The organism is Paenibacillus sp. sgz302164 (assembly GCF_056120505.1).
This window is the reverse complement of sequence record NZ_JBVYOL010000010.1, coordinates 1-57,671: the sequence shown is the minus strand read 5'-3', so window position 1 is coordinate 57,671 and position 57,671 is coordinate 1. Positions and strand designations below refer to the sequence as shown.

Annotated in this window: 47 protein-coding genes and 1 pseudogene; 29 read left to right on the top strand and 19 right to left on the bottom strand. The window is 51.2% G+C overall.

The features are described from left to right. The first annotated feature begins 9 nt into the window (after positions 1-9). Positions 10-804, top strand: coding sequence for a lipid II flippase Amj family protein (locus AC0LWT_RS17800; RefSeq protein WP_474682608.1), 795 nt, complete (start codon positions 10-12; stop codon positions 802-804). Positions 805-891: 87 nt separating this feature from the next. On the opposite strand, the gene ptsP is transcribed toward AC0LWT_RS17800, so the two are convergent. From ptsP to AC0LWT_RS17770, 6 genes are all read right to left on the bottom strand, one after another. Then, on the bottom strand, positions 892-2,625 hold the full coding sequence (ptsP, locus tag AC0LWT_RS17795) for a phosphoenolpyruvate--protein phosphotransferase (protein ID WP_474682607.1): 1,734 nt from the start codon (positions 2,623-2,625) through the stop codon (positions 892-894). Positions 2,626-2,664: 39 nt separating this feature from the next. Continuing rightward, positions 2,665-2,943 carry an HPr family phosphocarrier protein gene (locus AC0LWT_RS17790; RefSeq protein WP_474682606.1) on the bottom strand — a complete coding sequence of 93 codons (279 nt, stop codon included), beginning with the start codon at positions 2,941-2,943 and terminating at the stop codon, positions 2,665-2,667. A 15-nt stretch (positions 2,944-2,958) separates the two neighbouring features. Next, a complete protein-coding gene (locus tag AC0LWT_RS17785) occupies positions 2,959-3,411 on the bottom strand; it encodes a PTS sugar transporter subunit IIA (RefSeq protein ID WP_474682605.1) in 453 nt (150 codons plus the stop codon). A gap of 65 nt (positions 3,412-3,476) precedes the next feature. Beyond that, positions 3,477-4,853: a PTS fructose transporter subunit IIC gene (locus AC0LWT_RS17780; protein ID WP_474682604.1), complete on the bottom strand. Its 1,377-nt coding sequence runs from the start codon at positions 4,851-4,853 to the stop codon at positions 3,477-3,479. A 32-nt stretch (positions 4,854-4,885) separates the two neighbouring features. After that, the gene (pfkB, locus tag AC0LWT_RS17775) at positions 4,886-5,827 is read right to left on the bottom strand and encodes a 1-phosphofructokinase (RefSeq protein ID WP_474682603.1); all 942 of its coding nucleotides are present in this window, start codon (positions 5,825-5,827) and stop codon (positions 4,886-4,888) included. Next, positions 5,824-6,609: a DeoR/GlpR family DNA-binding transcription regulator gene (locus AC0LWT_RS17770; protein ID WP_474682602.1), complete on the bottom strand. Its 786-nt coding sequence runs from the start codon at positions 6,607-6,609 to the stop codon at positions 5,824-5,826. Before AC0LWT_RS17770 ends, pfkB begins: the two co-directional genes overlap by 4 nt. Before the next feature lie 332 nt (positions 6,610-6,941). Here AC0LWT_RS17770 and AC0LWT_RS17765 point away from each other — a divergent pair, with 332 nt between their 5' ends. After that, positions 6,942-7,382, top strand: coding sequence for a YkvA family protein (locus AC0LWT_RS17765; protein ID WP_474682601.1), 441 nt, complete (start codon positions 6,942-6,944; stop codon positions 7,380-7,382). A gap of 505 nt (positions 7,383-7,887) precedes the next feature. On the opposite strand, the gene AC0LWT_RS17760 is transcribed toward AC0LWT_RS17765, so the two are convergent. The 4 genes from AC0LWT_RS17760 to AC0LWT_RS17745 all read right to left on the bottom strand — a co-directional run bounded on the left by AC0LWT_RS17760 (position 7,888) and on the right by AC0LWT_RS17745 (position 12,763). Beyond that, a complete protein-coding gene (locus tag AC0LWT_RS17760; protein ID WP_474682600.1) occupies positions 7,888-9,093 on the bottom strand; it encodes an MFS transporter in 1,206 nt (401 codons plus the stop codon). A 140-nt stretch (positions 9,094-9,233) separates the two neighbouring features. After that, positions 9,234-9,536: an ArsR/SmtB family transcription factor gene (locus AC0LWT_RS17755; RefSeq protein WP_474682599.1), complete on the bottom strand. Its 303-nt coding sequence runs from the start codon at positions 9,534-9,536 to the stop codon at positions 9,234-9,236. A 225-nt stretch (positions 9,537-9,761) separates the two neighbouring features. After that, positions 9,762-11,453 carry a methyl-accepting chemotaxis protein gene (locus tag AC0LWT_RS17750; RefSeq protein WP_474682598.1) on the bottom strand — a complete coding sequence of 564 codons (1,692 nt, stop codon included), beginning with the start codon at positions 11,451-11,453 and terminating at the stop codon, positions 9,762-9,764. A 2-nt stretch (positions 11,454-11,455) separates the two neighbouring features. Further along, positions 11,456-12,763 carry an ABC transporter substrate-binding protein gene (locus tag AC0LWT_RS17745; RefSeq protein ID WP_474682597.1) on the bottom strand — a complete coding sequence of 436 codons (1,308 nt, stop codon included), beginning with the start codon at positions 12,761-12,763 and terminating at the stop codon, positions 11,456-11,458. A gap of 247 nt (positions 12,764-13,010) precedes the next feature. Between AC0LWT_RS17745 and AC0LWT_RS17740 the strand changes: the two genes are divergently transcribed. From AC0LWT_RS17740 to AC0LWT_RS17705, 8 genes are all read left to right on the top strand, one after another. Beyond that, on the top strand, positions 13,011-16,157 hold the full coding sequence (locus AC0LWT_RS17740; protein WP_474682596.1) for an alpha-mannosidase: 3,147 nt from the start codon (positions 13,011-13,013) through the stop codon (positions 16,155-16,157). An 872-nt stretch (positions 16,158-17,029) separates the two neighbouring features. Beyond that, positions 17,030-17,923 (top strand): carbohydrate ABC transporter permease, encoded by an 894-nt coding sequence (locus tag AC0LWT_RS17735; protein WP_474682595.1) that lies wholly within the window; start codon positions 17,030-17,032, stop codon positions 17,921-17,923. A 15-nt stretch (positions 17,924-17,938) separates the two neighbouring features. Next, the gene (locus AC0LWT_RS17730) at positions 17,939-18,805 is read left to right on the top strand and encodes a carbohydrate ABC transporter permease (protein WP_474682594.1); all 867 of its coding nucleotides are present in this window, start codon (positions 17,939-17,941) and stop codon (positions 18,803-18,805) included. Positions 18,806-18,950: 145 nt separating this feature from the next. Beyond that, positions 18,951-20,354: an ABC transporter substrate-binding protein gene (locus AC0LWT_RS17725; RefSeq protein WP_474682593.1), complete on the top strand. Its 1,404-nt coding sequence runs from the start codon at positions 18,951-18,953 to the stop codon at positions 20,352-20,354. A gap of 115 nt (positions 20,355-20,469) precedes the next feature. Continuing rightward, positions 20,470-22,224, top strand: coding sequence for a sensor histidine kinase (locus tag AC0LWT_RS17720; RefSeq protein ID WP_474682592.1), 1,755 nt, complete (start codon positions 20,470-20,472; stop codon positions 22,222-22,224). A 6-nt stretch (positions 22,225-22,230) separates the two neighbouring features. Continuing rightward, positions 22,231-23,841: a response regulator gene (locus tag AC0LWT_RS17715; protein ID WP_474682591.1), complete on the top strand. Its 1,611-nt coding sequence runs from the start codon at positions 22,231-22,233 to the stop codon at positions 23,839-23,841. Between the two features lie 15 nt (positions 23,842-23,856). Further along, on the top strand, positions 23,857-26,964 hold the full coding sequence (gene lacZ, locus AC0LWT_RS17710) for a beta-galactosidase, LacZ type (RefSeq protein ID WP_474682590.1): 3,108 nt from the start codon (positions 23,857-23,859) through the stop codon (positions 26,962-26,964). A 601-nt stretch (positions 26,965-27,565) separates the two neighbouring features. After that, positions 27,566-28,105, top strand: coding sequence for a GNAT family N-acetyltransferase (locus AC0LWT_RS17705; RefSeq protein WP_474682589.1), 540 nt, complete (start codon positions 27,566-27,568; stop codon positions 28,103-28,105). 109 nt (positions 28,106-28,214) lie between these two features. On the opposite strand, the gene AC0LWT_RS17700 is transcribed toward AC0LWT_RS17705, so the two are convergent. Together AC0LWT_RS17700 and AC0LWT_RS17695 are read right to left on the bottom strand one after the other, a co-directional pair. Continuing rightward, entirely contained in the window at positions 28,215-29,966 is a 1,752-nt protein-coding gene (locus AC0LWT_RS17700) for a sensor histidine kinase (RefSeq protein WP_474682588.1), read from the bottom strand. Beyond that, on the bottom strand, positions 29,963-30,676 hold the full coding sequence (locus tag AC0LWT_RS17695; RefSeq protein WP_474682587.1) for a response regulator transcription factor: 714 nt from the start codon (positions 30,674-30,676) through the stop codon (positions 29,963-29,965). Before AC0LWT_RS17695 ends, AC0LWT_RS17700 begins: the two co-directional genes overlap by 4 nt. A 164-nt stretch (positions 30,677-30,840) precedes the next feature. Here AC0LWT_RS17695 and AC0LWT_RS17690 point away from each other — a divergent pair, with 164 nt between their 5' ends. From AC0LWT_RS17690 to AC0LWT_RS17680, 3 genes are read left to right on the top strand one after another with little or no spacing between them, the layout of a single operon-like run. Then, the gene (locus AC0LWT_RS17690) at positions 30,841-31,782 is read left to right on the top strand and encodes an ABC transporter ATP-binding protein (RefSeq protein WP_474682586.1); all 942 of its coding nucleotides are present in this window, start codon (positions 30,841-30,843) and stop codon (positions 31,780-31,782) included. Then, positions 31,757-32,536: an ABC transporter permease gene (locus AC0LWT_RS17685; protein WP_474682805.1), complete on the top strand. Its 780-nt coding sequence runs from the start codon at positions 31,757-31,759 to the stop codon at positions 32,534-32,536. The genes AC0LWT_RS17690 and AC0LWT_RS17685 overlap by 26 nt, the downstream gene beginning before the upstream one ends. Beyond that, positions 32,537-32,809, top strand: a complete 273-nt coding sequence (locus AC0LWT_RS17680) for a hypothetical protein (RefSeq protein WP_474682585.1) — start codon at positions 32,537-32,539, stop codon at positions 32,807-32,809. Between the two features lie 454 nt (positions 32,810-33,263). On the opposite strand, the gene AC0LWT_RS17675 is transcribed toward AC0LWT_RS17680, so the two are convergent. Continuing rightward, complete coding sequence (locus AC0LWT_RS17675; RefSeq protein WP_474682584.1) at positions 33,264-33,491, bottom strand: hypothetical protein; 228 nt, start codon at positions 33,489-33,491, stop codon at positions 33,264-33,266. Positions 33,492-33,987: 496 nt separating this feature from the next. Between AC0LWT_RS17675 and AC0LWT_RS17670 the strand changes: the two genes are divergently transcribed. From AC0LWT_RS17670 to AC0LWT_RS17655, 4 genes are all read left to right on the top strand, one after another. After that, complete coding sequence (locus AC0LWT_RS17670) at positions 33,988-34,905, top strand: RHS repeat-associated core domain-containing protein (protein ID WP_474682583.1); 918 nt, start codon at positions 33,988-33,990, stop codon at positions 34,903-34,905. Positions 34,906-34,929: 24 nt separating this feature from the next. Continuing rightward, positions 34,930-35,313 (top strand): hypothetical protein, encoded by a 384-nt coding sequence (locus tag AC0LWT_RS17665; RefSeq protein ID WP_474682582.1) that lies wholly within the window; start codon positions 34,930-34,932, stop codon positions 35,311-35,313. Positions 35,314-35,811: 498 nt separating this feature from the next. Then, positions 35,812-36,147, top strand: coding sequence for a hypothetical protein (locus AC0LWT_RS17660; RefSeq protein ID WP_474682581.1), 336 nt, complete (start codon positions 35,812-35,814; stop codon positions 36,145-36,147). Positions 36,148-36,223: 76 nt separating this feature from the next. Beyond that, complete coding sequence (locus AC0LWT_RS17655) at positions 36,224-36,403, top strand: hypothetical protein (RefSeq protein WP_474682580.1); 180 nt, start codon at positions 36,224-36,226, stop codon at positions 36,401-36,403. A gap of 335 nt (positions 36,404-36,738) precedes the next feature. On the opposite strand, the gene AC0LWT_RS17650 is transcribed toward AC0LWT_RS17655, so the two are convergent. Then, positions 36,739-37,440: a Fic family protein gene (locus AC0LWT_RS17650; protein ID WP_474682579.1), complete on the bottom strand. Its 702-nt coding sequence runs from the start codon at positions 37,438-37,440 to the stop codon at positions 36,739-36,741. Positions 37,441-37,711: 271 nt separating this feature from the next. Here AC0LWT_RS17650 and AC0LWT_RS17645 point away from each other — a divergent pair, with 271 nt between their 5' ends. The 3 genes from AC0LWT_RS17645 (at position 37,712) to AC0LWT_RS17635 (ending at position 45,254) form a co-directional block, all read left to right on the top strand. Next, a complete protein-coding gene (locus AC0LWT_RS17645; protein ID WP_474682578.1) occupies positions 37,712-39,523 on the top strand; it encodes a sensor histidine kinase in 1,812 nt (603 codons plus the stop codon). Further along, positions 39,498-40,640: a response regulator gene (locus tag AC0LWT_RS17640; protein WP_474682577.1), complete on the top strand. Its 1,143-nt coding sequence runs from the start codon at positions 39,498-39,500 to the stop codon at positions 40,638-40,640. Before AC0LWT_RS17645 ends, AC0LWT_RS17640 begins: the two co-directional genes overlap by 26 nt. 198 nt (positions 40,641-40,838) lie before the next feature. Beyond that, complete coding sequence (locus AC0LWT_RS17635) at positions 40,839-45,254, top strand: S-layer homology domain-containing protein (RefSeq protein WP_474682576.1); 4,416 nt, start codon at positions 40,839-40,841, stop codon at positions 45,252-45,254. A 66-nt stretch (positions 45,255-45,320) separates the two neighbouring features. Here the strand turns inward: AC0LWT_RS17635 and AC0LWT_RS17630 are convergent, their stop codons facing one another. From AC0LWT_RS17630 to AC0LWT_RS17620, 3 genes are all read right to left on the bottom strand, one after another. Beyond that, positions 45,321-46,631 (bottom strand): FtsW/RodA/SpoVE family cell cycle protein, encoded by a 1,311-nt coding sequence (locus tag AC0LWT_RS17630; protein WP_474682575.1) that lies wholly within the window; start codon positions 46,629-46,631, stop codon positions 45,321-45,323. Then, positions 46,628-46,960: a PadR family transcriptional regulator gene (locus AC0LWT_RS17625; RefSeq protein ID WP_474682574.1), complete on the bottom strand. Its 333-nt coding sequence runs from the start codon at positions 46,958-46,960 to the stop codon at positions 46,628-46,630. The genes AC0LWT_RS17630 and AC0LWT_RS17625 overlap by 4 nt, the downstream gene beginning before the upstream one ends. Before the next feature lie 189 nt (positions 46,961-47,149). Next, positions 47,150-48,220 carry a branched-chain amino acid aminotransferase gene (locus AC0LWT_RS17620; RefSeq protein ID WP_474682573.1) on the bottom strand — a complete coding sequence of 357 codons (1,071 nt, stop codon included), beginning with the start codon at positions 48,218-48,220 and terminating at the stop codon, positions 47,150-47,152. Between the two features lie 126 nt (positions 48,221-48,346). Between AC0LWT_RS17620 and AC0LWT_RS17615 the strand changes: the two genes are divergently transcribed. The 5 genes from AC0LWT_RS17615 to AC0LWT_RS17595 all read left to right on the top strand — a co-directional run bounded on the left by AC0LWT_RS17615 (position 48,347) and on the right by AC0LWT_RS17595 (position 52,514). After that, positions 48,347-49,216: a LysR substrate-binding domain-containing protein gene (locus AC0LWT_RS17615; protein ID WP_474682572.1), complete on the top strand. Its 870-nt coding sequence runs from the start codon at positions 48,347-48,349 to the stop codon at positions 49,214-49,216. Positions 49,217-49,326: 110 nt separating this feature from the next. After that, on the top strand, positions 49,327-51,042 hold the full coding sequence (locus tag AC0LWT_RS17610; RefSeq protein ID WP_474682571.1) for an ABC transporter ATP-binding protein: 1,716 nt from the start codon (positions 49,327-49,329) through the stop codon (positions 51,040-51,042). A gap of 87 nt (positions 51,043-51,129) precedes the next feature. Further along, positions 51,130-51,927, top strand: a complete 798-nt coding sequence (locus AC0LWT_RS17605) for a DUF2935 domain-containing protein (protein ID WP_474682570.1) — start codon at positions 51,130-51,132, stop codon at positions 51,925-51,927. A gap of 121 nt (positions 51,928-52,048) precedes the next feature. Beyond that, positions 52,049-52,321 (top strand): hypothetical protein, encoded by a 273-nt coding sequence (locus AC0LWT_RS17600; RefSeq protein ID WP_474682569.1) that lies wholly within the window; start codon positions 52,049-52,051, stop codon positions 52,319-52,321. A 10-nt stretch (positions 52,322-52,331) separates the two neighbouring features. Further along, complete coding sequence (locus AC0LWT_RS17595) at positions 52,332-52,514, top strand: hypothetical protein (protein ID WP_474682568.1); 183 nt, start codon at positions 52,332-52,334, stop codon at positions 52,512-52,514. Positions 52,515-52,634: 120 nt separating this feature from the next. Here the strand turns inward: AC0LWT_RS17595 and AC0LWT_RS17590 are convergent, their stop codons facing one another. Further along, entirely contained in the window at positions 52,635-52,997 is a 363-nt protein-coding gene (locus AC0LWT_RS17590; RefSeq protein WP_474682567.1) for a hypothetical protein, read from the bottom strand. A gap of 167 nt (positions 52,998-53,164) precedes the next feature. Here AC0LWT_RS17590 and AC0LWT_RS17585 point away from each other — a divergent pair, with 167 nt between their 5' ends. From AC0LWT_RS17585 to AC0LWT_RS17570, 4 genes are all read left to right on the top strand, one after another. Beyond that, positions 53,165-53,830 (top strand): SIMPL domain-containing protein, encoded by a 666-nt coding sequence (locus AC0LWT_RS17585; RefSeq protein WP_474682566.1) that lies wholly within the window; start codon positions 53,165-53,167, stop codon positions 53,828-53,830. After that, entirely contained in the window at positions 53,812-54,144 is a 333-nt protein-coding gene (locus AC0LWT_RS17580) for a hypothetical protein (RefSeq protein WP_474682565.1), read from the top strand. The genes AC0LWT_RS17585 and AC0LWT_RS17580 overlap by 19 nt, the downstream gene beginning before the upstream one ends. 12 nt (positions 54,145-54,156) lie before the next feature. Next, positions 54,157-54,438: an HXXEE domain-containing protein gene (locus AC0LWT_RS17575; RefSeq protein ID WP_474682564.1), complete on the top strand. Its 282-nt coding sequence runs from the start codon at positions 54,157-54,159 to the stop codon at positions 54,436-54,438. A gap of 121 nt (positions 54,439-54,559) precedes the next feature. Beyond that, on the top strand, positions 54,560-57,019 hold the full coding sequence (locus tag AC0LWT_RS17570; protein WP_474682563.1) for a S9 family peptidase: 2,460 nt from the start codon (positions 54,560-54,562) through the stop codon (positions 57,017-57,019). A 114-nt stretch (positions 57,020-57,133) separates the two neighbouring features. Here the strand turns inward: AC0LWT_RS17570 and AC0LWT_RS17565 are convergent. Continuing rightward, positions 57,134-57,349, bottom strand: a pseudogene (locus AC0LWT_RS17565) (N-acetyltransferase family protein); the annotation flags it as partial. Positions 57,350-57,671: the final 322 nt, after the last annotated feature.

Sequence of the window (57,671 nt, the reverse complement as noted above, 5' to 3'; positions counted from 1 at the left end):
GATTAAGTGATGACCGGCAGTTTAGTCGTCGTATTCGTATTGACCTTGATCATCCATACGGCTGAGACTTTATCCTATTCGGTGCGGTTTGCCGGAGTCAAACTGAACAAAATAGCGGTGGCTCTATCGTTGACCGGGATTATCGTTCTCGTCTCCAGAACGGCGAATTTGATCCAGGCCCCTTTGACGGCCAAGTTTGTGGACTATGCCAATCGTCATCCGGATTTCAACTTGCTGGACATTTTGCGCATGATCATGTTTGCGTCATCCATCGGTACAATTATCGCAATCGCCATGTTTCCTACGTTTGTACATCTATCAGGACGGGTCATTTCGCGGCTGGAAGTCGCCGGCTCCATTCCGAAGCTGATTACCAGCGTTACGATAGGGCAGTTGAAAAATACGAAGCATTACCTCAAAAAACCGTCTCTGCAAATGCTGCTGCAATTCCGATATCTGGACATTCCCAAAAGGTTCGTGCTGTTGAACGTGCTGGTCACCGCATTTTATACGGTGGGTGTGCTGGCATCGCTCTATGCGGCTCATTTGCTGCCGGAGTACAGTACGACGGCTTCGCAGGCATCCGGAATTATTAACGGGATTGCGACGATTTTGCTAACGCTGTTTATCGATCCCCAATTGGGGCTGATCACGGACAAGGCCCTGCATGAAGAAGCATACAAAAACCAACTCGGCAAAGTGTACGTGCTACTGATGACGAGCCGTTTTTTCGGCACGCTGCTCGGTCAATTCGTGCTGCTGCCCTCCGCCTATTTGATTAGCGCCGTCGTCAAACTGATATGAAATCGCCGAAAACCGGCAAACCAAATAAGCAGTTATCGCAGAGGCCGCTCTGCGATAACTGCTTTTTCTATCGAACTTGCCCGCGGATTATACCGTCTGCAGTTGACTGAACGCCTCAAGCGCTTGCCGAACTTCGGCCGGCGTGTCCATGTCCAGAATACGTTCCGCCAGGGCGGCGCATTCGCTGCGGTCCATGTGGGTTATCGCTTTTTTCACTTTGGAGAGCGCGGAAGGCGCCATGCTCCATTCATGAAGTCCCAAGCCGAGGAGCAGAGGGGCTGCGAGCGGGTCGCCGGCCATGCTTCCGCACATGCCGGTCCATTTTCCGCTGCGGTTCGATGCGTCGATGACCGTTTTGATCAAACGAATGACTGCCGGATGGAAGTAATCATAGAGATAAGAAACCTTTTCGTTCATGCGGTCGACCGCGACCGTATACTGCACCAGGTCATTGGTGCCGATGCTGAAGAAATCCACTTCTTTGGCAAAGCTCGGCGCCATCAAAGCGGCGGAAGGAATCTCGATCATGATGCCCAGCTCGACATCGTCTGCGAAGGCGATTCCTTCGAGGCGAAGCGCGCTGCGCGCTTCTTCATAGATGGCCTTGGCCTGCCGCCATTCTTCCATCCCCGAAATCATCGGGAACATGATTTTGATATGGCCATATGCGCTTGCTCTTAAAATCGCTCTAAGCTGGGTAAGGAGCAGCTCTTTTTGATCCAGGCAAAGCCGAATCGCTCTATAGCCGAGAAACGGATTCATTTCCTTCGGCAGCTCCAGGTAAGGCAGTTCCTTGTCTCCCCCGATATCTAACGTGCGGATCACAACCGGGCGTCCCTGCATTGCTTTCGCTACGTCGCGGTAGGCTGCGAATTGGGTTTCCTCGCCGGGCATATGCGATTGTCCCATGAACAAAAATTCGGTCCGGTACAAGCCTACGGCTTCGGCTCCCTGATCCACCAATGTCAGCGATTCTTCCACCGTGCCGATATTGGCGGCCAGTTCCACGCGGAAGCCGTCTTTGGAAACCGCTTCGCGCTGCGCATAAGCTTGCAGTTCGGCCTGTTCTTCCGTTTCTTTGCTCATTTGCACCCGATAGGCTTCTGCCGTCTCCCGGGAAGGGTGCACGATGCATCGGCCTGTCGAGCCGTCGATGATCAGCTCGTCGGCCTGCCGAATGGAATCGATCCCGTCGCCGACGCCCAAAATGGCCGCGATTCCGAGAGAGTTCGCCAATATCGCGGTATGCGAGGTTTTGCCGCCTATGCGGGTTACAAAGCCCAGAACCAGGCTTTTATCCAACTGAACCGTGTCAGAAGGCGTCAAATCGTCCGCAACCAGAATCACCTGCTCCCGAATATCCGACAACTGCGTTCCTTTGCGCCCGGACAACTGCGCGAACAGCCGATTCCCTATGTCGCGGACATCCGCAGCCCTCTCCCGCATGTACTCGTTAGCCATGCTTTCGAACAACCCGGCTACTTGAGTTACGATTTGATCGACCGCAGTTTCTGCCGTCCACTGTTCGTTCAGTATCAGCTTCTCCATCGGCGGATAAAAAGTCGGGTCCTGCAAAAAACTGATCTGTCCTTTCAGGATGACCGCTTTATCCTCTCCCAGCTTGCTCTCGGCGAGCCCGATTAGCGCTTGGAGCTCTTCCAGGCATTGCGCCTTGGCCTGTTGAAGCCGCAGTACTTCCGCTGCCGGATCCTCCGTTTTTTTCTTCACGATATCGGTAAGCCTGGCAGGCGCATATACGAATGCTTTACCGGTTCGTATCCCGGCCGACACTCCAAGCCCTTGCAGTATAGTTTCAGACATGGCCTTTCCTCCTATCCGTCTGCGCCCTAAGCGCAAGCATTACGCTTCCCCAAAACCGCTCTCCACCAATTCGACCAAAGCATCGAGCGCTTCTTGCGCATCGGGACCTTCCGTTGCAATTGTAATGACGGAACCTTTGGCCAGTCCCAAAGTCATCAATCCAAGAATGCTTTTGCCATCCACTTCGGTGCGGTCAGGCGCGTTATCGGTAATGATCTTGATCACCGATTGGAAAGCGGCCGCTTTCTCCGTAAAAAGCTGGGCAGGGCGAATATGGAAACCGGATTCGTTCCGGATTGTAACCTCTTTTGACAGCATGACGTTCATCTCCTCTTAGATCGCTTGCAGGATATTTTTCAATTGCTGGGGTTCCGTTACGGCGAGCAAGCTTTCACGGAACTGCTCGTCGATCAATTTGCGGGAAAGAGCGATCAAAATTTGCAGATGTTCGTTCCCTGCAGCCGCTTCCGGCACGGCAATCATAAAGACGATCGATACCGGATTGCCGTCCAGCGAATCCCAGTCGAGCGGTTGCGACAGCTTGGCAAAAGCAAGCCCCGGTTTGCTTACTCCAGCGGACTTCCCGTGAGGAATGGCGACGCCGAAGCCGATCCCCGTCGATCCCGTTGCTTCCCTTTTCGTTACGGCATCGAAGTAAGCGGCTTTATCGCTGATGCAGCCCGCGGCTTCAAGCCCGTCAATCATGGACCGGATGCAGCTTTCCTTGTCGGATGCTTCCAACGGAATCAAAATGCTTTGATCGTGCAAAAGTTCCTGAACATTCATGATTATTCCTCCTAAAATATATGGAGAGAGCGGTCGGTGCCCTCTCCGATGTGTATTTGTATCCGTCAGCCTTTGGCGGGCTTTTTCAAAATATTCAACATGATTGCCGTAACAATTGTTCCCGCTACGATGGACAGGGCATACATCCCCAAGTGTCCCACCGCGTTTGGAATCAGCAGCACGAAGATGCCGCCGTGAGGTGCGCGAAGCGTTGCATCGAACAGCATGGACATTGCGCCCGTTACTCCGGAACCGACCACGATCGAAGGAATGACGCGGAACGGATCCGCGGCGGCGAATGGAATCGCTCCTTCGGTAATAAACGCGATCCCGAGCACGGAAGCGGCTTTACCCGCATCCCGCTCTTCGTTGCTGAATTTCTTCGGAGCAAGCAGCGTAGCGAGCCATAAACCGAGCGGAGGGGTCATTCCGGCAGCCATGACTGCCGCCATTGGACCGTACACGCCGCTTCCGAGCAGCCCTACGGCAAACGTATAAGCGGCTTTATTCACCGGTCCGCCCATATCGAACGCCATCATCGCTCCGAGCAGCAGGCCGAGCAGGATGGCATTCGTCGTGCCAAGCGTTTTGAGCCATACCGTCAAAGCGTCCATGACCGCCTTCACCGGTTCGCCGATGACGTAGATCATCAACAGTCCGGTTATACCCGTTGCAATAAGCGGTATGAGCAAAATCGGCTTCAAGCCTTCCAAGTTTCTCGGCAGCTTGATATATTTTTTGAGCGCTAGCGCGACGTAGCCTGCCAGGAAACCGGCGATGATGCCGCCGAGGAAGCCGGCGCCGATCTGCGACGCAAGCATCCCGCCTACCAGACCGGGAGCAAGACCCGGTTTTTCGGCAATGGAGAATGCGATGAATCCGGCCAAAATCGGCACCATAAGAGCGAATGCCGCTCCGCCGCCGATATTCATTAATGCGGCGGCTATCGTGCCGGGAACTTTAAACCCCTCGATGCCTCCGAATGCGAAGGAGAGCGCTATTAGCAATCCGCCCGCTACAACGAGCGGAAGCATGTTGGATACGCCGGTCATCAAATGCTTGTAAGGACCGGAGCGGGTAGCGCTGCGTTGGGCCTTGGATTGCTCGACCTGCTTCAGATAATCGTCCGCTGAAGCTGCTTCCTTGTTAAGCGCTTCTTCGAGAAGCCCGGCGGGATTTTTGATTGCTTGGGCTACGGGAACTTTGACAACCGGCTTTCCGGAGAACCGGGATTCCAGTACATCCGTATCCGCGGCTACGATAATGGCATGTGCTTCGGCTATTTCCTGCTCAGTCAGCTCATTCTCAACGCCGACCGCCCCGCGGGTTTCCACCTTGATAGGAATATCTTTTTCCTTGGCGGCTTTCGCGAGCGATTCGGCGGCCATGTACGTGTGCGCTACACCGGTAGGACATGCGGTTACCGCAAGAATCTTTTTCATAGTCTAACCTCCTAAAATGATTTTCATTTCAGTTATACAAGTTTTGATATCGTTACGCCGCCCAGGTTAGCTTCCACCTCTGCCAGCGTGCAGACCTGTGTGCCCGGTTTGGAGGCTGTTACGGTTCCCGCCGCCGACGTCCAGCGGGTCATCTCCTCCAGCGTTTTGCCGTGCAGTAAGCAATAGATCAAGGCCGCAACCATCGAATCCCCGGCTCCTACGGTACTCATCGGTGTGATGGGGAACGGTTTCGCGCGGTACGCTTCATGCCCGCTGACCAGAATCGAACCGTCGCCGCCCAAAGAAACGGCCACGCATGCGATTCCTTTGCCGGTAAGCTTTCTCGCTGCGGCTATAATTTCTTCATCCGTACGAAACGTTTCGCCGAACAACGCTTCCAGTTCGTGAATGTTCGGTTTCACAGCATAAGGGACGGCTTCGATGCCGTGAAGGAACGGCTGGCCGTCAGCATCCAGCACGGTGCGTGCTCCGGCTTCGTTCGCAATGCGAATCAGCGTTTTATAAAAATCGTTCGGCGCTCCCGGAGGCAAGCTTCCTCCCAACACGACAACCGGTACGTCCCTGACCGCTTCCCGATAAGCGCTGACGAACTCGCCAAGCGTCTTGTCGTCGGCCGTAAAACCCGACTCGTTCAGCTCCGTCGTTTCCTTCGTGCTCTCGACGTACATTTTCAGATTCGTCCGGGTCTCGCCTTCGGTTTCGATAAAGAATCCGGGAATGCCCAGCTCTTGCAGCTTCCGCGTAATCATCTTCCCTTGGTGCCCTGCGGACAATCCCCAGGAGACGACATCGATCGAGAAGTGCTTGAGCACCTTCGCGACGTTAATCCCTTTTCCCCCGGCATCGGTTCTCCATTCTTTAATACGGTTCAAGCCGCCGATAACAAAATCTTCGACCGTGACGGTTTTATCGATTGCAGGATTTAATGTGACTGTAAGTACGTTTGCTTTCATGCCTTCTCCTTCCCGACAGGGACTACCGTGACCGAAACACCGGCTGCGTTTAAATCGTTCAGCGCATTCTCCGAAATCCCGTCATCCGTCAAGCATTCGTCGATGTCCGACAAATCGGCCACTTTGGCAAACGAAACGATTCCATATTTGCTGTGATCCGCAAGCAGAATCACTTGTTTGGCGGAACGGAGAATACTTCTTTTGGCGGCGGCCTCCAGCATATTCGGCGTCGTCAGTCCGGCGGCCGGGTCCACACCATTTATAGCCAGAAAAGCTTTATCCACATACATGGATTCCATTGCCTTTTCGGTTAGCGGGCCTACCATAGCCAACGTCTCATGGCGCAGCATTCCGCCGGTCAGCACGAGATCGATGCCTTTATTACTGGAAAGCTCCTGAGCTACCATCACAGAGTTGGTGACGACGGTCAACTGCTTGAACGATTTGAGCTCTTTGGCCAAATAGTAGGTCGTCGTGCCGGAATCCATAACAATGGTATCTCCTTCGCGGACCATGGCCGCAGCTTCCTTGGCGATTGCCTCCTTTTGTATCCGATAGCGGTCCTCTTTCTCAATAAACGAAGGCTCCGAGTTGTCGCTTGACATAATCACCGCGCCCCCGTGCGTTCGCCTGAGCTGGCCGGATTTTTCAAGAATCCTTAAGTCACGGCGGACGGTCGATTCGGATACTTGAAAATGCTGGGCCAGTTCTTGAACGGAAGCCCGCTCTTTCTGCTGCACATAATCGGCAATCTTCTGCTGGCGTTCTTCCTCAAACAGCATAAGAATCCCTCCTTAGCTACCATTCAGTGACTTTCTTGCGAAATTGACCACTTTCGTGCTCGATTGTTGTCGAATATGATTATATATGACTGATATTTGTTTGTAAAGCGCTTTCTGGTGGTTATATTTTCTTTAAATGATCACGTATGAGCATGGCTGAGAGTTGTATTTTTAGATAGCATCCCCTCGGGCCGATCATGTTAAACCTCCGCCAGGGCCGTTAACATGCTCTTGCAGCCGGATGGCGGATTCCGTCCTGATTATGGCAAATGCGCCCTTGTGATATAATGGGATAAAACAGAGGTTCCAATTGACGATGGAGGTGTAGGGGGATGGATTCTTCCAAGTATGAAAAGCATTTTTCCAACGACCGTTTTTGGGACAAGGTCAAGAAGACCGCCAAAGAGGCGGGAGCTAAAGTCATATACAGCGGACTGCTGCTGTTCTATGCGTTAGATAGCCCGAAAACTCCGCTTAAGGCCAAGGTCCAAATTTACGGGGCGCTCGGATATTTGATTTTGCCTCTGGATTTGGTTCCGGATTTGCTGCCTGTGGTCGGCTATGTGGACGATTTGGGCGCGCTGGGGCTGGCGCTCGGCGCTGTGGCGATGAGCATCGACCAGGAAGTGAAGGATAGAGCGAAGAACAAGCTCAAAGATTTGTTCGGCGAAGCAGCGGGAAGCAGCTCGGATATCATCGATATCGACGCGCAACTGGTGGAAGAGCAGCCGGCTTCGGAAAGCGGCGGGCATCGGAAGAACGCGGAGCGTTGAAGGAGATAAGCGGATGCCTGAGTAGGGAAACATGCAAGATACTGAGATGCTGAAAATGTTAGCCGGTGACCTCCATGAGCCCTGTAAGGGCATGTTACAAGCAAGCACCTCTAAGGCGCATTGAAAGTCTGCCAACCGCGTGTTGCCACGTTACCACGGGTAAGCCCCTGAAAAGGGGTCTCTTTCCCGGCCCTTTTCGATGCCGTAACTCGTTGCCATGAGACGGCCTATTGCAGTCCCTTTTTGCGCTTTTCTGTATGATTTTTCGCATACAAAAGTCATCTTTACCACTATAGGCAGTATTCTGTTCGATTTTTCATACCTATTTTTCGATTTTACGAAATCAGTACAATTTCTGTACGAAATTTCGAACAGAAGCCCCCAGTCGAACTGGGCGGCGTATGCCAAAACAAAGAAAACCCCACATCTGATAGATATGGGGTTTCTAAACGGCTCTTAATGCTCCTGCAGGTTTGCCGATTGATCGATTCTGCAAGCGCCTGGATCAGTCTGACAAAGCATGCTCTTGCGGCATGCCTTCTTTTCTTGCTTCTTGTCTTATCCATGAAAATAATAATAACGAGGCCGTGACTGCAATCGCTACACCGATCGTCCCGAACCACGGGATGGATGATAAAGATACCCGATCCACGGCGAGGCCGCCGATTCCCGCTCCTGCTGCCATCGATAATTGCATCGTTGACTGGTTGAGCCCGAGCATGACTCCCGAATAATTCGGCTTAATTCGGATTAAATTATATTGCTGCGTAGGACCGGACGACCACGCTGCAAATGACCATAATACAAGAACGGCGACAACGAGCACCCAAGAACCCTTTAGAGCAACGGCAGCAGATAGTAACAGGAAAGCCGCGATGTGCAGGAGCATTCCCCCGACTAACGTGAAAGGAACTCCCCATTTATCCGTACTGTAGCCGCCGAATTTGGAACCGATTAAGCTGGCCACGCCGAACACCAACAATACTCCACTGAGCACTTCTTCATTTAAGCCCGCAACCTTGAGAAGATAAGGAGAAATGTAGGTATACGCTATCGAGTAGCCGCCGAGCCAAAAGAAAGTGATCGATAGTCCAAGAGCCACTTTTCTGCTTTTGAGAAGAGCAAGCTGCTTAGATAAAGGTACAGGGGCATCCCCTTTTACTTGCGGGATCGTTTTATATAGAACAAAGATGGCCAGAAACCCCATTATGGCAATGAAACCGAACACCGATTTCCAGCCGTATGCCGCAGCGATCATGCGTCCGAGAGGAACCCCGATAATTAATGAAGTAGTAAACCCCATCACTACGGTTGCAATAGAGCTGGCTTGCTTACCTTCGGGCGCGATTTTCGCTGCTATATCCAAGGCGGTTACAACAACCATTCCTGCGCCTAAAGCCATGATCACGCGAGCAAGCACAAAAAGTCCGAAGCCCGGCAGAACAAAAGACAAAATGTTGGCTACCACGAAAATTCCCAGCGCACCGACAAGCAGCTTTTGCCTCTCGATTTTTGCCGTCAAAGCCATCAATATGGGGGTGCAAATGGCATATACAAAGGAAAAAACGGTCACAAACTGCCCGGCCAAAGTAATGGAAATCCCCAGCGTATCCGAGATTTGGTCCAAAATACCTGAAATGACATACTCGGATGTCCCGACCAAAAAACTGACAATTGCCAAAAAATAAACCTTCCAAGTGCTTGCCTTCAACTATACCACTCCTTATTTGTTTCACATCTATATATAATGAATTATCGATGTGTTATACATAAAAAATCTACATATCAAAATATATCGATATGTAGCTCAGAAACAAACCGAATTCTTAGAAAGCATTCAGCTTGTTGTCATTAAATTTCATTATTGAAAAATGCACCGATTTCGCGTATCGCTTCCTCGTTTCTTTTGAAGTACGTATACTTACCGATCCGCTCCGCCGTGACCAGACCTGCCCGCTGGAGTATCGATAAATATTGGGAAGTTGTGGACTGTGTCATCTTCAACGTGTCCGTGACTTGACATACACATACCCCGATTTTCCTCATATCAATCCCTTCGTGGGGCGTAAAATGGTTTTCAGGTTCTTTCAACCAATGCAAAATTTGCAATCTCGACTCGTTGGACAGTGCTTTAAAAATTTCAATTGGCTCCATACACATAATCATATCGAAAATTATCGATGTGTCAAGTGCAACCGCCGCAGTTTTCAAGTGGGGATAACATCGACGCTGTAATAACTAAACTATTAATGCCAAAAGACGCCTTCAGTGCCACTGTATTAGCGGTAATGAGGCGTCTTTTTGTCAGAGGGCTGACTCCGCAGAAGCTAAAGCTTCTTTTGGACCAGTCCCTAGTCTCTTAGGCGATCCGGACTGAATTTAGTTCAATTTGAACCTTCCGATTAATTCGAGCAGATCCTCCGACATTTTGGACAAGGCTGCGGATGAGCTTGTAATTTCTTGCATGGTCGCAAGCTGTTGTTCGGCGGATGCCGATACGCTGTGCGTTCCCTCTGCCGCTTGGTCGGATATCGCCATGATCGATTCGAACGAGACGACCAGTTGTTTCGTTTCGTTCGTCATTTTCTGGGAAGAGGAGGAAACAATTTGTATTTGCGAGGTGACTTCGTGAATCGCCTCTTTGATTTTGTCGAACGCCTCTCCGGCTGTATGTACGGCTTCAATGCCGGTTTTTACTTCCTTCGTACCTTCTTTGACCGTTTTTGCCGTGATGGACACATCCTGTTGAATGCCGCTGATGACTTCGGTTATTTTTTTGCCGGATTGCGATGTTTGCTCCGCCAGCTTGCGGATTTCCGAGGCAACGACGGAGAAGCCTCTTCCCGCCTCGCCGGCCCGTGCGGCTTCAATCGCCGCATTGAGCGACAGCAGGTTGGTCTGGTTGGCGATGTCCGTAATAAATCCGATGATCTCGCCGATTTGCCCGGTACGCTCGCCAAGACCTTGCACGACATCAGCCATGCCATGAACGGTTTGGTTGATGGAATTCATTTGGCTGATTGCCGTTTTAACGGCTTCATTGCCTTCGGTTGCCATCCGCGAAGCGTGCTGAGCCTGATCGGATACGGTCTGCGCTTCGACAGCAATTTGGCGGGCGGCCGAATCCATTTCCTGGACCGAATGCGTGCTTGCCTGAATCGTATTCACTTGCCGTTCCGTGCCGGCAGCGACTTCTTCCGAAATCTTCGCCACATGCTCGGTTACTTGACTGGTTTGATCCGCACCGGCAGTCAGTTCCTCGGCGGATGCAGCCACCTGTTCGGAATGAAATCCGACTTCCCGAATGACCTGCCGCAAGTTGTTCGTCATTTGATTGAAAGCTGCCGCCAACTGGCCGATCTCATCGCGGTTTTTGACGGAAATTTCCTTGACCGTCAAGTCGCCGGAAGAGATTCGGACGGCGGAAGCGGACAGCAGCAAAATGGGTTTGGAAATGGAACGGCTGATGAAAAATGCGATTCCAATCCCCAGGATCAGCGTGGCCGCGGTAATGATGGCTAGCGATATTTTCAACGAAACGATCAACTCGGCGATGTCGCTTTGTTCCTGGGCCATGAAGGTTTCCTGATTGCTGACCAGCTTATCTGCGGCCTGGTTGATTTTTTGGATCACCAGCTCCTGGCTGTTCGCGGCTTGAATGTACTGGTCCGTCTTGTTTTGCTTCTTGGCGTCGATCATTTGATCCGCGGCGCTGGTGTACTTTTCTTGCAACAGTGCGAGTCCCTGCAAAATTTCCCACTGATCCGGTTTGGTAACCAGTTGTTCCGCCTTTTTGATAAGCTGGTTGAACGTTGCCTGCGCTGTTTGGTAGTCCTTCAACTGATCGGCATTTCCCGTTAACAAATAACCGAAAACGCCGGTTTGCTCATCTCCGACAGAGGCATTTAAATCTTTGATGAGGCCTACTAGGGCTACGCGATTGTTCATGAGCTCGACGTAGGTATTGTTAACCTTGGCGATGAAGAAGAAATTGGCCGATGCAATGATGATGAATAGCAGCAGGATGGCAGAGAATCCGCCGTACAGTTTTTTGCCGATCGTCAGTTTCATGATCAGTGGCCCCCTCCCATGTTTCCGCTCAAAATATTGTTGGCGTTGGTGCGGAAGTCTTTGGCTGCAGCTTCGGGAGCTTTTTGCCCGCTTATGATATAGTCCGATTCAATATTGTACACGGTCGCCACGTTGACGCTGGCTTTGGGCGAGGGCGGATCGATCGGCTTGGCATGCGATTTCACGTAGTCGATGATTGCATACTGCTCTTTGTCGGCGTCATTCAATTTGGCCGTCAGACGGTCTTTGATCTTCGAGGAAACCGGGACACCGCGCTCGCCCGACAAAATATCGTTGGCATCCGGATCGTTGATGAAGAAATCGATAAATTTGGCAGCCGCTTCTTTGTGCTTCGAATAGTTGGACACGGAGAAGAACATGGACGGCTTGAGAAATTTGGCTTCCTGGCCCGCGGCAACGGCCGGCGGCGGCAATATTTTGATCAGGTGGCCGGCGTTTTTGCTTATCGTGCTTACCTGGTTGCTCGTTGTGTGATAGAATGCGGCTTTCCCGCGCGCGATGAGCAGCTCGTTGCCCGATGTAGTGGGCGATGGAGCGATAAGCCCCTCTTCCTTCCATTTTTTCAGCGTCGTTACATATTCAATGAAATACTGGTCGTCATCATAGCCTAACGCAGTCCCGTCTTTATTATAATAAGAGGCTCCTTTGCCCCGGAGATAATACGAAAAATCGGGGAGATTGGCCAGCGGATAAAAGTCCTTATCCTTGATTTTGGCTTTCAGACTAAGGGCGGTCCGGTGCAAATCGTCAAACGTGTACTCAGGCGGAGGGACAGGGACTCCCGCTTTCTCGAACACGGCCGGATCGTAGGCCATTGAAGCCACGTTGATGGCCAGAGTGACGGCAAACAATTGCCCGTTCGTTTTACCGCTTTCGGTGTAGGAGGGATCTACATCCTTCAGATTCAATATGCCGTCTTTCACGTAGGAATCAAGCGGCGCGATGAGCTTGCGGCTTGCGTATTGGCTCATGAAATTGTAGTCCGTCTGAATAATGTCGGGCAAATCCTGATCCACCGCTTTCATAGCCAAATCAGTCGTAAGAGGCTCGGTTCCTGCGAAGCTGGCCGTTGCAATTTTGATCGACGGATTTTTTTGCTGGAACAGCTGCACCACTTTCTCTGTCATCTCGCGGCGCTGATCATTTCCCCACCAGGCAAGCTTTAAGGTGACCGGCTCTTCATTTCCTTTGCTCTGTTCCTCACTTGCGGTTTTGCTGCAGCCGGGAGCGCTGATTAGTACGCTTCCAATCACTGCCGACAGGAACGCGAACTTCAAATAACTTTTCATGTTGACGCCACCTTCTTTTCTGTGTTGGTTTGAAATTGTAAAAATAAGGGATTTCATACCCTTCAAAGTATTCATCGGCAAAAAGTGAGAGAAATGTAAGCCGTTTCTGCATGTAAGGTTTCATAATTGAATGATTTTCCCCCCATGTTCGTCGGATTGCCTGTCACAAGCGGAGATTTCTTTTTTGTACAATGGACATAGCACACCCTTTGCGGGGGAATATTTGCATAGTGAAGGAGAAATGTTGATGTTCTGGACTGTGGAGAAATTGCATGCGCGCATCAATGATTTGGAGCCGTACCGCTATCGCGATGAACGGCATATCGATACATTTCGCATCAAACTCGATGCCGAGGGCAAGATCGGGGCGTATCCGTCCGAAGACGGCGAATGGCAGGAGATCCGTCTGGGAGATCGCTGGACGGGTCGCGACGTATACTACTGGCTCGCTGCCGACGTGTTCATTCCGGACGAATGGAAAGGGAGAAAAGTGCTCGGCCGGTTTCGGCTCGGACATACCGGGGAAGGAACGAACAGCGGGTTCGAATCGCTGCTGTTTTTGAACGGGGAGCCGTATCAGGGCGTCGACTCCAATCACGAAGAGGTGTTTATGCCGGATGAGGCGATCGGTACTACGGCGCAGCTTCGCTTCCGCCTATGGTCCGGGCTTGGGGGATATCAAAGCTATCTCATCATGGAAAGCCGGTTGGAGCTGGCCGCCGTCTGCTGGCTGGATGAAGCCGCGGACGATTTGTTTTACACGGCCAAAGCCTTGCTTGAAACGGTGCGGACTCTGGACGAGAAGCGCCCGGAACGGCATGAGCTGCTGCATATGCTGGATCAGGCCTTCCTGATGCTGGACTGGTCGAAGCCGGGGAGCGGCGGTTTTTACGGCTCGGTTGCAAGTGCGCGGGAACAGCTGCGGCGGGCGTTAACGGCTGCGCCCAAGCTGCACTCGGTCGTGGTTCGGTGTATCGGCCACACGCATATTGACGTTGCCTGGCTGTGGCAGTTGAAGCATACGCGGGAGAAGGCGGCGAGATCGTTTTCTACGGTGCTGCGTTTGATGGAGCAGTATCCGGAGTATGTCTTTTTGCAAACACAGCCGCAGTTGTATGCATATATCAAATCGGATTACCCGCAAATCTACGAGCGCATCAAGGAACGCGTCCGGGAAGGCCGCTGGGAAGCCGGGGGCGCGATGTGGCTGGAGGCGGATTGCAATCTGGCGTCCGGGGAATCGTTGGTGCGGCAGCTGCTGTACGGGACGCGGTTTTTCCGCGAGGAATTCGGCGTTGAGTGCAAATATTTGTGGCTGCCGGACGTGTTCGGCTACAGTTGGGCACTGCCGCAAATTTTGCGCAAAGCAGGCATCGAGTCGTTCATGACGACGAAAATCAGCTGGAACCAGTACAACCGGATGCCTCACGACACGTTTAAGTGGCGGGGGATTGACGGGACGGAAGTGCTGACTCATTTTATTACGACGCCGGACCCGGGTACGAGCGAAGGCGCTTTTTATTACACGTACAACGGAAAAGTGACGCCGGCTTCGGTGCAGGGGATTTGGGAAGGCTACCGCGACAAGACGCTGAATTCGTCGCTGCTGCTCGCATACGGGTTCGGCGACGGCGGAGGGGGCGTCAACCGCGAGATGCTGGAGATGCGGCGCAGGCTGGACGCTATTCCGGGCATTCCTTGGGTGAAGACGGGGCGCGCCGACGAGTATTTTGACGAACTGCAGCAGCGTGTCGACAGCGCCGATTCGTATGTGCATACATGGGACGGCGAGCTGTATTTGGAGCTGCACCGCGGCACGTATACGAGTCAGGCGCATAACAAGCGGATGAACCGCAAGCTGGAGCTGCTGTACCGGGAAACGGAGTGGGTGCAGGCGCTGAGCGGCATTTTGCAGGCTCCGGACCTCGCGGCTGAAAAAGAAGCGTCCCTGGCCCTTCATGAGGGCTGGAAAATTATTTTGCGCAATCAGTTCCACGATATTATCCCGGGCTCGTCGATTCGCGAGGTGTACGAGGACAGCAGAATCGAGTACGATGAGGCGCTGGCCATCGGCGAGCAAGTGTGGCGGCAATCCGTTTCCCGGATGACGGAAGGCAGGGGAAGCGGGCGCGAAGTGACGGTGTTCAACGGCGCTCCGTGGGAGCGGACGGATATCGTGCGCATTCCTTGGGAAGAAGCGGACGCACAGTGGTTCGATGCTTCAGGAAGCCCGCTGGAGGCTCAGCTTGTAGGCGAAAGCTGGTGGGTCAAGGTGGAACGCGTTTCCCCGATGGGATACGCGGTAATCCGCAGCGGGGAGCTAGGCGGTCAGTCTGCGGCGGTGCCGGTGAAATTTAAGGCGACGGCCCAAGGATTAGAGACGCCGTTTTATGAAATCGAGTGGAATGCCGCCGGTCAAATTGTCCGCCTCTACGATCGGATAGAGCGTCGGGAGATACTTGCCGAAGGCCAGTCGGGCAACCGGTTCGAAGTGTTTGAGGATAAGCCGAAAGGCCGACACGAGGCGTGGGACATCGACATTTTTTATACGGAGAAAAAGCAAGAGGTAGAGCGCCTGACCCGCATCGAAGTGACGGACATCGGGCCGTTGGCTGCGGTTGTCCGTATGGAGTGGACATATATGGACTCTACCGTCGCGCAGGACATGGTGCTTTATGCGCACAGCCGCAGAATCGATTTTCAGACGCATGTCGATTGGAACGAGCGCCGCAAGCTGTTAAAAGTGGCGTTTCCTTTGCAAATCCGGGCGACGGAAGCGACCTACGACATCCAATTCGGCAACGTGAAGCGCCCGACGCACTGGAATACGAGCTGGGACTACGCCCGATTTGAATCGGTCGGCCATCAGTGGGCCGATTTGTCTGAGCGCGGCTACGGCGTCAGCCTGCTGAACGATTGCAAATACGGCTATGACATTAAAGACAACGTAATGCGGCTCACCTTGATCAAGTCCGCGATGGTTCCTGACCCAACGGCCGACCAAGGAGCGCACGAATTTACGTATTCGCTGTACCCGCACGCCGGAGACTGGTACGACGGGGGAACGGTGCCGTCCGCGTGGTCGCTTAACAATCCGCTGACGTTCGCACCCGGCAAGCCTGCCGCTGATTCGTTCGGCTTGTTCCGGATTTCCTGCGATCATGTAATGATCGACGCAGTCAAAAAAGCCGAGGACGAGGCTGCGGTCATTGTAAGAATTCACGAGTTCGCCGGCATCAGCGGGACCGTGGACATTTCCAGCGACGCCCGGATCATGTCTTGGCAGGAGTGCGATTTGCTCGAACGGCCTCTCGGAGAGCGGCAGTACGAATCATTCATCGAAGTTCAAACGAAGCCTTACGAGATCAGAACGTTCATCGTTCATTTTCATTAATTGTCGGGGACGGGCAAAGACAAACGAGTCGAGTCGCACTTCGAACGATCGTTCGAAGTGCTGAAATCGGCCGCGGGCGGCAATAGCACCGATGCAAAAGAGGCCGTCGAAAAACTTGCTCGCTAAGGCAGCGCCGGGAATGCGCAGAAAACATGCAAAAGTCAGGCTGCCCAGAATCCCGCACGCCGGAGCCGCTAGCAATAACCGCCTGGTTGTGCGCAGAAAACATGCAAAAGTGCAGGTTTTTGCCTGCTAAGACGCGTGCTGCGGGAAATTCCTGCAAATGTGCAGGCTTTTCGGCACGAGCATCGGCTCAGATCCGTTTTCATCGAAAATTCCTGCACTTTCGCAGGTTTTTCGCCAAAACGGACCGCTTCCGCGGAAAAAGCCTGCACATTTGCAGTTTTTTGAAAAAACCTCCTTTTGCAGGCTTTCCCCTGACCAGGTCCGCCAATCCGCTTCATGACCGCCCGTTGCACAAAGTCGCAACCCGCACCGGAAGTGGTGCGGTCGGGAAAGTGCGGCTGCGCCCGGCGGCGCAGTTTTTACGCCCGGCACCTTTGCAGTTTCGCTGGCTCCGCCCGATCCCTGGAGCGGAATCGCCGGCTCCGCCCGGGCCCGGAAGCGATTCGCCGGCTCCGCCGAGCCCAAGCGTGATTCGCCGCTCTCTCGCTGCAGCGGGCGACTCCGCATCTGCGCCGCCCGGTTATCAGGTCAACCAGAATTTTCTGGTTGGCCTTTTTTTCAACATTGGGGACGCGTTTCCGCAACACAGTTGATTTGTCATACGGACACAGTTGAATAGCCGCTCCCGCATTTTCACGCGTTTGTACTATGCTTGAAATACAATAACCTCAAGAAGGAGATATACTATGCGCAAAAGGTTTTCTCTTTTCAATTCGTATGTGTTTATTTTCCCCAGCTTGTTTTTAACACTGGCGTTAGGGATATATCCGCTTGTGTGGGCGTTTCGTTATATGTTCTACAGCTATCAGGGATACGGACAGGAGAAGTTTATCGGGCTCGATAACTTTGCGAGGCTGATGCGCGACGGGGAGTACTGGCATTCCGTGTACAACACGCTCATTTATGCGGGCGGGAAGCTCATCATCGTACTGCCGCTGTCGCTCATCCTTGCGGTTATTTTGAACCGCGGGCTTAAAGGCAAATCATTGCTGCGGGCTATTTATTTCATGCCGACCATTATCAGTACGTCGGTTATGGCTATCGTATTTTTTACGATTTTCAATTCGTATAACGGACTGTTGAACCAATTTTTGCTGAAATACGGCTTGATTTCCAAAGCGATCGATTGGCTGGGGCCGAATTATGCGATGCTGACCGTGATCATCACGGCAATCTGGGGCGCGATCGGCAACTATATGCTGCTGTTTATCGCCGGACTGCAAGGCATTCCCGACGATCTGTACGAGAGTGCGTCGATTGACGGAGCGAATGCGTTCCAAAAATTTTGGAGCATTACGATTCCGATGCTAGGCCCTGTTCTGCAAATGATCGTGATGCTGGCCATCATTACTGCGCTGAAAGGCTACGAAAGCATCATGGTCTTGACCGAGGGAGGCCCGTTCGGCAAAACCGATGTCATGTACCTGTACGTGTACAAATTGTTTTTCCCGGTCTCGGCGCTTAGTCCGACTGTGCAGGAAATCGGCTACGGCAGTGCGGTCGGGTTCGTGACTGCTTTGATTGTCGGACTTGTGACCATTGTATATTTCTATATGTCCAGACGTCTGAATCAGGATTAAATAAAGGGAGGGTGCATGATGGATACTAGTCTGAAGTCAGGCGGTTTCAAAGGCGGCTATTTCATTGGCCAAATTATAATATGGATATTTTTGCTGGCTGTAGCCTTTTTCACGCTGTTTCCTATCGTTATGGCTATTCTGGGGTCGTTCAAAACGAATGCGGAACTGACGACGGGAGCGACGCTGCTGCCTTCGGTCTGGAAATTTTCTAACTATGCCACGGCTTGGGAGCAGGCGAATTTTGCGCGGTTTACGTGGAACAGTCTGTTTCTCAGCATCGTAGTGACGGTCGGAACGCTGCTCGTCGCGACGATGTCGGCTTATGCCGTTGACCGGACGAATTTCCCCGGCAAAAAATTGTACGTAGGCTTGCAGGCCAGTACGATGTTTATTTCAATCGGCGCGGTTGTGCTGATGCCCCAATTCAACTTAATGGTCAAGCTGGGTTTGAACAAATCGCTGTGGGGCGTCATCATTATTTTGATCAGCGCGCATGCCGCAGCGTATTTTATGCTTATCGGCTTTTTTAAAGCGATTCCCAGGGATTTGGACGAAGCGGCCTATATCGACGGCTGCAATTTCTATACGGTTTATTGGAAAATCGTGCTTCCCCTGCTGCGCCCGGCCCTCGGCGTGACCGGACTGTTCACGTTTCGCGGCGCGTGGAACGAATACATTTTGCCGCTTGTATTCACGATGACGAACCCGAAGCTGCAGACGCTGACGGTCGGTCTGGCCAATTTGCGCTACGGCATCGGCGCCGCGGCGGAGGTCCAGCTCATGATGGCCGGCGCGTGCCTGTCCTTCCTGCCGATTCTGGTCGTGTACGCGTTGGCGAACAAATCGTTCGTGCAAGTCACGGCGGGCAGCGTAAAAGGATAGACCGCAGAAGAGTGGTTTTGCCCCACCTGGAAAGTTGCTTTATCCTCTACGGTTTCCCGGGACTAGAAGTTATTATGAAAGCAGTTACAATGATTGCCTCGCATCGCTTTTGAAGTAAGCTAACAATACGGGAGGGTTTATCGACATGAAGAAAAAGATGGTAATGACCATGCTGCTCAGCGTAACCATGGCTGCGGGGCTTTCCGCTTGCGGCGGAGCAGCCGACAATGGCTCTAGTGCCGGCACAAGCGCGGGCTCAAGCCCTGCGGCCGGAGGAGCGAAGACGAAGCTCTCATACTGGACCGTTGACCGCCATGATGCCGACTATATGAAAGAAGTTATCAAGAAGTTCAATGAAACGAACAAGGACAATATTGAAATTGAAATGACGGTGCTGGCCGACAACTTCAACCAATCGATCGATATCGCTTTTGCGAGCAACCAGGCCCCCGACATTTTCAAGACGAACGATTTTTCCGGCTTTGTGAAAAAAGGCTACCTGCTGCCGCTCAATGACATGTTGACTGACGATATGAAAAAGCGCTACAGTAATCTGATGGTGGAAGAAGCCAATATGATGGACGGCAAAATTTACTCGCTCCCGAATACGGGACAATATTGGAGATTGATCTATAACGTCGATTTGTTCCAAAAAGCCGGCATCCAAGAACCGCCCAAAACGCTCAAGGAATTGGTCGAGGATGCCAAGAAGATTACGGAAGCGGGCAAAGATATCGGTGCTTACGGCTTTGCGGAAAACTTCAAGAACCCCAGCTCGGCCTTCAGCCGGATCGCCAATCCGGTCGGTTCGCTCAGCGGAACTTCCGAGGTGGACGGCTACAATTACAAAACGGGCCAGTTCGATTTTACGGCGTACAAGCCAATTGTCGAGGCGCTTCGTCAAATGAAGCAGGACGGCAGCATGCTGCCCGGCGTCGAATCGCTCGATATCGATCCGCTGCGCGCGCAGTTCGCTGCCGGAAAGATTGGCATGTATTTTAACCATTCCGGCGAGCCTGCCGTATACCAAAGCCAATTCCCGACGAAAATTAAGTGGAGCGCCGCGCTTCCGCCTACGATCGACGGAAGCCGGACGGGAGCCATCGCTCTGAACGCGGGCAACTATATCGGGATCGGCAAAAACACGCCGAATAAAGAAAAGGCTTGGAAATTCCTGGAGTACATCTACAGTCTGGACTTCCAAAAAGATTATCACGAAAAAGGCCTCGGCATCTCCATCGTGCCTGACGTGAACGCTGCTGCGAAAAAGCCGACCATGCCGGGCATCGAAGGCTTCTTGCCGACCAAATACGACGCGCTGTACGCGCCTTCGCCGGCCGGTGTGACGGAAACGAAGGTCGAAGGCATCAAAACGGGAAATGCCATCATCAAATATATGCTTGAAGGCGGAGACTTGGACAAAATATTGAGCGATTTGACCGCCCGCTACAATGCGGGGCTTGAGAAAGCGCGGACCGCAGGGGAAACGAAGACAAAAGCGGACCCGAGCTTCGATCCAAGCAAGCTGCAGGGAAGCCTCGCAAAGTAAGACAGCATAATAGGGCAAGGGGCGCGCAGCCGAAAGCAGCGCGTCTCTTCGCTTTTACCGCCACGGCGTCTGATTCGCGGTTCATATACCGGATACAAAGAAGGGGGCCGGCAGATTGAAAACATGGTTTTATCGGCTGTCGCTCCGCCGGCGGTTGTGGATTTCGGTTTTGCTGTTGACAGTTCTCTCGATCGCGCTGACGGGAATGATGTCCTATTGGATCGCTTTTCGCTCGACAGAGCAGGAGGCGTTCATATCCAGTCAGAATACGCTCAACAAATCCGCGCGCGTGCTTGACGAAAAGCTGCGGCACATCGTCGTATCAACCTCTTCCATGATGCTCAGTGATCCGTTCAGACATGCCATGGAAGACGTATACGCCAATAATTCGGCTTCCTATTATACGCGGCTGTCTTCCCTGCAAATTCCTCTCGGGCAAATGAAGCTGATCGAACCGTCGATTCAATCGACTTTAATCTATACGCCGGTCGGCGAACTGTTTGCCACAAACGATCTTCGCAACAGCCAGGTCCGTTTCAAGGACACGATTTTTGCCCGCTATTTGGACAGTACGGACCGCGTCGTATGGGTGGAGGATCATGAAGATCCTTTATTTTCGGGGAAGCAAAGAGTAATTTCCTTGATTATGAAGCCTGTCGCGGAATTCGACATTCGCGATGTGTATGTCGTCGTGAACGTCAAGGAAGATGCAATCCGGGACGTCGTCACCGATGACCTGCTCGATCATGCCAACGACTATTTTCTGTTGTCCCAAAACGGCGACAGCGTACTCCCGATCAGCAGCCGAACGTCACAGTTCGAGCATGATCCGGCTTTCTTGAAGCAGGTGAAAGGCCGGCAGGACCGGGGATTTTTCAAATACAATGTCCAAGGTAAGCAATATTTGATCAACTATTCGCGTCTGACGATGGCGCCCAATTGGACGATGGTCAGCGTGCAGACGCAATCCGAGCTGCTTACGCAGGTGAACCGCATCAAAACGACTACGCTGTGGATCATGCTGTGCTGCGCGGTACTCGCTTTCGTGCTGTCCAATGTCATGTCGAGCTTATTGCTGAAGCCGCTGCACAAGCTGCAGGGGCTCATGAAAAAGGTCGAGCAAAACAACCTCGACGTGCGGTTTACGAGCAAATACGAAGATGAAGTCACACAGGTCGGGCTGAAGTTCAACCGGATGCTGGAGGAGATTTCCTCGCTCATTGAGGACGTCAAGGCCGCCGAGTACGAGAAGCGGAAAATGGAGGTCAAAGCGCTCCAGGCGCAGATCGACCCTCATTTTTTGTACAACACGTTAAACACGATTCTTTGGAAATCGGAAACTTCTCAGAACCGGGACGTTTCGGCGATGATCGCCTCGCTGTCGCTGCTGTTCCAGCTTGGGCTGAACGGCGGGAACGACATGCTGACGCTGGCTCAGGAAATCGATCACGTCAGGCATTACTTGAATCTTCAGCAAAAATGCTACGAGGATCTGTTCGAATATACGATCGAGGTAGAGGACGAAACGCTGCTGAACAGGCCGGTTCTGAAAATATTGCTGCAGCCTTTGGTGGAAAACTCCATTCTCCACGGCTTTCAGGAAATGGAGGGGATGGGCAAGATCCGGATTTCCGCGTTTCGATGGAACGACAGTCTGCGGCTCCGCGTCGAGGATAACGGCGCAGGCATGAACATTCAGCAAGTCGATGCCGACATGCGGATGGATCAGCCGTCGAAAAAAAGCTACGCGCTTCGCAATGTTTACGGGCGGCTGCGGCTGTATTACGGCAGCGAAGCCGAAATCAGATTGAGCAGCGAACCTTACGTATCGACTTCCGTAACAATAACAATACCTTGGGCAAGCGGGTGATGAGCAGTGGCGACCGAGCTTAAAATGTGCGTAATCGACGATATAAAAACCGTAGTGCAGGGCATCGCGAACCATATCGATTGGAAAACTTACGGCATTCGCATTGTTGGGACGGCGAGCAACGGCGAGCAGGGCATCGAGCTTATTCGCGAAACCGAGCCTCACATCGTTTTGACCGATATCCGCATGCCCAGAATGGACGGGCTTGAAATGACGAGGCAGGTGCTGGAGATGCTGCCGCACACGAAAATCGTTTTTCTAAGCGCCTATACCGATTTTGAATATGCGCAGCAGGCCGTCCAGCTCGGCGCCTTCGATTATATTGTAAAGCCGTTTACGCCGCAAAACATTACCGGAGTCGTCTTGAAGGCGAAAACATCGATCGAAGAGGAACTGGACCGCATGCAGCGTTACCGCGAAATGGAACGCAAGCTGCGCGAAAGCTTGCCGTATTTGCGGCAGGAATATTTTCAACTGCTGCTGCAGTTCAAAACGACCCCTGAACAAGCGGCCAAACGCTGGGATTTTTTGAATATCGGGCTGGAGCGGGAGCGCTTTGTCGTCATGCTGGCGGAAATCGACCAGTTTGCCGAACAGACGGAGACGCTGCCCGTGCAGGAAGTTGAACTTATCCGCTTTACCGTTCATAATATTGTGGAGGAAAGCTTGCAGCAGTATACAAAAGGGTTTGTTTTTCGCGATAATACGAACCGGTTTGTGGCCATCTTCAATCCTCCGGCCGGCTTGAGCGCGGAAGCGATGGCGGAGAAATGCCGCGAAAATGTCGAGAAAAATTCCAAATACACGGTATCTCTGGGACTCGGGGAAGAAGTGCAGGCGATACACCAGATTTCTTACTCCAACGCCCAGGCGCTTACAGCCCTTTCGTATAATTTTTATACCGGCGGCAATACCGTGTACAGTTACCGGAATATGAATCCTGTCCATCAGGCCGCGCCGCGCTATTCTCCGGAAAAAGAGAAGGAGCTTTTTTACTGCCTGCGCTCGGGGAATTTGCACAAAGCGTCCGCCATTGTGGACGAACTGTTCGAGGAAACCGTCTCCGCATCCGTACCTCCGGCTCCCGGCATGGTCAAGGGCATGTGCGACGAATTGGCCTTTCTCATCAGCCGCGTGTTCTCGGAAAAGCTGACCCGCGAAGAGAAGGAGCGCATCGATCGTCATTTGCTTTACATCAACAATCTTACGTCGTTCAAGCTCAAAGAGCTCCAGGAAAACATCAAGGAAATGTGCAAAGCGGGATGCGAGCTCATTCAGAAACGGCATGCGGAAGATGTGAACAGAGTCGTGGAGCAAGTCATCGCTCACATTCGGCAAAATTTGGCCTCCGACATGACCGTCAACGATTATGCCAAGCTGGTTTATTTGAGCGGCAGTTATTTTGCCAATCTGTTTAAAAAGGTGACGGGCATGACCGTAGTCCAGTTCGTCACGACGGAGCGGATGGAACAGGCGAAAACGATGCTGGTTGAAGGCAAGCAGGTGCAGGAGATCGCGCAAGCGCTCGGTTACGAAGACAGGCGGCATTTCAGCGAATTGTTCAAAAAACATACGGGCATAACCCCGTCCGAATTCAAACAGTTATATATCCAATAAGCGAGGTGCGCGAAAATGTCGCAAAAATTCCAGTATACCCCTCCCCAAAACGGCTATCCCGAGTGGAACAACAACCCGGAAATTTTCCAATTGAACCGGATGGCGGCGCATGCGACGCTAATGCCTTTTGCTTCCGTAGAGGAAGCTTTGAAGGGCGACCGCGGCGCATCGGGCTATACGGTGTCGCTGAACGGCACCTGGAAGTTCAGTTTTGCCGAAACGCCGGACAAGCGTATCGTCAATTTCTACGAAGCGAATTACGACACGGACGCCTGGGACGACATTCAGGTTCCGGCGCATTGGCAGCTGCAAGGCTACGATTATCCGCAGTATACGAATGTCAAATATCCGTGGGAGGGCAAGGAAGATATCAAGCCTCCTTTTGCGCCGACCGGGTACAATCCGGTAGGCTCTTACGCGCGGACGTTCACGGTCCCGGAAGCATGGCAAGGGCAGCCCGTCTATATCAGCTTTCAGGGTGTGGAGTCGGCTTTTTACGTTTGGGTAAACGGCGATCTGGTCGGTTACAGCGAGGATTCGTTTACGCCGGCGGAGTTCGACCTGACCCCCTACTTGCAGGAGGGGGAAAACAAGCTGGCCGTCGAGGTGTACCGCTGGTGCGACGCCAGTTGGCTGGAGGACCAGGATTTTTGGCGGATGAGCGGCATTTTCCGCGATGTGTATTTGTACAGCACGCCGCAGGCGCATGTGTACGATTTCAGCGCCGTGGCGGATTTGGACGGCGAATACCGGAACGGCCTGCTGGAAGTGAAGGCGACGGTGACGAATGCGTTCGGCGAACCGCTGGGCCGGCATACGCTGGAGGCGTCGCTGTACGATCGGGCCGGCGGGCTTGTGTTGGTTGTCGGCGAGGCTGATGTGGAGCCGGACCGGGAGAAGCAGCAGGCGGTGGGGCTTTCCGCGCAGGTTGAAAACCCGCTGAAGTGGACCGCCGAAACGCCGCACCTGTACACGCTTGTTCTTACGCTGAAAGACGCGTCCGGGCGTTTCGTAGAGGCGGTAAGCTGCCGCATCGGGTTCCGCCGGTTCGAGCTGAAGGACGGGCTGATGAAGATCAACGGCAAGCGCATTTTGTTCAAAGGCGTCAACCGCCACGAGTTCAACTGCGATACGGGCCGCGCTATCGGCTATGACGACATGGTCCGCGACATACAGCTGATGAAAGCCCATAACATCAATGCGGTCCGCACCTCCCATTATCCGAATCATCCGCTTTGGTACGATCTGTGCGACGAATACGGTCTGTATGTCATCGACGAGACGAATCTTGAGACCCACGGGAGCTGGTCCAATTTTCAGGAGGAGGAGGGCTGGACGATTCCGGCGAGCAAGCCCGAATGGACGGCCAACGTATTGGACCGCGCCAATTCGATGCTGCAGCGGGACAAAAACCATACGTCGATCGTCATCTGGTCGCTTGGAAATGAGGCGTGGGGCGGAGACAATTTTGTGAAAATGCACGATTTTTTCCGCGCCGAAGATCCGACCCGGCTCGTTCATTATGAAGGCGTCACCCGCTGCCGCAAGTCCGACGCCGCCTCCGACATCGAAAGCCAGATGTACACGCTGCCGCACAAAGTCGAGGAGTACGCGCTGTCGAATCCGAAAAAGCCGTTCATCCTGTGCGAATACAGCCATGCGATGGGAAATTCCAACGGCAATTTGTTTAAATATACCGATCTGTTTGAGAAGTATCCGATTTTGCAAGGCGGCTTCATCTGGGACTGGATCGACCAAGCGATCCGCACGAAAACGCCGGACGGCATCGAATATTTGGCATACGGCGGCGATTTCGGCGATACGCCGAATGACGGCGTCTTTTGCGGGAACGGGCTTATTTTTGCCGATCGCCGGGTAACGCCGAAGCTGCATGAAGTGAAGAAATGCTACCAGTCCGCCAAGTTCGAGGCGGTTGATTTGCTGGAGGGCCGCATTCGCGTCGCCAACGGGTATTTGTTCACGAATTTGAGCGCTTATGAGCTGCTGTGGGAAGTGGCGAAAAATGGCGTGACTATCGCGGACGGAAGCGCCCCGCTGGACGTGGAGCCGGGGGAAGCCGCCGAAGTGGCGCTGCCCTATAAGCTTCCTGCCGCCGCTTCGGCCGGTGAAGAATATACGCTGACGGTTCGGCTGGCGGAGAAAACAGGGAAGGCTTGGGCGCCTGCCGGCCACGAGGTGGCGTTCGAGCAGTTCATCCTGCCGGTCGAGACGCAGGCCGTACCCGCCGCCGCGCATCCTCCGCTGCAAACGGATGAGACGGATTTTGCCTTTACGGTTTCGGGGGCCGGCTTCAGCGCGGTTTTCAGCAAGCGGACCGGTGATTTGATTTCTTATATGTACAATGGGGTCGAACTGCTGAAAATGGCTCCGGTACCCAACTTTTGGCGGGCCAGCATCGACAACGATAGAGGCAACAAGCTGCCGGAGCGCAGCGTGACCTGGAGGGAAGCCGGGCAGAACCGCAAGTTGTACGCTTTGAACATCGTATCCTATCCCGATAAGCTGGAGGTTGAGGCGGAGTTTGCGCTGCCGACGACGCAGATTTCATTTTGCAAGCTGTTGTATACGGTTCTGGGCAATGGCGAGATTTGCATCCGCGAGGAGCTGCATCCGGGCCCGAACTTGCCGGAAATTCCGGAAGTCGGGGTGATGTTCCAGCTTGATAGCAGCTTTGAAAACTTGCGCTGGTACGGTAACGGGCCGCATGAAAATTATTGGGACCGCGCCGAAGGCGCACGTCTCGGCATTTACAGCGGCAAGGTCGAAGAGCAGTACGTGCCGTATTTGCGTCCGCAGGAATGCGGCAACAAAACGGGCGTCCGCTGGGCCGAACTGACCAGCAGCGACGGGATCGGACTGCGGGTCGAAGGCGCTCCGGCCGTCGAGCTGAACGCGCTGCCGTATACGCCGGCCGAGCTTGAGGCGCACGACCACGGCTACAAGCTGCCTCCCAGCGGCAAGGTAGCGCTGCGCGTCAACTACCGCCAGATGGGCGTCGGCGGCGATGACAGCTGGATGTCGAAGACACATCCGGAGTTTACATTGTATGCCAACCGCAGCTATGCATACAGCTTCTCCATCAAAGGCATCTCTGCACTTTGATGTGCATTCAAGGAATTTAAGCACGATACAACACTCTTCGTTGCCTTGAAGGGGACTTAACTGTAGTAGGGCTCGCTTTTACTAAGGATGGCGTAAACGTATGGAGAAGCTTGTTGACGCAAGCTACCTATCGCGGCCACCTTTGTAGGGCTAGCCCTCTTTTTGTATCTTCGTGTGCGTTCCGTCGAAGCCCATATTGTACGGGCGAGGTGGTTCAGGAAATTAATGGATCATTTAAAGTCGAGAGTATATACTGGGATTATCTGATGGCCCGGTGCCTGGTCAAACCTGCCCGCCCGATAAAACCTGCAAAAGTGCAGGCTTTTCGATGAAATCGGCCGGTTTGGCGGAAAAGCCTGCGATTGTGCAGGAATTTCCGATCAAAACGGGTCCGAGCGCGATCCCGGGCGGAAATTACTGCAGATTTGCAGGAATTTTCCGGGAAGAGCTCATCAAGGAGCAAAAAAGATGTACTTTTGCAGGTTTTTCCCCGTTGTGATGCAGATGTGGCGTGAGACTTCGGCAGGCGAGTTTTTTAACAGTTACGAATGTGAAAGCTGGGTTGACAGATATCTATTTTGTTCGCGAGAGGAAGTGACGTATGGGAGTATTGGCTACACCCTTTGAGTCCGAAAGCTTTATTGTCGACGAAACCAAACATTCCGAAATAGAGGAGTTACAAGAACTTTATGAATCAAGCAGCAACACTAAGCAATGGGATGGGAATGTTCCTGATAAGAACTACATCAGTCAATGTTATTTTCAGGGTGATTTGCCCCCAAATGGCAGGAAGGAAAACTATAAACTACTTACAATAAGGGCTAAATCCATAGACAAATCTATAATTGGTATGGTATCTATTTACCATGGTTTTCCAGCAGGCGATATTGCCTACATAGCTTTCATGTGTATTGGGGAGTCGTATAAGAATCAAGGCTTTGGACTAGAAATTATCAAGCATTTATCCTCGGAGTTAACTAAAATCGACTATAAGGAAATTAGGATCAACGTAGCTTTGAAAAACTGGTCTGCTCTAAGATTTTGGCATAAAACCGGCTTCGACAAGATTAATGGTATTTTTGGAGACAAAGAGTATTCTGAACAAACATATTCGAGTATTGAACTCGTAAAATATCTCTGATTGCTATGTTGTTATTCAGGCGTGTGTGCTGGTGAGACTTCGGCGGCGATGTCTGTTATGCCAAAATGCCAGTTCCCCTCATGACAGGACTGAACTGGCATTTATTCATTCACTTGTTATCCCCGAATACGGGAAAACGCAAAGTGAGGACGGTTCCCTTTCCTATTATCGTTTCCACCACAATTTCTCCCTGGTGAGCCAAAATGATTTCGCTCGCGATGCTCATCCCAAGCCCCGTTCCGACCAAATCTTCGTCCGTATTCGTTCCCCTGTAATACCGTACGAACAGATTGTTTTTCGTTTGCTCATCCATCCCGATCCCGTTATCCTCCACCTGAATCCGCGCCATGGCCCCTTCTCTCGACGTTCTGAGCGTAATTGCCGTACCCGGAGGATTGTGTTTGATGGCATTTGTAATCAAATTATCAAGCATCCGCAAAAACCATTTGGGGTTAGCTTGTATATATACCGGCGGTTCTTCTCCTTCATAGAAGAAGGATGATTCCGAGTGCGTAGCGTCGTTCGCGTATCTTAATACCGCGCGGCGGACGAATTCGTTGAGCTCTATTTCTTCCATCGGAAAAGTCAGCGCTTTGTTTTTTAACTGGAACGTGAGGGAGAAATCGTTGATAAGCTCAAGCATATAGAAGCTTTTCTCGCGGATCATGCTGCCCATCTCTTGCAGCTCCGGAGCCGTCCAATCGAATTTACCGCTCTCCAGCATATGCCCATACCCTTGTATCGTGGATAATGGCGTCCTCAGATCGTGGGAGATGCCCGTCATCCATTCCTCACGAGTCTTTTCCAGCCTTTTGCTTTCTTGATCGGCGGACCCCAGCTTTTTGGCCATATCGTAAAAACCATCGATAACTTCTTTATAAAGCCGATATTTCAGACGCAATTTGCCATTTCTGCGAAACACTTTTTTCTTGTCCTTTTCTCCCAATGCTTCATGGTATTTGCCTTGTCCCATCCGCTCAAACCAATCCATGAAAAGCAGCAAAGGACGCCCGTACCGGTAGCCGTGCCACATGGAAAAAGCGGCCGCCAGCAGTATGGCGATGATGCCAATTACAATCATGGCGTTAATGAAATCTTGCAGAATCGATTGCTTCTTATAATCTTTTCCCGCTTTGGGCTGGTATAACGCCCAGGTAAAGCCGGAAACCGGGTCATAGTGCAAGGATAGTGCATTGGCAAATCTTCCGGGCTCCGCTTTCATTTCTATAAGATTCAGCGGACGATAAAACTGCGATTCCACTCCTGTGCCTATCGATTGAATGACTCGGCCATCAGAATCGATGATTTGAAGCTGCCCATTCGAGCCGATGACCTGCTGCTCAAGAGTCGATACATCCGTCTGGCGAATGCGTCCGTTATCTCCATGATCGCGGAACCAAGTACGAAGCTGTTCTCCCCTCTTATCTTCATAGCCCAGCAAGTAAAGACATACCTCATTATTGTTGTCAGTGCTTACTTCAGTAAAGATGTAGTAAGACCCGAAACGATGCGTTTCTTCAATTTGCAGCAGTTCGCTCATTTTGTACGCTTGAGGCAACGCTTCCGGCGTGTTTTCGGAGTGAAAAACCGCACCTTCCTTATCAACAATTTGCAGCCACAATTCGTTCTGCTTTAATAGCTCCTTCCATGACGAAGGAATAGTCACCTTGCCATCCAAGTTGACGGACACTGGAACAATCGAATCCAGAGCGCCCGAAGGAAATGTCCGCTTTAGATTTTCATTTCCGAGGTATTGAGCCAAAAGAAAGAATAGTATGGTAGATACCGTCATAACAAACAGGAACAAGAGTATGAATTGGTAAGCAAAATGCAAAGCGAGCCTTCTTCGTATGCTTTTCATGAGGATCTGTCCTTCACAAGCTTATATCCGAGGCCCCGAACGGTTACCAGATACACGGGATTGCTTGGATTAGGTTCGATCCGCTCTCGAATTCTTCGAATATGTACCATAACGGTGTTATCGTCAGCGATACCGTCAAATCCCCAAACCGCTTCATACAGCTGCAATTTGGAAAATATCATGTTCGGATGCTTGCATAGGAATAACAGCAGCTGAAACACCTGCGCGGGACAAGCGACCGTTTCCCCGCCAACGATCAATTCCGCAGCATGCTCATCGACGACAAAGCCTTTGAAATCGTATCGCAAATGATTGCTTTCCGCCTGTATCGGCGGCAGCTGCGCCCCTCGCCGCAGCCTTGCCTTGATTCTGGCCGCAATTTCAAGGGGATTGAACGGTTTGGTTACATAATCGTCCCCGCCCATGGCAAATCCCGTCAAAATATCCAGGTCAGAGGTTCGCGCAGTCAAAAAGATAATATGCGCTGAAGTGATCTCTCGAATCTTGGGACACAGCTCCAGACCCGATTGATCGGGCAGCATCACGTCAAGTATAACAACATCCGCACCATGCTTGCGAAGAAGCTCTAACGCCTTTTGGGCCGAATTCGCGCTGTATATATGCCGGAAGCCTTCTTTTCTAAGAACCATCTCGGTCATCCGGACAATTGATTGTTCGTCGTCAACAAGCAGTATGTTTGCATTTTCCACAATATCCCTCCTTCCCCCATCATAGCATAGCCACCTTAACACGAGTTTAACTGGCCGCAAATCATTTAAGAAAATCGTAAGCAGACGGTTACGTTCCGATAAGCTAAGGGTGTTATGATCAATCATAAAGAATTTCTTAATGGATATTGGAGGTTCCACGTATAATGTCACAATCACCTGCAGTCGATGTCCGTAACGTAAGCAAAGTTATTGGGGGCAGAGACATTATTAAAAATATATCTTTCTCGATTCAGCCGGGAGAAATATATGGATTCTTGGGCCCGAACGGGGCCGGTAAAACGACGACCATTCGGATGATGGTCGGTCTGATTTCGATGACGAGCGGCGACATTTTCATTAATGGGCACAGTATTCGAACGGCGCGGACGCGAGCGCTGCAGCGCATTGGAGCGATTGTGGAAAATCCGGAGCTTTATCGTTATATGACCGGAAGGAAAAATTTAAAGCACTATGCGCAAATGTACGATAAACCGGTCCCTAACGACCGCATTGAAAAAATCATCCGTCTTGTCGAATTAGAGGACGCGATTGATCGCAAAGTCAAAACGTATTCCTTGGGCATGCGCCAGCGTTTGGGCATTGCCCAGGCCTTGCTGCATAAGCCTTCCATCCTCATTTTGGATGAACCGACGAACGGTCTGGATCCTTCAGGCATTCGCAAGCTTCGGGATTATTTGCGGAGCCTTGCTCTTCATGAAAATATGTCAATCCTGATATCCAGCCATCTTATATCGGAAATTGAGTTGATATGCGATCGTGTCATCATTATACAAGATGGCCGGTTGGTCGATGAAAGAACACTGAGGCGGAAGGAGGAAGAGCAAACCAATCTGGTTGTGGAATTTGAAGTAACCGACGTGTTGAAAGCTGCGGAATCGTTGGGAGACAAAGGGACCGTTCAGGTCGGCGAAAGGACTGTAGCCATTGAAACGTCCAAAGACCAAATTCCCGAAATCGTACGCAGGCTAACACAGCTCCAAGTTGGCATTTATCGGATTAATACGAAAGAGACAGCGCTTGAAGATGTATTTTTAGATGTAACTGGAGGCTCGCGTGAACATGACATTTATACGGCTGGTCGATAACGAATTGATGAAGATCAACAGCAAGAGGAACACTTGGATATTTATCATATTTCTTGCTGTGGCCATCACTGCGATTGGTATTGTGATAAAGCTTTGGATCAAAGAAGCTGCAGAAGGGATGAACTATCTTAGCTTTTCGAGCATGGCCTTATCGGTCCTCTATCTCTTTGTTCTGATATTTGCAATTGTTTTAGGAGCACGGACATTAACCGAAGAGTTTAAGGACGGTACGATCAAACAGCTTTTGATTCGCCCGGTTAGCCGGAGCATGATCTTATTATCGAAATATGTATCCATCTTCGTTGTGATATTAGGTGTTCTGCTCTTCTTAATGTTGTTTAGTCTGGCGCTGGGGGCAATTATTTTCGGCTGGCATGCCCAGGATGGGATTTCTTGGATGATTTTGCTGAAGACTTGCCTGTATAAGCTTCCGTATTTAATTTTCTTCATTACATTTTCATTTATGATCGGGGTCGTGACCAGGAGTATGCCGCTGTCCATTACGATATCGATGGTGGCTAACTCTCTAGGGTCTGCCTTAACGTTCTTGGGCTCCAAGTATGCCTGGACGAAATACGTTATTTTCAACAATTTGAACTGGCAAATGTATGAAAAGGAATCGGCCATGAACGAAGGGATTGGCCCGAGTTTTCCAGGCATGTCGCTATCGTTTTCCATCGTCGTATTTGCCGCATATATATTCGTCTTTTTGTTCGTTTCCATGTTCATTTTACAGAAGAAAGATATCAAATGAATGAATACGCAGGCTAAAGCATGCATGTTAAAAAAATATGAGGCGTATAGTTATCAGGTTGCCTTTTATTTGCTGCAAAACGAAATTGACGCCAGGACAGCGGCAGAACAAGCGCTGCTGGCGTTATTCGCCCAACAACGATTCTTTGAGCTGCCGGATTTGCAGAAACGCTGCGAAGTTAAATTATTAGCAATCAAACATTCGTTGGAGGTAAAAAAACAACGGTTATGTCAACAACACGAAACCGCTCGATTTTGTTCACAATCTTCCTGATTTTAATGGTGAAATTCAAATGGCTGCTTGCCTTCTTGAAATGGACTAAATTCGGCGGCACTTTGATAACGATGGGGTTGCCTGGGTACGTAATGCGGCGGGGCCCGACCGGGAGTCGGGTCTCGTGTTAGGGTAGTTGGAGACGAAATGGGGACGTACGCATAATGTACGTCCCCATTTTCAATGCTACATGGAGATTGCCGGATACATTTCCGTTCGTTGAAGATCGATGACCATGTTGCCGGCTTTAAGTATGTCTAGACCAATGAGTCCGTTAATGTAATTAATACCATCGTGGAGTACGCCAAAATCAAGGCTTATATCTTTCATGACAAGGTTACCGAGTTGGACTTGATCTACCCGCTTTTGGAATGAAAACTCTTCTCCGCCGATTCCAAAGCTTCTTACAAGCTCATCTTCGTTCTCGAATTTAATGCCGATTTTGAAAACGATATCAGGGGTTATGTCTAAGCAGGATGGTTATTTTCTCTTTGCCGGTATGATAGACGATGTTGTTGTTCTTGCACTTGAATAATTCTTTCGTTGCTTCGTCCGGGTCTTGAATGGCTCTAATCAAGGCGACTTCGTCAACGTATTGGATATTATCTTCTGTATGGGAATTCAGGATTTCAAGCAGAACGTATTGGTCGGGGTAAATATTCCGAACTTCTTGCCATTGCATAGAATATACACCTCACTTACAGTATTTCTTACTTAAATTATACCATATAAAACGAACAAAAGAGCAGTAGCGATCTTAGAGAAGGCCAAGTTTCCAGGTCTTCTCTTTTTGCTTTTACAGGCTCCATTCTGAAAGAAAGAACGTGAAAACTGATGAAAAAACAATGTAACGAACCACAAATCGAACGCCGCTTTGAAGGGGAACTAACCTTGTCCGTTATTTTACGCATCTGGCTTAAAACCATTTCAAGGGTGACGCGATATGAGTTATAATCGGAGTCACCAAAGCAGCCTTATAGTTCCCTCTAACGATAAAAAATTCGGGAGGGAAAGACATATACGTAGCGACTTATGTTCGTTTTAATCAGCGGACGGAAAATGGCCAGACAACAAGGTATTATTACAACGGTCAGGATTTAATCGCCGAAGGAATTGTTAATGGAGGTACAGTAACCCAAAAGGCAAGCTACATTCGTGGTCATGGATTAGCTGCAAGATTGGATGCAAACGGGAATAAAACGTATTATTTGAAGAATGGTCATGGCGATATTGTTGGGTTAAGAGATGGTTCGGGGAATACGCTCAACAGCTACAGTTATGATATTTGGGGCAATCCGCTAACGACGAGTGAAACCATACCGCAACCATTCCGTTACAGCGGCGAGTTTTATGATAGTACAACAGGATTGCAATACCTCAAAGCAAGATGGTACGATCCAAGTGTTGGTAGATTTATTAATCAGGACACATATGAAGGGGATAATAAAGATCCGTTAAGCTTGAACCTGTACACGTATGCGGAAAATAACCCTTTGTTGTACAAAGATCCTAGCGGGCATTGTATTGGTTCGCTTGATTGTGCAATGTGGAATTATGTGCAAAATGCAATAACCAGAACCATACAAACAGCGGTAGATATGTGGAGCGATGCTCTTCCCGTATGGGGAACATTAAAGATGGGCCAGCAGGCAATTACGGGTTATAACTACGTCACTGGTCAGAATTTGTCTACGAGTGAGCGGGTTTGGAATGGCGCAGGTGCTGTTGTCGGCGGTATTACCGACTATGCTGCTTTCAATGCAAAGACAGTTAAAATCTTTGATAATGCTATAACAGCTAACAAAGCTATTGTTAAGGGTTCGGGAACTGTCGGTAGACCTTTTGTGCCTGATGAATATTGGGGTAGAAAAGCACCCGATTATAATACTCCTGGTTTAAAGTATGATCATTATAGGGAGTACAACGGGAAAATTGAGAGATCGACTGTTATCTATGATAATGCAGGAAGGCAGAGTTATAGAGTTGATCATGCCGATCATAGTATGCCGAATGATCATTCTGTTCCTCATTTGCATGAGCGCATATTCGGCCCAGGATATTCGGACAAAGGTAAGGAATACGACTACCATTTTTGAAATGATAGGAGATGACCTATTGCTGTGAAATTTATAAAAAACTTTCATCTTATCTCTGAGAAGGTGCTCTCTTTTAGAGAAAAGGACTTAAAATTGGTTGTGAGTGTTAATTACTACATTGGTTATAATGAACGTTATGACGAGGCATCTTTTCTAGAAGTAGGGTACATTTTGGAATCTGAAGTTGAAAGTAAAAGATATAAGCTTTTGCTAAAATTCGATGAAATTACTTCTTTAAGCCTTTCAGGATTTGGCGGAGCATTTAATCAAATAATGGGCTTTAAAATAACGGACATGAGAGATCGAAGTTGGGAGCACGGTCAAAGGTATTATGTTCACGACTATGAGAACGACATAATGCAATTTTACTGCACATCAATTGAAGTTCTGTCCGTTGAAGAACTATAAGCTAAAGTACCTTGATCGGCTTCATGCCTTTCAAGGTTTCTTTTTCTGTAACTGCTGACCTAATGGTTAGGTAATTGTAATTACCTCCACTGCACTCAATGCCCTATCAGCTAACAAAGCTATTGTTAAGGGGGCGGGTGGAACTGTTTCGTACTACAGAGTTCAAGGTAGCAAAATGCCAAATGCTAGCCAAGTTAGCGAATTTGAATGTTAGTGGAGGAACTAGGGGATGCCGAATATTTCTTACAAAAAAGGGGTAACGGTGCAGAAATTGTTGAAGTTGGAGTGCCGAAATGGTTTGATGATAGAAAGTGCAATTTCGCAGTTAGTATAATTCAAATCCTCTTAATCAAGGGGGGACAGCACCAAAAGTGGTCGACCCGAGTACTCCGGGAACATCATATGAATTCCCTGCCCCTTGGATTCAGTGGCTTGAAGAGTATGGTACAATAAAAAAATAGGATTATAGAGGTACTTGAATACTGAGGAGGAGGTACAGTGAATAATAAGCCGAAGTATGCGGAAACTATAATAGTTCTAGTTAAATATAAGAAATCTTTCAGATGGTTTGTTGCAGATAAGGAGATATGGTTTTTGGATTTGAAAAAACAAATTTCTTCATATCTTGAGAAGGGATTTGAAATTCCTAATCCTGAGCAGAGAACTTATAGTCATATTTCAGATATGTTACCTTCTCTACACGTGGATTTTGATGATAAGGAATTGACATCCTACTATCCTGAGCTTGCATCCTATGAACTATATGTACCGAATGGGTGGCTTGGGAAGTATGAGCAATTTATTGAGGTCATTCCTGAAGACTATCGTTACTAGATAATCCATGGTAACAATCTTTTTTACAAGGAGGGTAAAAATAAATAGTGAAGACACCTTTACGATAATGAAAGACATGTTCGGTAAAAAGGGAAGTGAGGAACAGATAGAAGGGCTTACACTAATAATTGATGGCAAGCTGAAAGATGTTTTTGATACCATAATAGCCAAGTCAGATGATTATAAAAATTACACTGATGTACTCAGCAGTGTGATTGTGCATGGAGTAAATGAAATAATTGAAAAACTGAAATAATTTATGTGTTATTGGTGGGGTTACCAAATACCGAATGAATCTATCTTTCGCTAATAACATATATAACCCTTGTAATACCCGTATAAAGATTTCGTCATTTTAATTGTACGCCATCAATGCTTGAATTTTATATCCTAAATAACGTCATTCCTTTACATTTAACAGGTCGATTATGGTCAGATACTACCATGATTGACCTGTTTTTGTCATATACCATATTTCCCCTTAATGTCTCGTGTTGCCCTTCAATTCGCAAGTCAGGTAAATTTCCCTATCCTGCAGAAAATAAAAGCCCGCTGCCAAGTCCGGGCCACAGGCTTGCATACGTATTCGCTTTATCGTGATCGTTCCGATTCATGACGTTTTTCCGGCTCGAAGTCAATGCCGCTGATCGCATGTTCGTACAAAAACAGCTTGATCTTGCTCATTTCGTTCGTGGTGTAGTAAGCAGATAATAATTCGTTAAATCGCTCCATATTTTTCTCTGTAATGGTCAACATACCATGTCCACTCTCGACAAGAAGTTTGTTCGCCAATAGAAGGGAGGTACGCTTGTTTCCATCCCAAAACATTTGCCGCCGCGCTCCCCATAGAAAAGCCGTAATGGATTTCTCCGTTATGGTCATGTCCGCGGTCAGCAAGTGCGCCAATTCCTGTTCGATCTCGCTTTGCACCGGGAGCGGCGGTACATAATCCGTGCCTGAAATCCCGACACGCCCGGTTCTTAAAACGCCCCATTCAAGCGCTTCATTCCTCGCGACGTATTCATTAAGTTTGCAGATGAGGGGAAGTGTAATCGGCTCATCAATCGCGTTAACCAAATAGCGCCAGGCATCCCTCATATTGAGGACGGCTTGTATGTCGTCCAGCGTAACACCGGGAACATTGACGCCGTTCAGTATCGTTTGGGTTTGCGGAAAGGTAATATTCCGGTTCTCCATCTTCATTCCACAGTATATATTTTCGTCCCATTTTTTTTTGGCCAGAAACAAACTTTGTTGTTTGGTCAGCGCATATTTATCCGAAAATGGTTTCATTTCGTATCCCTCCTGCCTTGTTGTCATTATATCCGGTTTTAAAAGCAAAATCATCTTTCATTTGCACGTACCATACCAAAAGAGAAACACATATTTCTTTATCTCTTGTGTTGTTATTCTTCAACCTGCCGAGAAAAAAAGGATTACTATGGAACTATCGATAGGAAAGATGATATCATATTTCCAGGTATGTTTTTGTCGAACTGTCCCGCGGGGCGGTTCTGCAGTCACTTGATACAAGGGAGACGCAGCCGTGGATATAAGGCTATGGATGTCTATATTACTTTTCCTCGCAGCGGCGCTGATGGTGTTCGTCTCATACTTGTCCTACCGGAAACGCCATCTGCCTGTTGCCAAAACAATGGTTCTGATCATGCTGGCAGCGGCTTTTTATGCGCTCGGCTACGGGTTTGAGGTGTTGAGCCGCAACCTGAACGAAGTGAAGCTGTCGCTTCAAATCGAATATTTGGGCATTCCATTCGTCACAACGCTCTGGTTCTACCAGGTTATCCAATTTACCGGTACGGCGGCTCGCTACCGCAAGCATTTGGCGGTGGTATTGTTCGTTATCCCCGCAGCTGTGTTTTTCCTCCATTTGACCAACGACTGGCATCATCTGATTTATGAGCGTTACATCCCGAATGTGGACTCGTCGGTTCCATTGTACTTGACGGATAAGGGACCTTGGTATAAGGTGCACACCGTCTATAATTATTCCGTTTTGCTGTGCGGGATGCTGCTGTTTATCCCGATGTATTGGCGGGCTTTGCCGATCGAGCGAAAACAAATCGTCGTCCTCCTTTTGGGTGCTATCGCGCCGATGTTCTTCAATTTGTTTTTCTGGACCGGCAATACCGTTGATCTGACGCCGTTCGGATTCGCCGTATCTGGGGTCGCCTACGTGTGGGGGATTTACCGGTTTAATTTGCTTCGACTAACGCCGCTGGCAATGGCCAAAGTGTTCGAAACGATCCGGGACGGGGTTGTCCTGTTCGATTATGAGGATCAAATCGTCAGCTATAACAGAGCTGCTGAAGAGGTGCTTCCTGAGCTCGGGTTGACGAAAAGCTATCCCGCCGATATGGTGAAGGTTCTGCCCTCCAGCCCGGAGCTGCGGGAACGAGTTCGCGCAGCAAGCGACGGGGACGAGCGCTTTCCGTTTCACAGATTTCATGGGAGCCGGACAAAGTATTACAACTGCAGCTTGTCGCTCATCTACGATTCGGGCGAGGTTCTGGTCGGTAAAATTTTGATGTTCAACGATATTACGGAGTTGAAGGAAAGCGAGGCCCGATTGCGCGAGAACGCCCGGCAGCTGTCCGAATTGAACGCGTTCAAGGACAAGCTGTTCACCGTCGTGGCGCATGACATTCGCGATCCGATTGCACTCCTCGTCAGTTTGACGGAACTGCTGGGCGACGAACTGACCGCCGCTGATTTTGAGCATGCCGAATTGGTACGGGAACTCAAAGGACAGGTGCAAAGCACGTTTCATCTCGTCGAAAATTTGTTGGATTGGTACCGCAGCCAAAAAGGGAAGGTTGTGTTCCGCCCGTTAGGCTGGAATTTGCAGCAGGTCGCCAGGCAGGCATTGCTGCTTGCAGGCGCAAAAGCCGATATGAAGCAAATTCGGATGACGGAGCGAATCGACGAGAAGCTGACGGTCAGAGCCGATAAAGAGATGCTGGACCTTATTTTGCGGAATTTGCTTTCCAACGCGATCAAGTTTACCGGAGTCGGCGGGGCGATTGAGATCGGGGCCGTTCTGGATGGCGATCTGATCATCGTGTCCGTTCGCGACAACGGAGCGGGAATCGACGATCAGACAGCGGAGCTGCTGCGCCTGGAGGAGCCGTTTTTCAAGATGGCGGCTGTCGGGGACGATTCGGCGGATACGAGATTCGGGCTGGCGCTGACCCGCGAATTCGTTCGCATCCAGGGCGGCAAGCTTTGGTTCGAGAGCGAGCCGGGAGTTGGCACGACGTTCTCATTCACCTTGCCCGGCTCGGCTGGTGTGCGGGATTCGTTTGATGACGGCGGAATGGGGGAGGAAGTATATGAAGGTTATTTTGGTGGACGATGAGCCGGCGATGCATTTGATTTTGCGCAAAATGCTGGACAAGCTGCCCGGGGTTCATGTGGCGGGCGCTTTTACGGATACGAAGTCCGCTGCTTCCTTTCTCAAAGAGAATGCCGACGTCGGTCTGGCTTTCGTAGACCTCTCTATGCCGGGCGAGAGCGGAATGGAGTTCGCCACTCAAATTGAAGCTTCGGATACTCCGCTGCAAGTTGTTTTCGTCACGTCGCACAAGGAATATGCTCTGGAAGCTTACGAATTGTCCGTGCTGGATTACTTGGTCAAACCCGTTTCCCAGGAACGGCTGCAGCGGGCGGTAAATCGCGCAATGGCCAGCCGGAGGGTCGTCCATTCGCCAGCGCCGTCGGCTGCCGCAAATTCCGGCAGGGTCGTCCTGACGGTACTCGGCGATGTCGCGGTGAGCAGCGAGGCGGGTCGCGTCAAGTGGATCTCGCGAAAATGCGCGGAGCTGTTCGCTTATTTGTTGCTTTACCGCGGCAAACGAATACCCCGTTCCAGGCTGGTTGTGGATATTTTCGGGGGGATGAATCAGGCTAATGCGGAGAATTACCTGAATACGACCGTCTATCAATTGCGCAAATCTTTGGAACCGTTCGGCATGCGGGAGGTCGTACGCTCGGAGAATGACGGTTATGCGCTCGAATTAAAGGATCCCGTTATCGATTGCATAGAATTCGAAAAGCAAGTCGAACAGCTGCAAACCATCGAGGCCGGGAATGTAGAGAGGGCGCTGCAAATCGAACGGATGTATACGGGCGATCTGTTCGGGGACAAGGCGTATGTGTGGGCCATTCACGAAACGGAGCGCTACGCGGAATTGTACGCCTCATTCGTAAAGCGGCTTGCCGCAGTGCTCATTTCGCTTAGAGATACAGCCTCCGCATCGAAGCTGCTGCTCAAGCTGAAAGAGCGCAATCCGCTGGACGAATCGGTTATGCGCGATCTAATGATGATCCGCGAGATGACCGGGGACAAAAAAGGATTGACGGCGCTGTACACCGATTATGTCCGGCTTCTCAGCCGGGAACTCGGCATTTGTCCGTCCGATGAACTGATACAATTATACGATTTGTTGATAAGCCGTTTTTCCGGCAAAAAATAAATATTTCCGTTCGTTGAACAAAACCGCGAAGGCTTGATGCCGCGCGGTTTTTTTGGCTTTTCACAGCCGGGTTTTTCATTATTCTTTTATTTGGCTGCTGTAAACTGGCATTAAGTGGAGCCGAGTTCCGGCGGCGTCCCTTCCGTTCCGGCGGATATCGCGGATATTGGAAAGTGATGGATCGAGAGGAGAAGAGGAATGCGAAAGACAGGCAATAAAGCAGTGGCCCTGATGCTGGCTCTGATGATGGTGTTCGGCGCCATATCCGGAGGGGAGCTCGGAAGCGGCAAAGCTTTTGCGGCAGGCGATTTTTCAGGAGACGGTTCGTCTCTCGACCCTTACCTTATCGGAACTGCCGACCAGCTTGATAAAGTCAGGGGCAGTTATTTGGGTGCGAACATTTATTTCAAGCTGACGGACAATATTGATTTGAGCAGCTACGCAAGTGCGGGCTGGGTTCCGATTGGTGACGCGAATACTTCATTTCAAGGCCACATGGATGGCAATGGGTATAAAATAACGGGACTTACGATAAATAAAATGAACGACGATAATATAGGGTTATTTGGCCGCATTGATGCCAGCAGTTCCCTTACGAATATGAAGCTGGAAAATGTATCTCTAAACGGGATGCAGTTCGTAGGCGGTCTGGTAGGTTATAACGACGGAGGAACCATTACCGATAGTTACGCTTCAGGGACTATTGGCGGAACATATAATACAGGCGGCTTGGTTGGTTACAATGCCTCTGGCAAAATAAATACCAGCCATGCCTCCGGGAATGTGAACGGGAATGCGAGCGGACCCTTCGGCTTAGGCGGGTTGGTCGGTAATGCCACAGGGCTTGGCGGGACCATCAGCAACAGTTACGCCACAGTGGATGTAAGCGGCGGAAGTAACAGCTCGCTGACAGGCGGTTTGGCTGGCGGGATGTCCGATGGCAAGATCAGCGGCAGCTACGCCTTAGGGAATGTGAGCGGTGGAAGCAATAGCAAAGATGTAGGCGGTTTGATCGGCAATAGTACTTCTGTAACAATCAGCAGCAGCTACAGCTCAGGGAATGTGAGCGGAAGTTCAAACGTCGGCGGCCTGGTCGGCAACGAATCCGTTGGCGGCGATATCAGCAACAGCTACACATTAGGGACCGTGAGCGGGGGAGAAAGTGTAGGCGGCTTGGTTGGTCGGAAAAATGGCGGGACCATCAGCGGCAGTTACACCTCGGGAGGAGTAAACGGAGAAAGCAACAGTTATAATATAGGCGGTTTAGTTGGCGAAAACTACTCTGACAAGATCAGCGATAGCTATACAACAGGGAAAGTGAGCGGGGGCGATAATAGTTTTTATATAGGCGGCTTGGTTGGCTGGAACGGAAGCGCAGATATTAGCAACAGCTATGCCTCAGGGGATATGAGCGAAAATAATAACGGCGTTTTTGTCGGCGGCTTGGTTGGGGGCGATGACGGCAATGGAACGACGACCAACAGCTTTTACGACGAAGAAACAACCGGACAATCCGCTTCAGCTGTAGGTGTCGGCAAACTAACTGCAGAGATGCGGAATCAAAGCACTTATGAAGCAGATGCTGCTCATATTTGGGATTTCTCGAATATATGGGCGATAGATTCGTTACATAATGGCGGGTATCCTTATCTGCGGGCTGCCCAGGCTTACCTGGACTATGACGGGAACGGCAGCACCGGCGGGACTGTTCCGGCCAGTCATTCTTACATGCCGGGAGCAACGGTCAGCATTTATTCGGGGACACTAACAAAGACCGGGTATATCTTCGATGGATGGAACACGCAAGCAGGTGGCAGCGGCAATTCATATAGACCGGGTGATTCATATATAATAACGGCAAATACGATCTTGTATGCGAAGTGGAACGCACCAAGCACGATCGCCACGCTGACCTCCGCGATAGGGACCGTAAGCACAGGCGGAACGGCGAATGAAAGCATAACGAATGTTCCCTACGGCACAACGCTAGCAGCGTTGAAAACAGCTATTACACCGGCAGCGGGTGCGACGTTTGAGGTCTATGATGCGGACGGAACAACTGTAGCAACCACATTAGAGACGGGCAAAAAAGTTATCGTTACCGCCCAGGATGGAACAACGAAGGTTACGTATACCGTAACCGTTGCGGCGAACAGCGCGAAGGACATAACGTCCTTCAGCTTCGAAGGGCTATCCCCAGCGGTGATAGGCACGATTAGCGGCACGGACATTACATTGACCGTACCGAACGCAACATCAGTAACGTCGCTCGTTGCGACGTTTGCGAACTCAGCCGCATCCACGGTAAAAGTAGGCACCACCGTGCAAGTGAGCAGCACGACGGCGAACGACTTTACTTCGCCCGTAACGTACACCGTCACCGCGCAGGACGGAACGACGAAGAACTACACCGTCACGGTTGCAAAAACCCCAAGCGGAGATGCGACTTTGAGCGGGCTAACACTGGCAAGCAGCACCCAAACGCTAAGTCCCGATTCGGTAACGGGAACAACCTATGTTTATCATGTAACGAACCCAATATCGAGTGTTACCGTTACGGCAAGCGTGTATGACAGCAGTTCCACTATAACGGCAAGCGTGTATGATAGTGACAATGTGCTTGTGCGGGGGGCCTTCAGCTTACCCAGCGGCCAGGCATCGAGTCCGCTTCCGCTCCAAGTAGGCGGTAACCGCATCGAGTTGACCGTAACCGCGCAAAACGGCTCCAGCATGACTTACAAGTTGAATGTAAACAGAGCCTCTGAAGCAGACAGCAATGCCTATTTGCAATCCTTGCAAGTCAATAAGGCTATTTTTGATTTTAATAAGAACATCCCTGCTTATACGGTGTCTGTGGGCAATAGTGTGGATGTCATCACATTAAATGCCGTTCCCGAAGAGAGCCGGGCTCATGTAAGAATCAACACTGAACCCGCAACCTCCAAAGAAATCCCGCTGCATGTCGGAAGCAACCTCGTCACCATAGAAGTTACGGCACAAGACGGCAAAACGATAATGGCATACAACGTGACCATCAAAAGAGCGATAGCGATCACGGCTGATTCCATCACACCGGTTCAGGTAACGACGGAGCCTGTCACGATTACCGTTCCGTCCGGCATCACGAATGCCAGGGTTGCTCTCTCGCCGGTTACGGCAGGATCAAATAAAGAAGCCGTACTCCCGTTAGTCGAAGTCAAAGCGGCAACCTCGCTGGGAGTTGTGGAAGCGGTGATTCCGGAAGGTACGAAAATTACGGCCCCTGTCGCCTGGGACGGCATCATGAAGCTGCCGGAAATGCAGAGCGGCAGCAGCGTATCGGTCACTAACGGTAACGTGAGCGCAGTTATCGAATTTGGTTCCGCCGATGCAACGCTGACTTTTGACAAAGCGGTGCGGCTGCTATTTCCGAATCAGGGAGGAAAATTAGCCGGATACGTACGAAATGGCATTGCAACCCAGATTACGGGCTCCATTACGGCAGACACCCAAGCAGCGGCAGACCGCGAGATTGCCGCAGGCGGGGATGCGGTATTGACGGTCGGCAGCGACCTTGTCATTTGGACGAAACACTTTGCCCGATATTTCTTCTACTTACCAGTCACTCCTGCGAACAACGGCGGAAGCGGCGGAGGCAGTGGAGGCGGTGGGGGTGGCGGGGCACCGGCTAACTCCGGGACGATTTTGGCGGCTGCCGGGGGGACGCTCATTTTGAACGGAGCTACAGTAGTAGTTCCGGCCGGAGCTACGGACAGCGACATTCGGGTTACTGTGGATAAAGGAAGCGATACATCGAAACTGCCCGCTGACCCTGCTTTGAAGTTAGTAAGCGACGTCTACGAAATTACGAAGGATAAAGCAGGGGATTTTACCAAGCTTGTTGTTATTACGCTGCCTTTCGACAAGACCCAAGTCGACTCTACAAAATCTTCGGTTGGCCTGTATTGGCTGAACGAACAAACCGGCAAGTGGGTGCGGCTGGACGATCAGAAAGTGGATCAGACCAACGGGACGGTGTCAGGAACTGTCCGGAATTTTTACAAATTTGCTGTTCTGGCTTCGGATCGACAGGAGGTAATTCCGCCTCAAACGAAAATCGTCGACCTCAAGGGGCACTGGGCCGAAACGAACGTTCTCGAACTGATTCGACTAGGTGTGATTACCGGTTATCCGGACAACACCTTCAGGCCGAATAATCGGATTACGAGAGCCGAATTTGTGACCATCATCGTAAAAGCTTTTCATCTCCGGACGCAAGCCGGTAAAAGCTTTGCCGATACCGGAGCCCATTGGGCCCGAAGCGCCATCGAGACTGCCGCTGCGCTTGGCGTCGTTACCGGGTATAGCGACAGCGCCTTCGGTCCTGACGACCTGATCACTCGCGAACAAATGGCGGCGATCGTAGTTCGCGCGGCCGGGTTCAATGCCGCGAATCAGAGCCGCAGCTTCACGGACAGCCCGGATGTATCCGACTGGGCTCGAACTGCCCTGGCTACCGCGGCTGCCAAAGGCCTAATCAACGGTTACGAGGACGGTACCGTTCAACCTAAAGCCAACACCACACGCGCTGAAGCGGTGACGGTTATTTTAAGAGCGCTGCAGCTAGCGAAGTAAAAAAAGAAAACGATCAAGTCCCGTTTCACGAAGAGGGATTTGATCGTTTTTTTTCGTGCCTGGCCGTCAGACCCGGGGGACGAGGTCTTTGCGCCGATACACGCTGAGCATCAAGCCCATCGCAGCCAGTTGGACAACGACCACCGTGCCCGAGTAGCTGATAAACGGCAGCTGAAAGGAAGTCATAGGCGCCCACCCGAGCGACATCAGCATGTTCCACAAATATTGGATGGCAAATACGCTTAAAAGCCCTGCCGCCAACGCTTTTCCGTACCGGTCGCCCACGATAAATGAAATGCGCGCGGCCCGTACGATGAACATTACCGCTCCCACAAAAATGGCGACGCCCGCAGCCCATCCGAAGCAGTAAATGAGAAAAGGATACATCATCTCCGCGTGAAGTTCAGGCAACGATTTGAGCAAAGACCCGTAACCGTGCCCCCACCAGCCTGCGGATTGAATCGCTTTCATGGATTGGACCGTCATGTAATTCATACCGTACGGATCGTCCGTCGGATCCACGAACGCCAGCAAGCGCTGCATGCGGTAGGGGCTGTTGACCGCCAAGACAATAAAACCTGCTGCGAACAGCATACAGTGGGCTAAAACTGCGTACAGTTTTCTCAATACGATTAAAATGATCATGCAGCCGAAGAAAAAGAGCAGAAAATCGGCTATAGAAGGGATGGACAAAATCAGGGCGCCGGGAAGCAGTATCGCGCCGACATATTTCCAGAGCGTCCGCAGCAAGGATGTTCCCTCTCCGGCCCCCCGGTCGGCCGCCCATATGCCCGCTAATGAAACGAGCAGCAGATAAGGGGAGACGGCACCCGCATTAAAGCTGGCTAATCCGAATCGAATGAACGAAGACGCACCATTCACCGTATTTCCAAACAGATTGACATAGGCCAGCATCATAATCGTTATGCCATAGAGAGGCCACGAGTAGGCCGTAAGCTTGCGGTAGTTCGCAAAGCAAATCAGCAGCATCAAGCCCGCGCCTGCACTTACAAACAACACCTGTTTCATTTGGAAATAATCCCCATACCAATCGGGTAAAGAGAACCGAGCCGCATACACGCCCAACAAGCCGATCATGATAAAGACAGCCGTCAGGGCAATCAATCCCCAATCCATCATGGGGCGATGCGCTTTGTGAAGCTGTTCTCCGATGACGGCGGGATCGCCCATTTTCTTGATCGCCGTCCGGACAGCCTCGTCCACTTCCGCCCCTTTAGCAAGCTCCTCGTCCACCAACTCCTGTAAATGGTTCTCCAATTCCAGCTTTATTTCCCGGTGAACTTCCCTGGCCTTGATGGGCCTGCATACCTGCTGCAAAAAATGCTTAATCTCATCATGATTGCGAATTGCGCTCATGCGTTGCCTCCTTCCAAAACCTTATCGACTGTGCTGCGGAAAAGGACCCACTCCTGCTTCCTCACATTGAGCTCGGCTCTGCCGTCTTTCGTAATCCGGTAATATTTGCGTTTGCGCCCTTCATGCTCGTTCCAGTAAGATTCGACAAGCTTCTCGGATTCCAAAGTGTGCAGAAGCGGGTAAAGCGTGCCTTCCTTCAAAGTAAACACGCCGTCCGAGCCCTGCTCCATTTCTTTGGTCATCTCGTACCCGTACATATCCTTCCGAGCCAGAAGGGTCAAAATCAAAATAACGGTACTGCCTTTCATCAGTTCTTTGTTAACTTTCACAGGCCCGCCCCTCCTCACTCAAAATCAAGCCGACATACCTCGAATATGTATGCATCGAAAATCTATGTATAAGTGTAAAAGAAAAGCCCGTAAAGGGCAAGTATTCTTTCCAAAAGGTACCGGACGGCTCCGCCAAAGCCTTCCCCGCCCCCCGACTCGACACTCGGCCGCGACCAGGGGGAGGCTGAATCAGCAGGGAACATTCCAGCCGAATGTATCGGCAATGATGCCGTTTTGGATGCCTGTGAGGGTCTCGTACAGTTTCCCGGTAACGGGTCCTGTCTGTCCATGATTGACGGCCATCGTCTGGCCGTTCCAGTGCAAGCTGCCGATCGGCGAAATGACCGCCGCCGTGCCTGTGCCGAACGCTTCCTCCAGCGTGCCGTCCGCAAAAGCCTGAGCGATTTCGTCGATCGAAATTTTCCGCTCGCTCACAGGCATTCCCCATGCCGCCAACAGCTGCATGATGCTGTTCCGGGTAACGCCGTCGAGAATGCTGCCGTTTAGCGGCGGGGTGACAATTTCCCCGTTCACCTTGAAGAAAACGTTCATGCTGCCGACTTCCTCCAGGTACTTTCTCTCGGCGGCGTCCAGCCACAGCACCTGGGAGCAGTTGTAATCCTTGGCGAGCATCTGCGCTTTGAGACTGACGGCGTAATTGCCCGCTGTCTTGGCGTAGCCCATGCCTCCTTGAGCGGCTCTTGTGTAGGTTGTTTCCACATGAATGGCGACGGGGCGAATGCCCTCCTCATAATAGCTGCCCACCGGCGAAAGAATGACGGCAAAAAGGTAGCGGGAAGAAGCGCGCACGCCAAGCCCGGGTTCCGTAGCGATCATAAAAGGGCGGATGTACAAAGAAGTTCCCTCTTTCCTAGGAATCCAATCCTCGTCCACGCGAATGAGCGCTTGCAGAGCCTGAACGAAAAACGCCTCGTCAACCGGCGGCATATTGAGCCGTTCGCACGATTGATTGAACCTTGCCGCATTTTTGTCCGGACGAAAGAGCGTGATTTTATTATCTTTGGTTCTGTAAGCCTTAAGCCCTTCAAAAATAGCTTGCCCATAGTGAAAGACCATGGCGGACGGATCAAAAGACAGCGGAGCGTAAGGGACGATGCGGGGATCGTGCCAGCCTTGCTCCGTTTCATAATCCATCAAAAACATATGATCGCTAAAATATTTCCCGAAACCAAGCGCTGCGTCCTGATCGGGCACAGCTTTTTTGTGGCTGCATCGTTCGATGCGAATTGTTCCATACATGCGTTTTTCGCCTCCATAGTATATTTTGGCACTCGTTATATCCACTATAAAGAAACGGCTTTCATTGATCAATTCCAATCTATCGATTAAAATAATAGATACGATCTATGATTTGGGGGCGAAGTTATGGAGCTTAGGCTGCTGGAATATTTTTTGGCTGTTTGCGAGGAACTGCATGTGACGAAAGCTGCGGAAAAACTGGGCATCAGCCAGCCGACCTTAAGCCATCAAATCCGTTTGCTGGAGCACCGTTTGGGGGTGCCGCTGTTTCGGCGGATCGGCAAAAAAATTTATGTAACGGAAGCCGGGGACATTCTTTACAAGCATAGCAGAAACATTTTTCACGAGATGGAGCAAGCCAATGCGGCAATCAATGAAATAAAAGGCATGCAGCGGGGAAGCTTGCGGATCGGCTGTTCCGGCAATCATTTGCTGACGGCGGCGGTTCAGTCTTTTCACGCGCGGTATCCGAGTATCGAGCTGTCGGTTACGGAGCTTGCGACGGAAGAGACGCAGGAGGGGCTGCTCAATAACCGGCTGGATTTGGGCGTGGTCTTTTTGCCGGCGCAAGATGAGCAGTTGGAGAGCATTCCGCTTTACAACGAGCAACTGCAGCTTGTCGTCTCGAGCAAGCATGAGCTTTCCGGGGCGGAATCCGTCAAACTCCGCGAGCTTGCGGATATTCCGCTGGCCATGCTGCAAAAGAAGTTCCATGTCCGGCAAATGATCGACCGCTATTGCGCCGACATGGGGATCACGCTAAAGCCCGTCGTCGAGATGTCCACCCTGGATTCCCTGCTGCAAATGGCAAGAAACAGCATGGGCGGAGCGATCCTGCCGAGATCTTACCTGATGGGTATCAACGACGCTAACGTGCATGCCGTATCCATCGTCGATCCGGTACCGCAGCAGGAAGTCGGCATCGTATTCCGCAAAGACATGTACCAATGCACGACGACGGATACGTTTATCGGCCAGCTGATCAGACACTTCTGAATGCGCCTGCCGGCAGGAGATCTTTTGTATAAAGGAAACATTCCGTTGATAACGGTTCTCAATATGTTTACAATATAAGGATGTGCATAAGACAAGGAGGAGAAAGCGGGATGCTGCGGCGTTTTTTTTCGTATTACAAGCCTTACAGGAACTTATTTATTTTGGATTTTGCATGTGCCGTGATCGCGGGGCTGCTGGAGCTCGGCTTTCCGTTAGCTGTGAACCAGGTTGTCGACAAACTGCTGCCGGCCGGGAATTGGACCTGGATACTATGGGCGTGTGCGGGGCTGTTTGCCGTGTATGCTTTAAATGCAATTTTGAACTTCATCGTTACGTATTGGGGTCACAAGCTGGGGATCAATATCGAAACGGATATGCGCAAAAAAATGTTCGAGCATTTGCAGAAGCTGTCGTTCCGCTTCTATGACAACAATAAGACCGGGCAGCTGATGTCCCGGATCTCGAACGATTTGCTCGAAATCGGCGAGGTGGCGCATCATGGCCCCGAGGACTTGTTCATTGCCGTTATGACATTGATCGGCGCGCTTGTCCTGATGATGTTGATCAATGTGAAGCTGGCGCTGCTGACGTTCATCGTCGTGCCGCTGCTCCTGTGGCTGGCGATTTATTTCAACCGCAAAATGACGGTAACGTTTCGCCGAATGATGGGCGATTTGGCCGATTTTAACGCCAGAGTGGAGGACAATATCGGCGGTATCCGCGTGGTGCAGGCGTTTGCCAATGAGGATTACGAGAAAAAATTGTTTGCCGAAAATAACGGCCGTTTCCGCTTGACGAAGCTGCTGGCTTACAAAATTATGGCATGGAATATATCGATCAGCTACATTTTGATGCGGTTCGTGACGGTGTTCGTGCTCATTTGCGGCACCTGGTTCGTCATTCGCGGGGAAGTCAGCTATGGGCAATTTATCGCTTTTGTGCTGCTGACCAACGTATTCCTCGGTCCGATCCAGAAGATCAACAACGTTATTGAAAGTTATCCGAAAGGAATTGCCGGCTTCAAAAGATACGTTGAAATCATCGACACGGAGCCGGATATTGCCGATATGCCCGGGGCGATCGAGGCGGTGCCATTCCGCGGTGAGATTCGCTTCGACCGGGTGTCGTTCGGGTATGAAGGCGATGCGGACGTACTGAAAGGCATCGACTTGTCCATTCGCGCCGGGGAGACGATCGCGTTCGTCGGGCCGTCCGGCGCCGGCAAAACGACGCTGTGCAGCCTGCTGCCGCGGTTTTACGATGTGACCGGCGGCAGTGTCACGATTGACGGTGTGGACATCCGTCACATCAAGCTTGCCTCGCTGCGCCGCCAAATCGGCATCGTGCAGCAGGACGTGTTCCTGTTCTCCGGATCGATCCGGGAGAACATCTCTTACGGTAAGCTCGGCGCGAGCGAAACCGAGATTTGGGAAGCCGCACGGCGGGCGCGGCTGGATGAATTTATCCGGTCCCAGCCGGAATGCCTGGAGACCCTGATCGGCGAGCGCGGCGTCAAGCTGTCCGGAGGACAGAAGCAGCGGCTCGCCATCGCGCGGATGTTTCTCAAAAATCCGCCGATCCTGATCCTCGACGAAGCGACCTCGGCGCTCGACACGGAAACCGAAGCCGCCATCCAGGCTTCGCTGGCCGAGCTGTCGGCGGGCCGCACGACGCTCGTCATCGCGCACCGGCTGGCGACGATCAAGAACGCCGACCGCATCATCGTCGTCACGGAGCAGGGCATCGCCGAGCAAGGCGCGCACGACGAACTGCTCGCCGTCGGCGGCGTCTACAGCCGCCTGCACCAGGCGCAGTTCCGCGCTTGACGGTGACGTTACCCGCTCATCGTTATATATCCATCAGCTGCCTCATATCCTTACATAAGATTCGTGAACGTAAGGGAGGTCAGTATTTTGGACCAGGCGGCACTTTTCGAACATCAGTTCTGGCTGCAAATCTTGGGCGACCACAGCCGATTCATATGGAACACGCTCTCTCCCAAGGAAGCCGGATATATTCAGGAGGCCGGGCAGTTCATCCGATCTTTTGACCACTTGTTGGAGTTTGCCCGATCGGCCTCAACCGATGAGGATCTCATAACTCTCAATCAGCACGCTCTTCCTTTAACCGATCAATTGCGGACATTCAAATTGGAATTGCTGAAAACAATGCTGACCGGAAAAATAACGAGTGGACTTACGCCAACATTCGTCAATCATATGGTTAATGAGCTGGAGGAGTATTTGCGCATATTAAACGAACTGGCCGCGGGTAGGCCGGTTCCTCAATACAGCGCGCTGCATCACGACTTGCTGTGGCTGTCCGACGCAGCCGGTCATGCAGCTATCATCACAAGCGATCTGGATATGGTCGAGAACCGATTGATGGAGAAGAGTCAGAGGTTTGAATTTCATTTCCAGCAGTTTTATTTGAAAAGTATCGAAATGGCCGGCTATATGAGGGCCCAGGTGACGGATTTTCCGGCGTTGCGGAAGTTCCATACGGACATCAATATCGAGATGAAACTGTTTACGGCCTTTTTGCACGAGCTGGAAGAGCTGGGGTTGTCGGCCGAAGTGCTCGACCGGATTTCGCCGCTGATTCCGGATCATATGATGCGCGAGGAGTGCTATTACCTAATGAAGTTGGCGAGTCTGGGTGTGATTCCCATTTGGAATTGCGATCCCACCAAGCCGAGAATCGACGAGTAAGCATGTTCCGTGGAAGCGGCTCGTTTTTGGAAAAACCTGCGACTGCCAGGCTGCTCGGAAACCACCACGCCAGAGCCGGCACGTACTGTGCGCAGCTCCTGGCGCGCGGCGTTGCGCATGCATGACGGCGGTCGGTCGGCCGCATGGCACAATCTGCCTGGCTCCGGTTGCGCTAAGAAAACCTGCAAAAATACAGTTTTTGCCCGATAGATACGCCGGCCACGACATATTCCTGCAATTGTGCAGGCTTTTTGCCGCGAACATGGGCTCAGATTCATTTTCGCCGAAAATTCCTGCACTTTTGCAGGTTTTTCGCCAAAATAAACGATTATTACAGAAAAAGCCTGCACTTTTGCAGGTTTTCGAACAAGTCGCGATACTCTATGAGGGCTAGGGGAACGAGTGTGGCTAATTTGGAGGACAGCCGCTTTTTCTGGGCGCGCGCCTCTCTCGGTGCAGTTCGTGGAACTGCACAACTGGGCAGAAATCAGCTTGCTAGGGAAAAAACCTGCGAAAGTGCAGGCTTTTTCCGCGAAAGTGGCTCGTTTTGGCGAAAAACCTGCGAAAGTGCAGGAATTTTCGACTAAATGAGCCTGAGCCCATGCGTTTGATAGAAAAACCTGCACATTTGCAGGAATATTTCGTTTGCAGCGTATCAGCGAGCAAAAACCTGCACTTTTGCAGGTTTTCTTCGCGCTACCGTGCCACTACTGGGTCGCAGCCGAGCTGCAGCCGGGCCGCAGCCGAGCCGTAGCCGTACCGCAGCCAAGCCGCAGCCAAGCCGCAGCCGAGCCGCAGCCGAGCTGCAGCCGAGCCGCAGCCGAGCCGCAGTCGAGCTGCTGCTGGGCCGCAGCCGAGCCGCAGCCGAGCTGCAGCCGAGCCGCAGCCGAGCTGCAGCCGAGCCGCAGCCAAGCTGCTGCTGAGCCGCAGCCGAGCTGCTGCCGGGCAGATGCGCTGCTTCGCACCGCGCACGGCTCCCGGCGCGCGGTGTTGCGCTGCATGACGGCGGTCGGCCACATGCCTGCTCTAGCGTGCGAGTTGCCCAACCTTCCGCCTAGCAGCACGATCATCCCCTTTTTTTCCGCACTAGCTTTCTACCGGTAACTAAAGTATAGAAACATGACGTAACGTTCATGTTCAAGTCTATGCAGCGGGAAAGCTACCTTTGTTTCAAGAATTATATGGATTACTCCCCCATACATTAGGTTATAAACCTATTACCGGGAAGGGGTCCGCTATGCATATTCAACCATTCGGCAAGCCTGCCGCCGCTTGCTATTCCGATTGTCCGCCAGCCATCGAGGTTTCGGGCGAGGGGACGGTAACCGCAGCTCCCGACAGAGCCGTAGTCGTGCTGGGGGTCATAAACGAAGGGCCTGTCCTGCAAACCGTCCAGACGGAAAACGCGAAAGTCATGGCTGATGTGATCAACTCCTTGTTGGCTCTGGACATCCCGCGGGAACACATTCAGACGACCGACTTCCGGATCGAAGCCCAGTACGATTATCATGAGGGCAAACAAATTTTTCGCGGCTACAAAGTGACTCACCTTGTCAGTATTACGACAGGGAGAGTCGGTCAGACAGGAGTGATTGTCGACACGGCGGTTGCGCACGGAGCGAATACCGTTAACAGCATCCGGTTCACGGTCGCACACCCGGAGTATTATGCGAATCAAGCGTTGGCGCGCGCCGTCGAAAAAGCCCGCCAGAAGGCGCTCACCATCGCCAGCGCATTGGGCGTTGCCCTTGCGGCGGTTCCGAGCCAGGTTCAGGAGCTTCCCCGCTCGGCGGAGCCCGTTCCTTTTGCCAGCATGGCGTTTGAGGCGGGGGCGGCAACGCCCATCCAGCCGGGACAATTGACCGTAAGCGCTGCGGTCCGCGTTTGGTATTTATTTGGATAACGAAGGAGAGCGCTCATGGTTCCGGACCCGTTCATTCCGATCCAATCCTTGATGTGGCTGTTTTTGGCCGAATTAGCCCAATCGCTCCAAAAGCGCTGGTCGGGTTTTTAGGGGATTTTGCACATGTGAAATCCTCCCCATTTGCGGTGGCGGTTCTCACCCAGTTTATTGTTTTTGTACCGGTTACTTATATGGCCGTAATGCGGCAGAGCTACGTTTTGTTCGTGGGATTTAACGCCCTGCTGCTGATCCATGTGTTCACCCATCTTGGAGTCTGTGCGACGGAGTTACTTTTGTGCATATCGGGTAAATAATGACTGTATATTTTGCCGCTCACGCTGTATAATTACTATCATTTTGCATATATACCTTCTACGAGGTCATCGGACAGACTCCTGGGGCAATCGATACTGCTGAAATCGTACACGCCGGGAGTCGTTACCGGGATCATTGTTTTGCTGCCGTATACGGTTTATTTGTTTTACAGGCTAATTGCGGAGCAGGTGGTGACATGGGAAGAGGTTTTGTTGTACGCCCCGTCGGGACTTCTGCTCATCCCGCTGGTTTTGTTAGGGCATAAACTGGGCAAAATCTTGATCAAAAATTGAATCCCCGGGCCCGAAAAATAATTTTTAGATAAGACCGATTTCCTACCTATTCCGGCTGCGTTCTCCTGATATATAATGAATATCGTGCTTCGATGTTGTATCTACCGTACGGGAGGGCGAAATGAAAAGTTATATTAGAAAATTTGCAGTATCCGCGGTGCTTGCCGCCTGGGTTGCAGCCATTGCGGTTCCGGTCGGCGCCCAAGCGAGCGTAGATGCTGCGCCATACCCGGATGTGCCGGGGGGTCATTATGCAAGTAAAGAGATCGGCCAGCTGCAGCAAAAAGGAATCGTCGGCGCCAATGAAGACGGTGCCTTTCATCCGGATGACCCGGTCACGCGCGGGGATGCTGCCGTATGGCTCAGCAAGGCGTTGAAGCTGGACAAGCCGAAGGCGCTGAACGGGTTCGCGGATGTGCCGGACACGAGTCCGTACGCGCAAGCGGTGAATGCGCTGAAAGAGCGCGGCATCGTGCAGGGCAGCGACGGCATGTATTTGCCGGATTCGCTTTTGACACGCGAGCAGATGGCGAGCTTGCTGACGCGGGCTTTTCAGCTCAAGGATAACGGGGTCCAAGCCTGGCTGAAGGATGAAGCGGCGATCGGCAAAGCGCATCGCGACGACGTCATCAAGCTGAAGCAAAATTTTATAACCGAGCAAGTGGAGTTTATGCCGCAGGATCAGGTGACCCGTGCTCAACTCGTGTTGTTTTTGTACCGCACGATAACGCAAAAAGATGAGCTTGCGCAGGCCCCGGTTCCCCTGGACGATTTTCTGAAGCTGCCGGAGAAAGCCGGGTTCCGGGTATCGCCGGACGGCAAAATGCTGGCGTTCCTCCAGCCTTGGGAAAACCGCATGAACATCTACATTCAAAAGATCGGCGATTCGCAAAGCACGCGCATCACGAGCTCCAAGCAAGAGAACATCCGGAAAATCAACTGGATTACGAACAGCACGCTTGTATATTCGCTGGACAGCGACGGCACGGAGAACACGCACATTCGGGTCGTGCAGACAAACGGTTCCGGGGATCGGGATTTGACGCCTTACACGAATGTCAAAGCGGACCTTCTCGATGTGCTGCCGGCAAAAAACGAGAGCGATTATGAGCTTCTGCTGACGATGAACAAGCGGGATCCCAAGCTTTTCGATGTGTACCGGGTGAATTTGAGCACCGGCGAAACGGAGATGCAAATGGAGAACCCGGGCAACATTGTTTATTGGCAGACGGACAATTGGGGCCGGCTCCGCGCGGCTTTGACCAGGGAGGGCAGCAAGACCGGCCTGCTGTACCGGGATGATGAAGACGGGAAGTTCGAGAAGATCGCAGATTTCGATTCCAAAGATACGTTTCTTCCGGTGATGTTCACTTTTGACGACAAACAGTTCTACGCCGTTTCGGACGTAGGCCGGGACAAGCAGGCACTGGTCAAATACGATCCGGCCTCCAAAAAGGAGACGGAAGTCGTGTACCAAAACGATGAAGTCGACCTGGACGACATCGTGGTGTCTTACAAGAAGAAATCCATCCTGGCAGTCATTTATGAGACGGATGAGAAGCATGTGCATTTTTTGGACAAAGATTTTGAGGAGCTGTATCACAAAATCGAAAGCAAGCTCGATGGCAAGCGCTTCGGGCTGATCGGGTCTCCTGACCGGGACGTGCTGCTGCTGTACACGGAAAGCGATAAGTCTTACGGCAGCTATTACTTCTATGACCGGAACGCGGATAAAGTAGAAAAAATCGCAGACATCCAGCCCAAGCTGGACGAAAGCAAAATGTCGGACATGCAGCCGATCTCTTACCGCAGCCGGGACGGCCTGACGATTCACGGATACTTGACGCTCCCTAAGGGCGCGGCTCCGCGCAAGCTGCCTGTCGTTGTTATGCCGCATGGAGGGCCATGGGCGCGCGACTCGTGGGGCTACAATATGGAGGTGCAGCTGCTGGCCAGCCAAGGCTATGCCGTGCTGCAGATGAATTTCCGCGGCTCCACCGGCTATGGCAAGGCGTTCCTGCATGCCGGGGACAAGCAGTGGGGCAAAGCGATGCAGAACGACATTACGGACGGCGTGAACTGGCTGATTCAAAAAGGGACCGCCGACCCTGAGCGCATCGCGATTTACGGCGCGTCTTACGGCGGCTATGCGACTTTGGCGGGCATGACATTCACCCCGGATCTATATGCCGCAGGGGTTGACTATGTCGGACCGTCGAATCTGTTCAGCTTCCTGAACACGCTGCCGGCGTACTGGGAATTGGACCGCACGCGCTTCTACGAACAGGTTGGCGATCCGGTCAAGGATAAAAAGCTGCTAGAAGAAGCATCCCCTTTGCAGCACGCCGGTCAGATCAAATCCCCGCTCATGATTGCGCAAGGCGCGAATGACCCGCGGGTGAACAAGGCGGAATCGGATCAAATGGTGGCGGCGCTGCGCAAGCTGAACGTAGACGTCCCATACATGCTCAAGAAGAACGAGGGCCACGGATTTCATAAGCTGGAGAACGAACGCGACTTTTACCAGGCACTTATTCATTTTCTTAATAAAAATGTGAAAAACAAGAAAAAAGCATCATAAACATGAACAAGCAGCTTCAGGGGCGTAACGGCTCTTGGAGCTTTTTGCTGTCCTTCGCTGTAGATTCAATTGCCTGCTTATCCTTCTCAAATCCCATTCTCTCATGCATGTTTTTATACTGCTTTCATTTGCGGCATCAATTCCGGCAATAAGTGTTGCATATTCTCTTTCGCTAGCAATTTTGATTAACTCTTTCGTTATTTTTGTTCCTATCCCTTCATTTCTATGATCCTTATGAACATATACGGAATGTTCGATCGTATATTTATATGCCGGCCATGCTCTAAAGGGGCCAAATGTAGCAAATGCAACGACCTTGTCATTTTTTTCTTCCTTCACAATAAATTTGTTGTTCTAACCGAATCTTAGCACCCTCCGTACAGAACGTAAAATTGCCCTTTTTCATTGCTGGCTATAGAATAAAGTTATGGCAGACATTCGGCATAATCGGTCAAAGAAAGGTGCGGCACATGACGCTTCAACAATTTCGCTATTTAGTGGAGATAGCCAAGCATAATTCAATCAGTAAAGCCGCCTCGGCGCTTTATGATGACAATAGGTAAGGCTCACCCTCGGCATATTCCGTTAGGGTTGCCTTTTCCCTTGTCTCACACCGTACGTGCCACTTTCGCGGCATACGGCGTTCCATCTT

Excerpts from the sequence above, each read along its gene's own strand:
- AC0LWT_RS17800 (WP_474682608.1), top strand. The coding sequence starts at position 10 with ATGACCGGCAGTTTAGTCGTCGTATTCGTATTGACCTTGATCATCCAT.
- ptsP (WP_474682607.1), bottom strand. The coding sequence starts at position 2,625 with ATGTCTGAAACTATACTGCAAGGGCTTGGAGTGTCGGCCGGGATACGA.
- AC0LWT_RS17790 (WP_474682606.1), bottom strand. The coding sequence starts at position 2,943 with ATGCTGTCAAAAGAGGTTACAATCCGGAACGAATCCGGTTTCCATATT.
- AC0LWT_RS17785 (WP_474682605.1), bottom strand. The coding sequence starts at position 3,411 with ATGAATGTTCAGGAACTTTTGCACGATCAAAGCATTTTGATTCCGTTG.
- AC0LWT_RS17780 (WP_474682604.1), bottom strand. The coding sequence starts at position 4,853 with ATGAAAAAGATTCTTGCGGTAACCGCATGTCCTACCGGTGTAGCGCAC.
- pfkB (WP_474682603.1), bottom strand. The coding sequence starts at position 5,827 with ATGAAAGCAAACGTACTTACAGTCACATTAAATCCTGCAATCGATAAA.
- AC0LWT_RS17770 (WP_474682602.1), bottom strand. The coding sequence starts at position 6,609 with ATGCTGTTTGAGGAAGAACGCCAGCAGAAGATTGCCGATTATGTGCAG.
- AC0LWT_RS17765 (WP_474682601.1), top strand. The coding sequence starts at position 6,942 with ATGGATTCTTCCAAGTATGAAAAGCATTTTTCCAACGACCGTTTTTGG.
- AC0LWT_RS17755 (WP_474682599.1), bottom strand. The coding sequence starts at position 9,536 with ATGGAGCCAATTGAAATTTTTAAAGCACTGTCCAACGAGTCGAGATTG.
- AC0LWT_RS17750 (WP_474682598.1), bottom strand. The coding sequence starts at position 11,453 with ATGAAACTGACGATCGGCAAAAAACTGTACGGCGGATTCTCTGCCATC.
- AC0LWT_RS17745 (WP_474682597.1), bottom strand. The coding sequence starts at position 12,763 with ATGAAAAGTTATTTGAAGTTCGCGTTCCTGTCGGCAGTGATTGGAAGC.
- AC0LWT_RS17740 (WP_474682596.1), top strand. The coding sequence starts at position 13,011 with ATGTTCTGGACTGTGGAGAAATTGCATGCGCGCATCAATGATTTGGAG.
- AC0LWT_RS17735 (WP_474682595.1), top strand. The coding sequence starts at position 17,030 with ATGCGCAAAAGGTTTTCTCTTTTCAATTCGTATGTGTTTATTTTCCCC.
- AC0LWT_RS17730 (WP_474682594.1), top strand. The coding sequence starts at position 17,939 with ATGATGGATACTAGTCTGAAGTCAGGCGGTTTCAAAGGCGGCTATTTC.
- AC0LWT_RS17725 (WP_474682593.1), top strand. The coding sequence starts at position 18,951 with ATGAAGAAAAAGATGGTAATGACCATGCTGCTCAGCGTAACCATGGCT.
- lacZ (WP_474682590.1), top strand. The coding sequence starts at position 23,857 with ATGTCGCAAAAATTCCAGTATACCCCTCCCCAAAACGGCTATCCCGAG.
- AC0LWT_RS17705 (WP_474682589.1), top strand. The coding sequence starts at position 27,566 with ATGGGAGTATTGGCTACACCCTTTGAGTCCGAAAGCTTTATTGTCGAC.
- AC0LWT_RS17700 (WP_474682588.1), bottom strand. The coding sequence starts at position 29,966 with ATGAAAAGCATACGAAGAAGGCTCGCTTTGCATTTTGCTTACCAATTC.
- AC0LWT_RS17690 (WP_474682586.1), top strand. The coding sequence starts at position 30,841 with ATGTCACAATCACCTGCAGTCGATGTCCGTAACGTAAGCAAAGTTATT.
- AC0LWT_RS17685 (WP_474682805.1), top strand. The coding sequence starts at position 31,757 with ATGACATTTATACGGCTGGTCGATAACGAATTGATGAAGATCAACAGC.
- AC0LWT_RS17680 (WP_474682585.1), top strand. The coding sequence starts at position 32,537 with ATGAATACGCAGGCTAAAGCATGCATGTTAAAAAAATATGAGGCGTAT.
- AC0LWT_RS17675 (WP_474682584.1), bottom strand. The coding sequence starts at position 33,491 with ATGCAATGGCAAGAAGTTCGGAATATTTACCCCGACCAATACGTTCTG.
- AC0LWT_RS17655 (WP_474682580.1), top strand. The coding sequence starts at position 36,224 with ATGTTCGGTAAAAAGGGAAGTGAGGAACAGATAGAAGGGCTTACACTA.
- AC0LWT_RS17650 (WP_474682579.1), bottom strand. The coding sequence starts at position 37,440 with ATGAAACCATTTTCGGATAAATATGCGCTGACCAAACAACAAAGTTTG.
- AC0LWT_RS17645 (WP_474682578.1), top strand. The coding sequence starts at position 37,712 with ATGTCTATATTACTTTTCCTCGCAGCGGCGCTGATGGTGTTCGTCTCA.
- AC0LWT_RS17640 (WP_474682577.1), top strand. The coding sequence starts at position 39,498 with ATGAAGGTTATTTTGGTGGACGATGAGCCGGCGATGCATTTGATTTTG.
- AC0LWT_RS17635 (WP_474682576.1), top strand. The coding sequence starts at position 40,839 with ATGCGAAAGACAGGCAATAAAGCAGTGGCCCTGATGCTGGCTCTGATG.
- AC0LWT_RS17630 (WP_474682575.1), bottom strand. The coding sequence starts at position 46,631 with ATGAGCGCAATTCGCAATCATGATGAGATTAAGCATTTTTTGCAGCAG.
- AC0LWT_RS17620 (WP_474682573.1), bottom strand. The coding sequence starts at position 48,220 with ATGTATGGAACAATTCGCATCGAACGATGCAGCCACAAAAAAGCTGTG.
- AC0LWT_RS17615 (WP_474682572.1), top strand. The coding sequence starts at position 48,347 with ATGGAGCTTAGGCTGCTGGAATATTTTTTGGCTGTTTGCGAGGAACTG.
- AC0LWT_RS17610 (WP_474682571.1), top strand. The coding sequence starts at position 49,327 with ATGCTGCGGCGTTTTTTTTCGTATTACAAGCCTTACAGGAACTTATTT.
- AC0LWT_RS17600 (WP_474682569.1), top strand. The coding sequence starts at position 52,049 with ATGACGGCGGTCGGTCGGCCGCATGGCACAATCTGCCTGGCTCCGGTT.
- AC0LWT_RS17590 (WP_474682567.1), bottom strand. The coding sequence starts at position 52,997 with ATGATCGTGCTGCTAGGCGGAAGGTTGGGCAACTCGCACGCTAGAGCA.
- AC0LWT_RS17585 (WP_474682566.1), top strand. The coding sequence starts at position 53,165 with ATGCATATTCAACCATTCGGCAAGCCTGCCGCCGCTTGCTATTCCGAT.
- AC0LWT_RS17570 (WP_474682563.1), top strand. The coding sequence starts at position 54,560 with ATGAAAAGTTATATTAGAAAATTTGCAGTATCCGCGGTGCTTGCCGCC.